Source organism: Rhizobium sp. Leaf371 (genome assembly GCF_001424045.1).
Lineage (GTDB): Bacteria > Pseudomonadota > Alphaproteobacteria > Rhizobiales > Rhizobiaceae > Ferranicluibacter.
Genome location: NZ_LMQB01000005.1, coordinates 1 through 49908, shown reverse-complemented (window position 1 = coordinate 49908; position 49908 = coordinate 1). Strand labels below are relative to the sequence as shown.

Below are 49908 nucleotides of genomic sequence, written 5' to 3'. Positions count from 1 at the left end.
CCAGCCGAAGCCGAGGAACGCTACTACGCCATGCTGGACGAACCAGCCATGGCCGCATAACTTAACCGAAATGGCCTCCGGCAAACCCGGCGCGGTTCATTCATCTTCCCAAGCGGGTGTTTGAAGCGGGTGGTCAATCAAGCCTACCGATGTAGGATTCGGCGAATGCGGTGTTTCGAAAGCGGTAATCCTGAAGTCCCCGTAGCTGAACGTGTCACCGTCTTTGATGATCCGGACGCGCTCCTTTGGTAGACCGGCTCCCTCAACTGCATTGGCCGTTGAAGATGTGCCAAGGACGGTTGCACCTGTTTTAGAGCGTTTCCCTATCATGTTGGATCATCTCCGCAGGAATTGAAGTAGTTCTGAGCTTCTTGCGGTTCGACCATATCAATCAGCTTGCCGATGCGATCCCATAGTCCGGTGACGGTTCTCTCCGCAGCTTTTCGTAGGAGAGCCTTGAGCTTGGAGAAGGCCTTCTCAATTGGGTTGAAGTCCGGGCTGTAGGGCGGAAGAAACATCATTGTCGCGCCGACCGCCTCGATCAGTTCCCTTGCTGCCGGTCGTTTGTGGCTGGACAGATTGTCGAGGATGACAACGTCCCCTGGTTTCAATGTCGGAACCAGAACCTGAGCCACATACGCCTCGAACCACTCACCGTTGATCGGTCCGTCTATGACAAGTGGCGCGACCATTCCCGTGTTGCGGAGGCCCGCAACCAATGTGGTCGTCTTGCGATGACCGTGAGGGAAACCCATCCGCAACCGCTCGCCCTTGCGGCATCGCCCGTGAGTACGAGCCATATTGGTCGCGGTCCAGGTTTCGTCGATGAACACGAGCCGCTCTGGATCGAGATCGAGTTGCGCCTCGAACCAGCATTGCCGCTTTTCCAGCACGTCCGGACGGCTTTGCTCTACCGCATGGCCAGTCTTTTTTTGCGCGTTTGTTCGTGCCGGACAAGAAAGCGATGCAGCGCCGACTTGCTGATGGAAATGCCTTGATCACCCAAGGCTTTGCGAAGCTCGAAAAGGGTGCCGTCCCGGTGCTCGACGAGCCAGATCATGATCAGATCGGCATGCGCTTCTGTCTTGTGGGAATTGCGGTCGCCGCCGAGTGGACCGGGTCGAACATTTCCCTGCTGGATTTGCAAGTGACGCCAACGGCTCACGCTGGCTGCGCTCACGCCGAAACGCTCGGCAGCCTCTCTATGCGATGCGCCGCCGTTCACGGCAGCGAGCACACGTATGCGAAGATCAACGGAAAGGGCTCTCGACATATCTGCCGACCTCCATCGGCAGATGGTTTGAATCAGAAGGAGACTGATTTGCAAAGCAATCCGATTCAATCAGTCAGGGAAACGCTCTAATATGGAACTTAGGGGCGAGCACCGCAGTCCATGTAGACCGCGGTGCCAAGCGGCGAAGGCGAGGCTCGCTTAATCGTGAAGCTATCGGCAACGCGGCAGCCCAGTTCGTCACGACTGTTATTCGAAGCGCTCACCGATTATTTCTTCACTCTTGATCCAGAGGGCCTTGGCTCTCTCAGGATCGAGCGCATAGGCGCAGACATCCTCGCTGATGCGGCTTGCTGGTTTCTCCGTTACGGTCGCGACGCGGCAATTGTGGCAATAGAGCCCACCGACCTCCTCAGCAGCGGCAACAAAACCGGCCCATACCGAGGTGGCAGCACCCTGCGGGATGGACTTCAATTCGAAAGGCGACTTACCTTGGGCTGCGAGTTCTTCGTTGACCTTGTCAATCATCGCCTCGAACGCTCCGTCCCCTAGATGACGCGTGAGCTCTGTGCGGATACCGCCTGGATGTACCGCCGTTGCGCGGATCCCCCGCGCCTTGTGCCTCCGGTCGAATTCAACCGTGAACAGAATATTGGCCGTTTTGGAGCGCCCGTAAGCAACCCAGGGGTCGTAAGCCGTCTGCTCAAAGTTCGGGTCTTCGATATCGACATCGGCTAAGCGGTGACCAGATGACGCCAAGTTCACCAACCGCCCGCCGGGTGCAATGAGGGACGCGATGCGATTGACCAAGGTAAAATGGCCGAGATGATTGGTGCCGAACTGCGTCTCGAAGCCATCGACCGTGCGACTAAAGGGGGGCGCCATGACACCGGCATTGGCAATGACAACATCGAAAAGCCGACCATCCACGAGCAGCGCATCTGCGCCTGCGCGAACGCTTGCCAGCGATGCTAGGTCGATCCGGAGAAGATTAAGGCTACCGCCATTGGCCGTCTCGGCGCGAACGGTCGCCAAGGCACCTTCCGCCTTGGCCAGATCACGGGCAGTACCGACCACATCGGCACCGTGGGTTACCAACGCCCGCGCGGTTTCGACGCCAAGGCCAGCGGATACGCCGGTAACAAGCACGCGTTTGCCACTGAGGTCGATCCCGGAGAGCACCTCTTCAGTAGTGGATTTTGCTCCAAACACATTTGTCATCAGATCTCCTGGTACTTCGCACCTCTGAGCAGCGGTGCTGGACAGACGCACTGATTTCGTTTGGATACGTTGGTGCGCTGTCGGTCGCGGATGGGTGTCGGAAAACGCACAATGCGGCGGCGTCGCGCAGGCGGCTCGTCGGTGCCTGCCCTGCGATGGTGCGGGATCACCGATGTTTTCAGGGAGCTCCCGCCTGCCAGCACCGTGCCGGCCTTACGGGAACTGTGGCAACTCGTCTCGTATCTCATACCACTCGGCCTTCGAGGCGACGAAATAATGTGCTGTCGGCGACGCCGGCAGCGGCGTATCGAGCGTCCCCAGCCGCAAGCGAACAACATCCGGCATGTTATCGCGGCGACTTATGATCGATGACCCACAATTGGAACAGAAAAAGCGGTGAACGCCCGGCGAGGAATCGAATGCCTTCAGCGCGGCCTCGCCTTCGATAATGACGAAGTCGCTGACCGCAACGGCTGCGTTGGTCGCAAACGCGGTTGCGGTTGCTTTGCGACATCGCGAACAATGACAATAGATTGCGGCACCAAGCTCGCCACGAACCTCGTATTTTACCGTACTGCAGAGGCAACTGCCTTTATACATAATAGCTCCTGTGGCCGACGTATGTATTGGCTATATTTGGCGGGATGAAAGTCCATGGCGTTCTGACTGGGCGGTCGCCATGAGTTCGTCGCGAACTTGCCGGGTAATTTTGCCGATGTGTGCTTTTTCGCGACGACGATATCTCGAGGTCAGGCAATTTCCAGCATCATGTGCTTGCCGAACTTGCCGCTCACGAGCGTTACCTTGTTGCTCATACTTCTTCCCAATACTTTTGGAGAATCGGGAAGAGGTACGCAGCTATGTCTATCTATGAGCCTGCGTATACATTCGATGGGGTGGCATGGGAACGGGCGGCACAAAGCCATTGTACGATTTCCAGGATGTCCGGCAGAATGCCTCAATCCTGCTCCGATTTCGACGCCACAGCCGCCACCTCGCTCTCTAACAACAACCGGGCGGCATCGCGGTTGGCTTCGACAATTCCCTCGCTTGGCATGGATTGAGCGATGACGAACGCTCCCTGAACCAGCGACAGGATTTGGATGACGGCTCGCTCGGGGTTCTTCAAACCGAGCGGCTTCATGAGCGATGTTACGAGTTCATGTAATTCGCGATAATAGTCGGCAATGGTCGCCTGTACTTCTGGCGTGTTTGCCTCAGGTCCAAATTCTGCCAGCCCTCTTGCAAACGAACAGCCCCGGAATGTAGGCGCACGAAGAGGTTCATCAATTGCGTCAAAGATCGTGAGCACACGCTCTACCGCTGACAGGCCAGGCTTCTCCGCCGCCGCTGCAAACATCTCGAACCCAATGGTTTTCTTATCTCGGAGATAGGTCGCGATCAGGGAGGCCTTCGACGGGAAGTGCTTGTAAAACGTCATCTTTGCCACCCCGCTCTCTGCAATGATGCGATCTATCCCGACAGAATGAACGCTTAGCCGGTAAAACAGATCTGAGGCGGTCTGCAAAATTCGGTCTCTCGGGGGAAGGCCCTTGAGCGAGTGACGCTCCACCCCGACGATTTCTGGCATGCTGCGCTGCTGCATTCCCTTACCTCCTATCCGTCGTTTCGCTGTGAACAGACTATTCTGTATTTTTCCCTATTGCAAGGACATACAGGTCTGTATATAGATGCGATTGCCAGTTCTAATAAAGGAGATTTTGCGATGAGCAGAAAAGTTGTGGTTGTCACTGGTGCCAGCAGTGGCTTCGGGAACCTTACGGTGCTGGAGTTGGCAAGACGAGGACATACGGTGGTTGCGACCATGCGAGACGTGGAGGGGAGGAACGCTCAGGTTCGCAAGGATCTCTTCGACGCTGCGACAGCCGAAGGACATGTGCTGCACGTTCGTGAAATGGACGTCGCCGACGAGGTTTCCGTCAATTCAACGATCGACAAGGTCGTGAAAGAGCACGGAAAGATCGATGTGCTTGTCAACAATGCCGGATTGATGCCGGTTGGAATCACGGAAGCCTATACGGTTGCAGACATCGAACGGCTGTTTGCAGTCAATTTCTTTGGCGCCGTGCGAGCGGACCGGGCCGTTCTACCGCATATGCGCGCTGCCGGCAGCGGGCTCCTTGTCCACGTAACATCGCTGATGGGTCGTGTGGTCTTCCCCTTTTTCGGAACTTACTCGGCGAGCAAGTTCGCCCTGGAGGCACTTGCCGAGGCATATCGTTACGAGCTGAAGGGCTTTGGTATTGACTCGATCATCGTCGAGCCCGGACCATTCCCGAGCAACCTTATCTCGTCGAGCCCCGAGCCATCCGACCAAGCTGTTCTTGCATCCTATGGCGAGGTTGCGGCAATCCCGGGCCAAATCAAAGCGCACGCTAACGATGGAGACGGCACCAATCCCCCGCGTCCTCAGAGCGTTGCCGTCTCCATTGCAGATTTAATCGGATCTACGGAGCGACGTCCGTTGCGGACGGTCGTTATGCCTGAGGGCCTGGACTTCGGTATCCATCAATTGAATGAGGCGGTCCGCCCCATTCAGAACAGTATGCTCACCTCGTTCGGCATGTCCGACATGCTCTGACCACGTGGCCGATGCGGCTCCCGCCGCGTTTCGGAACACCCTTCAAAATTTCGCAAATCCCGCGAATGAACATGAAAAAAGGAAAAATCATGAAAATCGGAATCATCGGAGCAGGAATGGTCGGCGCAAATCTGGCGCGGATCCTGGTAAAGGCCGGCCATGACGTGAAGCTGGCCAACTCGAAAGGTCCGGAAACCCTCAAGGACATCGTTGACGGCACGGCAATTGCTGCCGTTACGCGTGACGAAGCGGTCAGGGATGTGGAGGTCATCATCCTTTCCGTACCCTTTGCTCGAAATCCGGAACTGGCACCGGTGCTTGCCGCTGTTCCCGCAGGCGTTATCGTCGTCGATACGTCCAACTACTATCCGATGCGGGACGGCGCGATTGAAGAGGTACAAGAGGGAAAGCTGGAAACCATCTGGGCCAGCGAGCAGATCGGGAAGCCTCTGGTCAAAGCCTGGAACGCGCTCCTGTCTTTCACTCTCGCCGACTGCGGCGCGAAACGTGGCGCGGCTTCCAGACTGGCCATCCCGATCGCTGGAGATGATGCCGCTGCTAAAGCTGTGGTATCGGGTCTCGTTAATGACACTGGCTTCGATGTCGTGGATGTTGGCCCGCTCTCGGATTCCTGGCGTTTCCAGCCGGGAAGCCCCGCCTATTGCACGGAACTCGATGCAGCCGGTATGACGAAAGCACTTTCGTCTGTCGACAAGACCCGCCTTCCTCACAACCTTGAACTCATCACGCAAGAGATTGTCGATGGAAGCGTTGCATTCGAACGCGAAGCCATGGTCGCCAGCATTCGCAAAATCACAAGCTGAACGTAAGCCATAGAACCGAGCGTTCTATAACGGCAAACAACATATAAGACCGCAGAGGCGGCAGAGTGTTTCCGCCTCTGCTTAGGCGCCATACGAGAGGTAGGTCGGAAACATGGGGTCGCATGTTAACGGTCGTTTCATGACACCCATTTCGTCCCTGACTACATCCCATTCTCGGCAGGGAGCTGTCGATCTTTCAAATGGGCCAAGGAAACTTGATGAGGCGGCACGACAATTGTGGGTCGCCTCATGGCACATGGAGGGGTGCCCAGCCGATCCGCGCGCATGCCGCATGTCATCGATAATTGCTTGCGGCGCTCGATCGGAAAATGCGGGGAGCGGCATGCCTTCCTCGCATAAACTCCGTTACTTGGCGAGTTCGCGCATGACCTTGATCAGGTCGGATTTGCCTTCAAACCCGATGCCCGGCAGTTCCGGCATTGTGATGTGGCCGTCGATGACCTTCACGCCGTCCGGGAAGCCGCCATAGGGCTGGAAGAGATCTGGATAGCTCTCGTTACCGCCGAGGCCGAGACCGGCGGCGATGTTGAGCGACATCTGGTGACCGCCATGCGGGATGCAGCGCGACGGCGACCAGCCGAACTGGCGCAGAACCTCGAGCGTGCGCAGGTATTCGACTAGACCGTAAGAAAGAGCGCAGTCGAACTGGAGGAAGTCCCGGTCAGGGCGCATGCCGCCGTGGCGCAACAGATTGCGGGCATCCTGGTGGGAAAAGAGGTTCTCGCCAGTTGCCATCGGAGCGTCGTAGAACTCGGAGATCGCGGCCTGCAGCGAATAGTCGAGCGGGTCCCCAATTTCCTCGTACCAAAACAGCGGGTAGTCGCGCAGCATCTTGGCGTAGGCGATGCCGGTCTCCAGATCGAAGCGACCGTTCGCGTCCACCGCGAGCTTCGCCTCGGAACCGATTTCCTCCAGCACAGATTCGATGCGGGCGCGGTCTTCGTCGATGGAGGCGCCGCCGATCTTCATCTTGACCACATTGTAGCCGCGATCGAGATAGCCGCGCATTTCCTTGCGCAGCGCGCTGTTGTCCTTGCCGGGGTAGTAGTAGCCGCCAGCGGCGTAGACGAAGACCTTCGGGTTGGCCTCACGGCCCTTCATATCGGCCAACATGCGGAACAGAGGTTTGCCTTCAATCTTCGCGACCGCATCCCAGATCGCCATGTCGAGCGTTCCGACGGCGACCGAGCGCTCTCCATGACCGCCGGGCTTTTCATTCATCATCATAGTCGACCAGATCTTGTGCGGATCGAGGTTGGTGCCCTCATCGTTGATCAGGCTGTTCGGGTCTGCCTGCAGGATGCGGTCCTTGAACCGCTCGCGGATCAAGCCGCCCTGGCCATAACGGCCGTTCGAGTTGAAACCATAGCCAACGACCCGACGGCCGTCCTTCACAACATCGGTGACAACGGCGACGAGGCTCGCCGTCATCTTCGAGAAGTCGATATAGGCGTTGCGGATGGGCGAAGCGATTGGTTTGGTGACTTCGCAGACGTCGATGATACGCATTTTAACCTCTGTTTTAGTTTAAAATAGATAGCGAATGGTGGCGCTCCGCCGCAACTTCGTAGCGATCAGACGACCGGACTGTTGCCTCCTTGGTAGCCAGCCGCAGCTGCAAATTCCAATGCTCTGACGATTTCTATTGATGCCATTTCGGCATTGCCATTTGCAACGAGGCGGCCGAAGACTTTGCTGAGAACTCCAGATTACTCGAGGTTAATGGCCTTGTTCACCTTCACAAAATCGCATATTCCAATGCAAATTCAGCTTCATGGCTCTGTTGCTGGCACATTCACTGCTGCAGCAATGCATATTACCCGAGACTGTCCGCAACGGCCTTTCCGCACGTTACGGTGTCCGCCTTGCCGCCCAGGTCGCGTGTCCGCAGCCTCTCATCGGCGAGAACCGTTTCGATGCCTGCCATGACGGCCGCGCTTGCTTCATGCTCTCCGAGATGATCCAGCATCATCGCTGCCGACCATATCTGTCCGATCGGATTTGCAATGCCCTGCCCCGCGATGTCCGGCGCCGTCCCGTGGACGGGTTCGAAGAGCGAGGGGAATTTCCGCTCCGGGTTGATGTTTCCCGATGGCGCGATGCCTATCGTGCCCGTGCAAGCCGGTCCCAGATCCGACAGGATGTCGCCGAAGAGGTTCGAAGCGACAACGACATCGAAGCGGTCCGGGTTGAGCACGAAATGGGCGCACAGAATGTCGATATGATACTTGTCCCAGGTGATATCGGGATAGGACTTGGCCATCTCCTCGACCCGCTCGTCCCAATAGGGCATCGAGATCGAGATGCCGTTAGACTTGGTGGCGGATGTCAGCCGCTTGCGGGGGCGGGTCTGGGCGAGATCGAAGGCGAACTTGAGGATCCGATCGACGCCGATGCGCGTCATCACCGTTTCCTGCAAAACAGTTTCCCGTTCGGTTCCCGGAAAGATGCGCCCGCCGACGGATGAATATTCACCTTCCGTGTTCTCGCGCACAACATAGAAGTCGATATCGCCGGGTCCTCTGCCGGCGAGCGGCGAGGTCACACCCGGCATCAGCCGCACTGGCCGCAGGCTGACATACTGGTCGAACTCGCGCCGGAACTGAATGAGCGAACCCCACAGCGAAATATGATCGGGCACGATCTCCGGCCAGCCGACAGCGCCGAAGAAGATGGAGTCGTGGCTGCCGATCTGCGCCTTCCAGTCTTCTGGCATCATCTGCCCATGCTTCACGTAGTAATCGCAGGAGGCGAAGTCGAAGGTGTCGATTTGTAGATTGAAGCCAAACCTCTTCGAGGCCGCTTCAAGGACTCGCAGGCCCTCTGGTACGACTTCCTTGCCGATTCCGTCTCCGGCGATGGAGGCGATCTTGTGTATGCGGTTAGTTCTGTTTTCCAAAGTCATGCTCCAATTCGATCAGTCTTCCTCGACGAAGACCTGGTTGCGACGTCTCGCGATATTGGGGAGAAAGGCGACGATCAGCACGATGAGGGCAACCGTCAGAAGCCCTGCGCTGATGGGTCGGGTAAAGAAGACGGAAACGTCGCCGTGCGAAATCGTCATCGCCCTGCGCAGATGCTCCTCCAGCAGGGGGCCGAGCACAAAGCCCAGCAGCATGGGCGCAGGCTCGAAATCAAGTTTCGACAAGGCATAGCCGAAGATACCGAACGCCGCCATCACATAGAGATCGAAGGTGTTGGAGTTCACGCTATAGACACCAATCGACGCGAAGGCGAGGATTGCCGGAAACAGCACCGTGTAGGGAACGGTCAGAAGCTTAACCCACAGGCCGATCAATGGCAGATTGAGGATGACGAGCAGCAGATTGCCGATCCACATCGAAGCGATCAATCCCCAGAAAAGGACGGGTTGCTCGGTTGCCACCTGCGGGCCTGGCACGATGCCCTGGATGATCATCGCGCCGATCATCAGCGCCATGACCGGATTGGCAGGTACGCCGAGGGTCAGCATCGGAATGAAGGATGTCTGAGCCCCGGCATTGTTGGCGGCCTCCGGTCCGGCGACGCCCTCGATCGCGCCATTGCCGAAGCGTTCCGGCGTTTTGGAGATTTCCTTCTCCAGCGCGTAGGAAGCGAAGGACGCAAGGATCGCGCCGCCACCCGGAAGGACGCCGAGGGCAGACCCGAGCATCGTTCCGCGCAATGCCGGCCCGATCATGGCCTTCAGATCCGCGCGGCTGGGCCAGAGACCCGCTACGCGTTTGACGACGGCGGTTCGCTCCATCGTCGCTTCCAGGTTCCGCAGGATTTCGGCAATGCCGAACAGACCCACGGCAACGGCGACAAAATTCAGGCCATCCGCCAGTTCCGGCCGCCCCAGTGTGAAACGCATTGCGCCGGTGTTGATGTCTGTTCCCACAAGCCCGAAGACGAGGCCCATCGAGACCATGGCAATCGTCTTCAGCACCGAGCCGCGAGCAAGAACGATGGAGGCAGCGAGCCCGAGCACCATCAGACCGAAATACTCCGGCGACCCGAACTTCAACGCGATCGTTGTCAAGGGCGGCGCAAGAGCGGCCACGACGACGGTCGCGATGGTGCCGGCAAAGAAGGAACTGAGAGCCGCAGCTGCAAGCGCCGGCCCTGCCCTGCCCTGCCGGGCCATCTGGTATCCATCCAGAGCTGTCACGGCCGACGAGGATTCGCCCGGCAGATTGATCAGGATCGCGGTCGTCGAGCCGCCATACTGCGCGCCGTAATATATGCCAGCAAGCATGATCAGGGATGTCTCGGGCGAAAGAGACAAGGTGATCGGCAGCAGCATGGCAATCGTCGCCGTTGGGCCGATTCCCGGGAGAACACCGACCAGCGTTCCGAGCAGTGTGCCAACGAAACAGAAGAGAATATTGTAGGGCGTCAGAGCCGCGCTTAGGCCCATCCCTAGATTTCCGATAAGGTCCATCATAGCTTAAGCTCCCAACCAAGGGCCGATAAGACGGACGGGAAGCCCGAGGCCATAATAGAACACAGCCAGACAGAAGACGGTGATGCCGAGCGTGATGGCGAGAACGACGAGCGGTCTCTGCCCGGTCGCCGCGGTTGCCGCAGACAATGAAGTGAGCGTCACTGCCGGCACAAACCCCAGTCCTCTAACAGTCAGGCCGAACAGGATCGGCGCGATGATGATGGCCGCCAGAGCCCTCAAGGGTGCGATCTGCGGGTGAAAGGCTTCAGTGTCCCTCAGAGCCTTGATTCCGATAACGACGCCGATCACGGTAATGACGATCGACAGGATCAGAGGGAAATAGCCGGGGCCCATTCTGAGCGCGGATCCGACATCCATTGTAAATATGGATGAAATGCCGAACCCGATCCCGACAGCCAGCAGCGTGCCGGAGGCGGCAATATTCTTGATATCCATAGAAGCCCTCCGTTCGGCTGCGGGCTTTACCCCGCAGCCGAACCATCATCGTTAATCTGCGAACTGTCCGGCAGCCTTGATGATGGGATCCCATCGCTTGATTTCGCTATCGAGCTTGGTACGGAGCGCCTCCTGGGTCGCCTGGTCCTTCGTCGCAGGCATAGTAGCGATCTGCGCGAAGCGTTCCTTCAGGACGGCGTCGTCCATTGCGGCCTGGAGTGCCGACGTCAGCTTGTCAAGGACGTCCTTCGGAGTGCCCTTGGGCGCATACACGCCATGCCAGACGCCGACTTTAAATTCGGGCAATCCGGCCTCTGTGGTCGTTGGCACATCTGGCAGCGTTTCAGCGCGTGCGTCACTGGTGATCGCGTATGCCTTCACCTGTTTCTGCGTGATCGGACCGACAGTGTTCGTCGCCTGGTCGCAGGTCATATCGATCTGGCCGCCAAGCAGGTCGGTCATGATCGGACCATTACCCTTGTAGGGAACGGTCGTCATTTGCGTGCCGACGGTTGACATGAACAACGTGCCGCAAAGGTGGGACGCGGCTCCGATCCCGGCATGGGCATAGGTTACCTTGTTTCCGTTCTGCTTGATGTAGACGACGAGTTCCTGAAACGTCGAAGCCGGGAACTCATTGCGCGCAATCACCGTCATAGCAGCGTCGCTGACAAGGCCAATCGGCTCAAACGCTTCCGTCGGCTTATAGGGCAACTGCCGATAAAGTGCGGGAGCGGTCGCCATTCCGATATGATGAACGAGTATCGTATAGCCGTCCGGATCCGCGTCTGCCACACGCCGGGCACCGATCGTTCCACCGGCACCCGCAACGTTCTCCACGACGATCTGCTTGCCGAGAGACTTTGACATGGCGTCTGCAGTCAGTCGGGCGATGGTATCGGTCGGCCCGCCCGCTGCGTACGGGACCACCATGAATATGTTGCGTTCCGGGTAGTCTGCGGCAAAAACCGGGGTGACGGATAGTGTAAATGCAGCTATGATCGGTAGTAACTTCATTGTCTTCCTCCCATTTGCCGTCGTCTCCAACAACGGCACTCCTCAATGCAACACACTCGCGAACAAGCGATTGACGGTCCAATGCCGTTTCGGCTTCAATTGATGCCGTAAGTGATGAGGATGAGATGGATACTGCCTGGCTTCACGATTTGCGCGCTCTCGCCGACACCCACAATTTCTCAAGGGCAGCGGAGGTGCGCAACATTACCCAGCCCGCTTTTGGTCGACGGATAAAGGCCCTTGAAGATTGGAGCGGATCAGTTCTGGTCGACCGTTCGACGCACCGCATCAGGATTACGCCCGCGGGCGAAATCATGCTGGATGCCGCAAACGATATTCTCCAAAGGATCGAGAGGGCAACCCAGGACCTGAACCAGGAACGGTCCGCCACTGCGACCCTGACATTTGCGGCGACGCACGCTTTGTCGTTCACCTTTTTTCCCAGTTGGGTCCAGAGTCTGGGTTCTTCGGTGGCGACTGTTCCGATCCGGCTTCTGTCGGATAATATGAACGAGTGTGAAAGGATGATGGCGGAAGGCCGAGCGCAGTTTCTCCTTTGCCATTTCCATCCAAACAGCGAAATCCGCTTGCATGAATCGGATTTCAAGCACGTGGAACTCGCCAAGGACGTTCTTCTTCCAGTCGCGAGCAAAGGTGAGGATGGCTTGCCGATCCATAGATTACCCGGCACGTCTGAGGCTCCCGTTCCTCACGTGTCATTCGACGAGAAGTCAGGCATGGGTCGGATACTTGCCGCCAACCTGCCACACACCGAATTGCATCTCGTTCGCGTGTTCACATCTCATTTGGCCATGGTCTTGAAAGCGCTGGCACTCGAAGGAAAAGGTGTCGCCTGGATACCACGCAGCCTTGCCAATTCCGAATTGGAGCCACAAGGAAAGCTTGCGATCGCGGGTGACGAGAAGTGGGTGGTCCCGGTCAAGATCGTGCTGATCCGACCCAGGAACCGGATGACTGAATTGGCCGAGATATTCTGGACAACGGTCGAAAGCGCGTCGAAACGAAAGCCAGTTTGATAAAGGACGCTGCGCTCGAAGTTGGGACGATCCGCAAGTCTTTGGGCGAGTAGGACGATCTGGAGACTCGAAGTCCTTTCGAAGATTGCGTCGCGATCAAATTACATATCGTTAATTTTACGCCTTGCCGAAATTCAGTTAGGGGAGGAACGATTAGCGCCGAGCTTCGTGCATCCCAAACAGCGCGAGCCGCAATAAGCGGCCCTCGCGGCGCGAGGATCAAGAGCATTGTTCCTTCCTGTGTTTTGAACTTTGAGAAATCCAGCACTTATTTAAGGAGAAATTTACATGAAGCCTGTCCCCCTACTCATCGGCACATTAATGTTAGGAGTATCGATGCTGACGACCAGCCTTGCCCAAGCTGATAATAAAACGTCGCTTCCCGGCTACGCAGAGGGTGCGCAGGTCGTTGTCGTCGAGAAAACACAAGGCCAGATCGATCAAATCAGTGGTGTAGTCTATACGCAGATCAAGCAGGTTCGTGCCGTTACTCAGCTTGAAATGTCGCTGCTTGTGCCTCGGACGAAAGATCTGAAACCGGCGATCGTCTATTTTCCGGGCGGCGGCTTTATCTCAGCCGATCATGAGAAGTTCATCGACCTTCGCATGGCGCTCGCCAAGGCGGGGTTCGTGGTCGCAGCCGCGCAATACCGCACGGTCCCCAACAAGTATCCGGCGCTTGTCGAGGACGGCAAGGCGGCGATCCGCTACCTCCGTGAACATGCCGACGAATATGGTATCGACCCGACCCGCATCGGTGTGCTCGGCGATTCCGCCGGCGGATACGTGTCGCAGATGATGGGCATGACGAGCGGCGAAAAGGGCTTCGACAAGGGTCAGTTTCTCGACAAATCTTCCGACGTTCAGGCAGCTGTGACGATGTACGGGATCTCCAATCTTCTGGAGATCGGAGACGGTTTTCCGGACGCGATCGCGAAAGTGCATCAATCGCCGGCAGTAACGGAGGCCCTGCTTGTCAACGGCACGGCGTTTGCGGATTTTCCAGGCGCCTCGATTTCCAGCAATCCTGAGAAGGCCTTACAGGCAAGTCCGATGGGCCATGTCGACGGTAGTAAACCGCCCTTTCTCATCATGCACGGAAGTGCCGATACGCTGGTGTCACCAAAGCAAAGCGTACAGCTGTTTGAGACCTTGAAAAAGAAGGGCGACAAGGTGGAATACGTGCTCGTAGAGGGTGCCGGCCATGGTGATCTTACCTGGTATCAGCCACCGATCATTGATCGGGTGGTCGAGTGGTTCACGGCTACATTGGGTGGTCCGATCAAAAGTAGTAAAAGCGAACCGGCTTCCAACGCTGGCAATCTTTAGAGGTCTCACCACAGCGGCCTTAAGTTTGCGGTCGCGCATGGACAGCCTTTGATCAGCCGTTGATCCAGCATTTACGGCGCGTGCGCGACTCGAGCAATCATCCGACATTTTAAGCTGACATGGAGCACCCGGCGTCATGTCGACCCCGTGACGCAGCGCTTGAAGCGTCATGTCAGGTTCTCAACGGCCGCTTCGGCCAACGCGAATAGAAAGTTGCTCCAAACTGCCAGTTGCTACTTTGGTTGTAGCCAGCCGTCTCGCAGGACGTCGCGAAGCACGTGTCGTGTATCCGCCTTCGCGACCATAGACCCGCTTGCCCAGGCGATCGCCAGTGCGCCCAGAAAGACGTCCCTGCCGGTTACTGTTCTTCGTGCTGATCCGTCTTGCTGTGCAGCATTGAGTACTCGTTCGGTCGTCGCAATGACCGTGTCGCAAGTCGGGGTAAGGGGAGAGTCTTTACTGCAAGCAGCCCGGAGTGGCTCGGCCAAGCCTTCATAAGCCACCATCCAGTCTCCCAATGCATCAATCCAGCGCTCCAATACGCGCGCTGGATTCGACTCCTGTTCTTCGATCTCGACGCGACGAATGTCCAGTGCCTCATAGTGATCGACGAGCAGCGCGGCCAGTAAAGCGTCCTTGTTGGGAAAGTGGCGATAAAGCGTACCCGGCCCAACGCCTGCCAGCTTCGCCACAGCATCCATGGAAACATCAACACCATCGCTACCGAAGGCCTGTCGCGCCACATCGAGAATATGCGCTCTGTTCTGCTGTACGTCTCTCCCGCGCCGCGGCGGTTTTGGCAAATCTTGCATTCTGACTTTCGACCCTTGAACATCGGAGAGTCTCTCCGTATATGCAGATCATATCGGAGATACTCTCCACATATATGTTCTGTCGGGCGCTTTAACAGATGGTTCCTGTCAGGGAAAAAAGAATACGATGAGCAAACAGATGATAATTGGCATGCATCTGGGCAATGGATACGGGAACCTGCCGGGAGCCTGGCGTGCCTCGACGGTCGATCCCAGGAGTTACACCAGTTTCGATGCGAAGGTACGGCACGCCCAGGCGGCCGAACGCGGAAAGCTTCAGTTCCTCTTCCTGCCGGATGGTCCGACACATGTCGGCGATATCGAGAACGAGCCACCCAATTTCAATCTCGACGTCATGGTCACCCTGGCGGCTGTTGCGCGCGAGACCAACCGGATCGGCCTTGTCGCGACCGGATCAACCACGTTTAACGAACCCTTCAACCTCGCACGCCAGTTTAAGGCGCTGGACGTCTTGAGCCATGGACGGACGGGTTGGAACGCCGTCACGTCCAGTGGAGAAGACGTCGCAGCAAATTACGGTAGGCGCCTGCCTTCCAGCTCGGACCGGTACGGGAGGGCGCATGAAGCAGTGCAACTGGTGCAAGCGCTCTGGGGCAGCTGGGGTCATGATGCATGGTTACACGATCAGGCAACCGGGCGTTTCGCGAAAGCCGAAAAGATCGCTCCTATCAATATGGGCGGCTCGTTCGTTGCCTCGCGCGGGCCTTTGTACATCCCCCCGTCCGAGCAGGGACAACCGGTCATCTTCCACGCTGGCGGCAGTCCGAACGCCCTTGAGCTCGCCGGTCGTTATGCCAATGGCGTCATTGGTGCCACATTCACAATCGACGACGCACGTCGGCAGCGCACAGCGTTTCGTGACGCGGCTGAACGTGCTGGGCGCAACCCGGACGAGATCAAATTTTTTGCCGGCCTCATGACGACGATCGCCAGCGATCAACGGGAAGGGCTCGATCGCCGGATCGCGTTAAGCGAGAGGACTTTTCCTCAACGCGCGGCATATCTCGGGCAGATGCTTGGCCTGCGCCTCGATCCTTCCCGGCTCGACGTGCCGTTATCGCCGGACCAACTCGCCAAAGCTCGCCCATCGCCGGGTGATCCGCGCTCAGAGCACGCGCTTAAAATCGTACGCGAAGGCTGGACACTTCGCGACGTGCTTGCCCACGGCGTGATCGATTATCACCCTGTTATTGTCGGCCCCGCAGTTGAGGCCGCCGACCATATGCAGGAGTGGTTCGAGGCAGACGCCGTCGATGGATTCTGGGTTTCGCCGGACATCTACGAGGATGGAGTTGACGCCTTCGTCGATGGCGTCGTGCCGATCCTCCAGGAGCGCGGGCTGTTTCACCGGGACTATGAAGGTGCCACCCTACGCGATCATCTCGGCGCTCCCGCCCAGTACGGGGTCGATCCACGCGTAATTCAATGACCTCCAATCCATCATCGAACGGCAAACAACTACTGAAAGGAAATAATATGAAAATCGGAATCATCGGCGCAGGAAATATCGGTGGCACCATCGCACGAAAGCTGGCTGCATCCGGTCACACCGTCAAGCTGGCGGGTTCCAAGGGACCAGACGACATTGGGGAAAAGGCGGCAGAAGTGGGTGCTGTGGCGGTTGCCGCGCAGGACGCTGTCAAGGACGTCGAGGCGATCATCCTCTCGATCCCGTTTGCGGAGATCCCCAAGGTAGCTGGCATCTTCGCGGACGTGCCGTCGGACGTGGTCGTGATCGACACCGGCAACTATTATCCCTTCCGCGACGGGAACATCGCAGAGGTCGATGGCGGCAAGCCGGAAAGCGTCTGGTCGAGCGAGCAAGTGGGCCGACCTGTGGTCAAGGCGTTCAATGCGCTTCTCGCCGAAACGCTGGCGAATGGCGGCACTGCGGCGGGCACGACAGGCCGGATTGCGATCCCCGTCGCGGGCGACGACGCGCAGGCAAAGGCGATCGCGCGGCAACTGGTCGACGAGGCCGGTTTCGACACGCTGGATGCCGGCGGTCTCGCTGCCTCTTGGCGTCAGCAGCCGGGCACGCCGGCCTACTGCACGGAAATGACGTTGCCCGAACTCACAGACGCACTGTCCAAAGCCGACAAGGCGCGTGCTCCGAAGGACCGTGATGCGCTTATCAAGAGCTTCATGGCAGAGACGTCACCCCTCAGCCACGAGCAGATCGTCACCCGCAATCGCGAAGTCACTGCTCCAAAATGATCCTCAACGCGGATCGGGGTGCAGCCAGCACTGCTGCCTCCAGATTGTGCTCAAAAGGAAAAAAGAGACATGAAAATCGGAATTCTAGGCTCCGGCCACATCGGCAGAACTCTTGCTCGAAAGCTGGCCGCAGCCGGCCATGAGGTAAAAGTCGCCAACTCGCGCGGACCCGACACGGTCGATGCAGATGCGCTCTCCACAGGCGCCCAGGCGGTCACCAGGGAGGAGGCCATCATCGGCGTCGAGGTTTTAATCCTCTCGATCCCCTTCATCGGCATCCCCGCGATCGCGCCGCTGGTCGCCGACCTTCCCGCCGAAACGGTTGTGATCGACACGTCGAACTATATCCCAGCGCGCGACGACAGGATCGCTGAGATCGAGAACGGGATGGCCGACAGCGTCTGGGTGACGGCACAACTCGGCCGTCCGATCGCCAAGGCGTGGAACTCAATCTATTCGGTTACGCTGGCGGAAAAGGGCAGGCCCGCCGGCGACCCCGACCGGATCGCGGCCCCGGTCGCGGCCGATCGCCCCCGCGACCGTGACGTGACGATGGCGCTGGTCGAGGACACTGGCTTCGACGGCTATGATGCCGGGCCGATCGCGGAATCGTGGCGGCAGCAAACCGGCTCGCCATCCTATTGCACCGAGGTCACGCTCGCCGAACTGCCGCAGGCTTTGGCATCGGCTGATCTCGCCCGATCGCGTAGGCGGTCGGACTTGGCCTCCAAGGTTTACCTCGAGCGCTTCGAAGCCGGTCAAAATCCCGCCGGGGACTTCATCGTCCAGCTCTCGCGGCTTCTTTACGCGGTTTGAGTAGCTCCGGGACGCACGGCAGGACGATGGGATCAATACTGCGACGACGATGCCGCACCCTCACGCGTGATCGAAAAGGAGAAAGACGAATGAACGGAATTATGGAAGGTAAGGTCGCCCTTATCACGGGCGCAGGCTCCGGGATCGCTGCGGCAGCGGCAAGGCTCTTTCACAAGGAAGGAGCACGTGTCGTGCTTGCGGATGTCAGCGGAAAAGAGGCCGATCTCGCCGCCGAACTTGGTGAGCGCGCGGTGGCTTGCTCGGCCGACGTCAGCAAAAGTAACGATGTCCAGGCGATGATCGACATGGCCATCACCGAGTTCGGGCAACTGGACATTCTGTGTAACGTCGCAGGTATTACAGGCCCACAGGGTTCGCTGGAAGATGCGCGCGAGGAAGACTTCGACAAAGTCATTGCGGTCAACATCCGCAGCTTGCTGCTTTCCATGAAATACGCTTCCCCATCTCGTTGCGGGGAATGGCGGTGTCATCGTCAACATCTCGTCAGCCACGGCGCTCGTTGGAATGCCGGGCCTTGCCGTCTATTCAGCGACGAAGGGCGCTATTATCGCTACAACCCGCGTCATTGCCGCCGAATATGCGAGCAAGGGCGTTCGCGCCAATGTAATCTGCCCAGGTGGGATTGAAACTCCGATCTATCTGGAGCATCTGGCCAAGGATCCGGCGTCGGTGAACAAGACCGTAAGCCTCATCCCGGCGGGACGTGTCGGGAAGCCCGAGGATATCGCACAGGCCATGCTGTTCCTCGCGTCAGACGCATCCTCCTACATGACCGGTGCAGTCGTTCCCGTTGATGGCGGCCAGACGGCCGTCTGAACACCGGGCCAATCTGACGCCTGCCCATACATCTCGTGTTTACCGAGACGCCCCGCCGAGACCGCTCGCTCGCAGTGCGAGCGTTCTCGGATGCAGGAACATGCAGAATTACGAATCACCACTCTCGAAGGAAAGGAAAGATTTATGAAAATCGGCATCATCGGAACTGGATTGATCGGAGCCAATCTCGCAAAGAAATGGGTGGCCGCAGGTCACTCTATCCGGATCTCCAACGACTTCGATCCCAGTGCTCTTGACAATCTGGCCCGCGAGACCGGCGCGCAGGCCGTGCCAGTAGCGGACGCCGTCAAGGACGTCGAGGTGATCGTCACCACGATCCCGCTCCACGCCATACCATCGCTGCCCGACGGCCTGTTCGACGCCGTTCCCGACGATGTCATTCTCGTCGATACCTCGAATTATTTCCCGGGGCGTGACCAAACGATCCCCGCCATCGAGGAAGGCATGGTGGAAAGCCAGTGGGTTGAGCAGCAGATCGGGCGTCCGGTCATTAAGGCGTTTAACAATCAGCTGGCCTACACCCAGGCGCACGAGGGAAAGCCGGCGGGCACACCCGGCCGGATCGCCATGTCGGTTTACGGCGACGATAAGACAGCTAAAACGAAGGTCGTCGGCTTGATCAACGATCTGGGCTTCGACGGGACTGACGCTGGTCCGTTGGCGCAATCCTGGCGGCAGCAGCCAGGCACGCCTGCTTACCGCACCGAACTGACGGCACCAGAATTGGAGGCGGCGCTAGGCAGGGCTGTCAAGAGCAGATCACCCAAACTGCGGGATCTCTCGCTTAAGCATCTTGAGGCCTTTGGCGATGGGTTTCTAGCATCCCTTGGAAAGGGCGAACATACCCTAGGGTATACAAGCAAAGACGTCGTTGAGATGTATCGCAGGCTCGAGTCGCAAGACATCTGAAATAGGATTTGGAAGTGGCGCCGTTTCTATGCCTTAGCAGAGTCGGCGACTTTACGGTCGAAGTAGCGCGACGGCGTCGTTCCCAGGGCCTTCCGGAACATTGTAATAAAAGAGGTCGCAGACTCGTAGCCAAGCGCATCGGAGACTTGCTGTACGGGCACTCCGTCTGACAGCTTGGACAGCGCGACAAGCAAATGAAGCTGATGCCGCCATCGGCCGAACGTCATCCCCGTTTCCCGGAAGACCAAGCGGGCCAGGGTCCGCTCGCTGGTCGCGGTGCGGCCGGACCATTCGGCAAGCGTGGTGCGGTCCCTCTGACCTGGAATCAGACGAAAACTCGTCATTGGCTGGTTCCTAAAGCGTTTCAGCTTTGGCCCGTCGAACCAGCTCATCCACAACGACACGGACCCTGGGAAGTATCGCACGGGTCGCGGGCCAGACGGCGTTGAATGGCGACTGCACCTGACACCGCTCCGGTAGCACCTCGACCAGTTCTTTTCGATCGATGTAAGGCTGCACGAGAGACTGCGGCATTTGACACAGGCCAAAACCCGCAACCGCCATATCGATGACCACTGACCTGCCACTGAGAATTTCCTCCAGACTTGATTAGAGTTCGGCCTGACGAAGGACGGACGAATGAAGAAGCAGAGATTTACGGAAGAGCAGATCATCGGTGTGCTGCGTGAGCAGGAGGCTGGCTCGAAGGCCGCTGACCTGTGCCGCAAACACGGAATATCGGAAGCGACCTTTTATAACTGGAAAGCCAAATACGGCGGTATGGAAGTGTCGGAGGCCAAACGTCTGAAGGCGCTTGAGGACGAGAATGCCAAGCTGAAGAAGTTGTTGGCCGAGCAGATGCTGGATGTTGCCGCTCTTCGTGAGCTTCTCGGAAAAAAATGGTAGGGCCTGCCGCCAAGCGTGAAGCTGTCACGCATCTGAAGGTCACAATGGGCTTTCGGAGCGGCGGGCCTGCCAGATCATATCTACCGACCGCACGACGGTCCGTTATCGGTCCAGTCGACCGCCAGAGGTCGAACTTCGGACGAAGCTGCGCGATCTCGCCAATGAGCGACGACGGTTCGGCTATCGACGGCTGTTCATCTTGCTTCGGCGAGATGGAGAGCCTTCCGGGGTCAATCGCATCTACCGGCTCTATCGCGAGGAAGGTCTTTCCGTGCGCAAGCGGAAAGCCAGACGTCGTGCGGTTGGCACGCGTGCTCCGATCCTCGTCGAAGCAAAAGCCAATGCCCGCTGGTCGCTGGATTTCGTCCACGATCAGTTCGCCTGCGGCAGACGCTTCCGCGTGCTCAACATTGTCGACGACGTTACGCGCGAATGCTTGGCGGCGATCCCGGACACGTCGATCTCTGGCCGTCGTGTGGCGCGAGAACTGACGACACTCGTCGAAAGACGCGGCAAACCCGGCATGATCGTCTCCGACAATGGCACCGAGTTCACCTCGAATGCGATCCTGGCCTGGTCCAGGGACCACAAGGTCGAATGGCACTACATTGCGCCGGGAAGGCCGATGCAGAATGGCTATGTTGAGAGTTTCAACGGCCGCATGCGTGACGAATTGCTCAATGAGAGCCTGTTCTTCGGCCTCGACCACGCCCGCAGCGCCATTGCCGAATGGGCTGAGGACTACAACACCTTCCGGCCGCACTCGTCGCTCGGATACCAGACCCCGGCAGCCTATGCCGGGACAATCGCGGCAACCGGCTCCAACGCTTCACAATGTGGAAGCTTCGCGTTTCCGCCGGTTGCTCCCACCCCGCCATTTGGCGTATCAAAAACCGCCCAGGCTCTAATCGCAGCCGGATGAAACTTCAGTGGCAGGTCACGAGACATATAAATGGCATCACCGACCATGCCCCCGGCCACTTGGGGGATGCCTAGAAACCCAAGCGTCCTAATGCTTTTCGCTCCGGATATGTCTCGTCAACTGCGAGCCAAACCCTAGGCACGCGGGAACTAAAGTTGCAAATGGATGCACCCGCTTCTCGTTTCATTTCGAAGACAATCACGAATATGTTAGTCGCTCGACCAGTTGAGTTTGATAGTGCGCCAGGTTCGACGCAGAAACAGCTTGAAAGACCAGCGGCGGAAGGTAAGTCATTCCGGCGTGTAGAGCGCTTGCTTTCATCGGGGTAAAGACGTCTTCTAGTCGAATTCCGATGCGGCCCGTTTCGCCGTAGGTGCTGCTCCCGCCACCGGCAGTACTCACCACCAGCATTTCTTTGCCCTGCCACAATCCGGGCCCGACATTTCCCCAAATTTCGTTCAGATAGGCTTTTATCATGGGAGTGATGTTGAACCAGTGCGTCGGGAACAGAAACACGATGCGGTCGTACAGTCGAGTAATCTCGCGCTCCCTTTGTCCATCAATATCCCGCGTGTCGAAACCATAGGTGGTTTCCAGATTGCGCACCTCGACGCCCTGGATGGTTTCCGCCGCCTGCTGCAGCCCTTTGATCATGACAGAACGTTCTGGATAAGGGTGAGAGGCAATCAGCAGCGTTTTGATTTGCGTTTGATGAATCTTTTCGGCGGCCGACGCCGGGATCGCGGACAGCAACCATTTCCTAGCGAAACCGCAAGAACAAGATCGGCCTTCAGAAAATCGCGCCTGTTCATCGTGAAACCTTTCTTTTGTTTTGCATCATCGATTGAGAGGCTCTTCAAGATCAACAGGAAGACAGGCGTAGTTCGAGCGCCCAACCTCGTCCGCGGGCACGAACCGGTAAGTGGTCAACGGCGAAAACAGCAGTCTTACCCCTAAGCTCGCTGATCAAAGTAATCCTGCAAGGTTATCTCGACCGCCCAGCCGCGACACGGTGGTTGAAAACCTTCCCTGACCCCATGTCGATAACACCGCATGACGGTTAGCGCTGCACGCAAAACCCATGGCGACGAGGGTTGTTAGAATGAGGTAGACAGTAAATTGGAATCACGAAAAGATCATCATACAGCTCCATAGCAAGATTGGTGTTAGCGGGTGCTAAAGGCAAACTACACGTTTCCACGCGGTTCGACTATCTGCTAAATGCTGCATATACTTATGCCGCTGACTAATAAGTCATTCGGTTGGGATTCTTGAACGCGGCGATTTCCTTTGATCAACAACTCATCGCAGCTTCCCGAAGATGGCCCTCAGCACGGTTTCTAAGAACCAGCCGCCCGCGCCGCAGGCGGTCGAGAAAGAGGACGCTGGAGCAAAGGCGATCTCGTGGTATCGTTGAATTTGAACTGATCGAGAAGTTCGAACAGTGCGGCGGCCTCGCGAGCGAGGCCATGGCTGGCGGCAGTCTGCTCCTCGACCATTGCCGCATTCTGCTGCGTTCCTTGATCCACAGTGTTGACCGCCTGATTGATTTCGCCAAGCGCCGTGGCCTGCTCACGGGCCGCTGCAACAATCGCTACGATGTTGGCGTCGATGTCGTGAACTTGAGTTGCTATCTCCTGGAGAGCTGAACCGGCTTTCGTCACCAGAGACACACCATTCTGTACTTGAGTACCTGAAGCTGTGATCAGCGTTTTGATCTCTTTCGCTGCCTTGGCAGACCTCTGCGCCAGTTCCCGTACTTCCTGCGCAACGACCGCGAAACCCTTGCCGGCCTCACCAGCACGCGCCGCCTCGACCCCCGCATTGAGGGCCAAGAGGTTGGTCTGGAATGCGATTTCATCGATGACGCCGATGATGTTTGAGATCTCGCGAGCTGACGTCTCGATCTGGTCCATGGCACCGATAGCATCACGCACCACTTGGCCGGAATGTTTCGCGTGGTCACGGGTTCGGGATACCTGATGTCCAGCTTCTTCCGCACGGCGGCTGGAATCTTTGACCGTGGTAGTGATTTCCTCAAGGGCCGCAGCGGTCTCCTCGACGGACGCTGCCTGCTGTTCAGTCCGCTTCGCCAGATCGTCTGCGGCACTGCGCATTTCATTTGATCCGGCCGAGATGGCCCGGGCATTGTCGGCAACCGTCACCATCGCTCGCTTCAGCTTCCCGGACGCCGAATTGAAATCCGTTCTCAGCCGCTCGAGTGAGGGGATGAAGGGCTTTTCTATCGATTGGGACAGATCGCCTTCGGCCAGTCTGGTGAGACAACCGGCGAGTTGGTCGACGTTTTCCACGCGGTCCGTTACGTCGGTCGCGAATTTTACGACCTTGAAGACATTCCCGTTCATGTCAAAAATTGGATTGTAGGAGGCCTGGATATAAACCTTGCGCCCATCCTTGCCAATACGCATGAATTCGTCGGCGACCAGTTGCCCGTTGGCGAGCTTAGTCCAAAAATCTCTGTAAGCTCCTGATGCTGCATAGGAAGGCTCGCAGAACATCGAATGTAGCTTGCCCTTAATTTCTGCAAGCGAGTACCCGAGAGACGATAGGAAGTTCTCGTTGGCGGTCAGCACCTCACCCGTGGGCGTAAACTCGATGATAGCCTGTGCCCGCGATAGGGCATCGATCTTGCCGTTATCTTCCGCCGCCTTTAGTTTTTGGGCCGTAATATCTGTGGCTATCTTGATGACCTTCACCGGCTTGCCGCGACGGATGACGGGGTTATAGGATGCCTCGATCCAGACTTCCTTACCGTTTTTGCCGATCCGCTTGTACTGCTGCTGGTCAAAGTCCCCTGCAGTAAGCCTCGCCCAAAATGCCTTGTAGTCTGGAGATGAGGCGAAAGCCGGCTCTACAAACATGCTGTGGTATTTGCCGACGATTTCGGAGAGCTCATATCCGAGAGCCCGACAAAAATTTTCATTAGCGGTCAGGATTTTGCCGGTCAGATCGAATTCGATCATAGCTTGCGATCTGGAAAGCGCGGCAACTACCGCGACAGCATTGGAACCACGGTCGAGAAAAGTCATGGGTGAATTCTCCGAAGGATCCTATTGACCTCAAGATAAAGCCGTTCGCATATATTTGCATAATATCGTTAAGCGACGTTTAATGTTTTCTTCACTTGAAGTGCAAGGAAAGTAAACTCCTTTGTTCTTCCCGAAATCTGCATGCACGGAAACCATAGTGGCTTCCACTCGATTCGCAGCTGTCCGGTGCTCCGTGCGCGATGACGCGGAGCACGTTGCAATCAACCTGCCAGCCCAATAACGGCGCAGCCGTAAGGTCCGAGCACTAGATTTCTCGAGACAGTATCCCCCGACAAGAGGTCAGTCCCTTCGGGGATGTTTGTCAGTTCTCTTGTTGCATCGTCCGCATTCATAAGAAACAGGAGCTTGCGGTCGTCTGCTTCGCGAAGCGTGACCTCAACGGTTGACGGCAAGTTCGGCACAAGAGGATGGATGCCGGCGTTTCCGAAGAGATGTTCGGCGAGCGCTCCGACGAGAACGTCAGTCAGATAGGTGCCGATATAGATCGCCTGGCCGCTTCCCACGCTGCGGCGGGAAATAGCGGTCCGCCCGCCCAGAAAGCGGTTGCTCCACTGCCCAAGCGTTTCGACATCTTCGTCGATCTCGAAAAGTTCGTAGAGATGCGCAGCGTCATATTCGGCGTTGCCGATCGCCAACCGATAGCCACGCTGCGACGAACTGGCGGGCAGACGCCGAGCCGGTACGTTCAGCCCGAGTTCCGGACCCGGCATGCCGAAGAGACCGTCGGCGCCGGGTTCTGCGACACGTCCAAATTCTTCCACGCGAACGCCACAGAGTGCCGAGAGGCCAGGTCCCGGCGCAAGGGTGCGCGGGATGTGATTGTTCTCGTCCCGCGTTCCGGTCATCGCGCCGACCACCAGCGTGCCGCCATTGCGCACGATGGCCTCGACATTCGCATCCCACTCGCTTTTCCACATGACCCAGTGCGGGATGTAGAGGAGCTTGATGCGCGAGAGATCGTCAGCCGGGTGAATGAAACCGCATGCGATGCCGTTGTCGTAGCAATAGCGGTGCAGCCGCGTCCCATCCTCGAGCGGGCTTGGCAGGCCCATGGGATAGGTTTTGTACGCTTCCTGATTGTCGAAATCTGCACCCGCGATGGCGACGTCCATGCGGACGGTCTTGCCGAGAAGGTCGTCTTTGATCCGGGCGATGTCTCCGGCAAACTGCGCTGCCTCATGGTAGCGCCGACGGGGAACGTCATCATGGTCGATGACGCCCATCCAGTAGATTTCAGCACCGAAATGCGCCGGCCTCCAGCGGAAGAACAAAAGACCATCCGCGCCGCGCGCAACGGAACTGAGTGCCATCCGCCGCATCTCGCCCGGCTCCGGGGTCATCGTGGAAAAACCGGGCTGACTGCCTAAACCGGAAGCCTGTTCCGGCACGATGAAGTTGCCGCTAAAGGCCCGGCAGATGTCGAGGTGTAGCGCGTGTGTGGCGGCGTGGCCACCCGTGCGCCGCATCTCGGCGCTTTTTGCCCGCTTCGAGGAACTCCTTCGACCAGCTATAATACAGGCTTTCGGCAATCCCTTCACGGCGGCAGATCGCGGCGATGCTGTCTTCGCCACGCAGGCCCTCCAGGACGACCCGGATTTGTCCTCGGCTGAATGGTGCTTGCGCGTGGCGCGGCGGATGTCCTTGATCGTCTTCTCGGCCGCTGATGTCTGGGGCCCGGATTTTCGTCTCATCTTCGCTTCCTTTGAATGAGCTACGATGTGCCGAAAATCCTCTCTTCTCAATTAAGCCATTTCTGTCTCATGGGCGCTGATCGGGGACATAAGCCTCCTGGATCACAGCAGTCAGGGCCTTCTCGGCCATGCGGCGCGGCTCCAGAAAGCTCGGGAAATAGCTGCCGGTGCGAAGCTTGGGAATGCGAAGCTCGACTGTGCCAGCCCGCGTCTCCCAGTCCCGGTCGCGATAGCCGTTGCGCTGGGCAAGTCGAAAGCCATTCTTCTCGCCGTAGCCCGCGCCGGTCTTCGCCCCGACTTCCAGCGCCATCAGCTTCTCGGCAGCAAAGCCGATCATCTCGCGTAGCAAATCGGCGTCGGCGCTCTTCTCAACGAGTGAGCGCAGGTTCATCATGTCGTCGGTCATCGATGGTGTCCTTCAGGTTGGATCTAAGCAATCCGACCCTACCGGAAATCACCGATGGCTATGAAATCCAGCTACACCAGGCGCTGGGACACGGTTGTCGACTGTCGCTTTCTAACCTTTTTAATAAACTCAAGTCGTAATATGTCTTGAGCAAGCCGCGGACGTTTATCCACCAATTTGATGGCGGTTCATATTCGGAGCTCTTCGATTGCCGTCCTCACGCGCATCATCTTCCAGCGACGTTCTCGACGGAGCGGTCGATCTTCGTTCTTTGCCACAGCGCAGACATGTCACTGCACATCCTTTTGTCGAAAAGCTTCGCATCGCGGTTCATTTTGATTTCTATGCGGTATCCGGTTTGGATCTTGATGGATATCATTTCGGGAGCGGTCAATCGATCGACACAGACATACCACCGGCGTTCCTGGATGCCTATTATGGAGACAATCTCCTCGACATTGATCCGTTCGTGCAAGCGTCAAAATCCGCGTCCGGCGTTGTCATTGAGAAAAATGTCTATGCGCAAACACCGCCGCCGCGGCGCCTTCAATACCTGACGGAAACGTTTGGCGTTTTGAACCGCACCCTATTTCCCGTCAGGCGCGGAGACAACGTCTTTGGAGCTGTCGCTTTCGCACGCAAGACTGCTTTTGCAGACCACGAACTGGACTTCTTGGTAGATGTGGCTGACGTCATGCACCGCGTGATCACGCGACCCATCATGGACAAATTCTCGGCTCCAACGCTAAGACTTATCGACGGCGAGATTGCTTGCCTGCGGTCTGCGAGCTTTGGCAAGACGACGGACGAGATCGCAGAGGTGACCGGTTACACAGCCGACACTGTGAACAGTTACATCAAAACTGCTATCCGTAAACTTAGTGCCAACAATCGCGTCCATGCGATTGCGGAGGCAATCCGGCGTGGTCTCATCTACTAATTTGACATGGCGGTTGACGTATAAGGATTGGGGTAGACTTGGCGTTCACGCCGCCATTTGATCATTTGGCGCGGCTAAAACGCGAACCATCATTCATGAGTGCACTCATTGAGGGAAAGCTGAAATATCTTTCGTAAGTTTAACACTTCATTTGCAGTTCACTCCTAGAACTGGGGGTATCAAACGAGGTGAGAGCATATTGAAATGCAATCCTCGGCTTGATCCAGTGCAGTACAGATAGACCTGCGACGGACGGCAACGTCCTGAAGCGGCGCCTCCCGCAGACATGGAGCTTATCTTGAGAATGACGTCGTTTGGTTTCTCGTCGGATGCCCGTGCGGTCCTCGCCGCAATGAGCAAGTCTCAAGCGATGATCGAGTTCGATCTTGGAGGAAGAATTCTGACAGCCAATCAGAATTTTTGCACGGCACTCGGCTATGAGCTTCATGAAATTGTCGGCAAGCATCACCAAATATTTGTCGATCCGACCGAAGCCGCCGGTGCTGACTATAAAGAGTTCTGGAATTGCTTGGCGGATGGTAAGTCTGACCAACGCCAGTACAAGCGCTTTGGTAAGACCGGCAGAGAGATCTGGATTGAAGCATCGTACAATCCCGTGTTTCGCGGCAGCAAGCCGTACAAGATCGTCAAGTTCGCCACGGATATCACAGTCCAAAAACTGAAGGCGGTCGAAGACGCTGGCAAGATCAATGCGCTGTCGCGCGCGCAGGCTGTCATCGAGTTCACGCCATCTGGCGAGATCCTGACCGCGAATGAAAATTTCCTGACGACGCTCGGATATCAGCTCGGAGACATTCAAGGCAAACATCACTCAATGTTCTGCGAAGGCAGCTATACCGGCAGCGAGGACTACGGTCGCTTCTGGAGCCGCCTCGCCGCAGGTGAGTTCATCGCGGACGAGTTCCTGCGTATTGGTAAAGGCGGCAGGAAGGTTCACATTCAGGCATCCTACAACCCGATCTTCGACATGAGCGGGAAGGTCTTCAAAGTTGTCAAGTTCGCAACGGATGTCACTACTCGCGTTGAGAACGTCGACAGCCTCGCGAGCGTCCTGCAAGGGCTTGCCGACGGCGACCTGACACAACAGCTGACGAGCCCTTTCCTGCCGACGCTCGAAAAACTTCGGCTCGATTTCAACAGCGCGGCATCGGGGCTTTGCGGCGCGATGGAAGCAGTGGGCCAGAACGCCGCCGCTATCGCCGCTGCATCTCAGGAGATCCGTTCGGCCTCCGACGATCTATCGCGCAGAACGGAACAGCAGGCAGCATCTGTAGAGGAAACGGCGGCGGCTCTTGAGGAAATCACAACAACGGTATCCGACTCCAGCCATCGCGCTCAGGAGGCCGGCCAGCTCGTGCGCAAAACCAAGGAAAACGCCGAGCGCTCTGGTTCTGTGGTGCGCCAAGCGGTCAATGCTATGGGCCAGATCGAGACATCCGCTGACGAAATCTCCAGCATCATCAGCGTGATTGACGAGATCGCCTTCCAGACCAACCTGCTCGCGTTGAATGCGGGCATTGAAGCCGCGCGTGCGGGCGATGCGGGAAAAGGATTTGCTGTTGTCGCACAGGAGGTTCGGGAGCTCGCGCAGCGTTCGGCCAAAGCTGCAGGCGAAATCAAGGATCTGATCAGCACCTCTAACGGCCATGTAAAGCAGGGCGTCGCGCTCGTTGGTGAGACGGGTAAGGCCCTCGAAGAGATCGTTGGGCAGGTCATCCATGTCGACAGCAATGTCAGCGCCATTGTCGAAGCGGCGCGCGAGCAAGCAACGGGTTTGAAAGAGATCAATACGGCCGTCAATACGATGGACCAGGGCACACAGCAGAACGCGGCCATGGTCGAGGAAACGTCCGCCGCGTCGCACGGGCTCGCGAGGGAAGCTGAGGAATTGTTTCAGCTACTCTCACGTTTCAAAGTTCGTTCTGGGTCGGCTACGCGCCCATTGCAGCCGGCATCGAGCATGACCGCGACCCGGTCATCTGTCGCTCCTATGAGGCAGATGACGGCAAAGGTCGCCCGCGCCTCCTGGGGGAATGCTGCCGTAAAGTTGGAAAGTTGGGAAGAGTTTTGATGTCGCAGATTGGGTTCATTCGTTCGTGTCGATAACAGACTATACGCAGGACAAGCAAGAGTTGTGCGTCCGCGCCGTTACCATTCGTGAAATCCGGTGATCAGCGCCAGCAACCTCTATTCCGCAAGCGCCGCGAGAAGTTTTTGGAGTGATGAACCTCCGCGGGACAGTGATCCCTGTCATCAACCCGGCCCTGAAACTCGGAATGCGAAGAGCGGAACCTACAGAGCGGAGTGCGATCGTGGTAACCGAGGTGCACGGGACGGTCATGCGTCTCCTGGTTGATTAAGTCTCAAACATACTGATGGCCAAAGCAAATCAGTCGCAGCCGGTTCCCGACATGACATCCTCGGGTACCAGGATTTCGCAGACGGTATCATCGCCCAGCCGGCCGGCATGATCTGCTTTCTCAACCTCGAACGAAGTTCGGTGTTCAGGATCCAGCATTGTCAGCAGCTTAGGCACTCGCTGCCTCATCAACGTACCGCGAACTTCTCTCCAAGCGAGCAATATCATGCACGCTGGTGCGTTGCGGGGCGGGAGACTTCCTTTCAATGAAGCATTGCCGGCAAGGTCCCGTGTCAACGACCTGACTGGTCATTACTTTCAATGCCATCTTTAATGACATCTAAAGTCAGCCCGCCTTCAACAAGAGGCGGGACGAAAGCGGACGCAGTGTATGCGAACAATTCTCGGCGCGCGTATACTGTTAAGGACCTTGAGGACGACAACTGTGGTAAAGCGCATAGAAAAACTCGAGGCCCGAGTTGGCATGTTCATCGAGTCGCTCGAGGGTGCATGGCAAGACAATCCCTTCGGCCAGCGCCGTTTCCTTTTGCGTTCGGAGACCGAGGTCGACCTGATCAAGAACAGCCGGATCACCGGTATCTATATCAACCTTGCAAAGGGTATCGATGTCGATGGCTCCAGCCGGAGTTTCGCCAAAAATCCGCCATCGCGCGTTGCCCCTCCCCGAAAGCCTGTCCCGGATAGCCGCCGCGCGACGGTCAGGGTCGTCCAGGCTTCAGTCAAGCGGCTCGAAACCGCGTTCAGGCAGAGCCAAAACGGCGAACCGATCGACATCGCGAGCGTATCCGGGATCGTCGGCGATATCTCGACCCAGATCGGCGACAGCCCGGCCATTCTTCTCGACATCACCCGGCTGAAATCGAAGGACAAGGTCACTTTCGTCCATTCTGTCGCCGTGTCGGCTCTGCTCGTGCATTTCGCGCGCCATCTGCAGTTCGAGGAACCGCTGGCGCATCTGCTCGGCTTTGCAGGGCTGGTGCACGACATCGGGAAATTGTCGATCCCGACCGAAGTTCTCACTAAGACGGGCATATTGACCGTAGAAGAGCGCGAGATCATCATGCAGCATCCCGCCATTGGCCACGATGTTCTCAAGCGGCAAGGTAACCTGCCCGGCGTCGTGCTCGACATCTGCCGCCATCACCATGAGCGCATGGACGGCAAAGGATATCCGGATGGTGTCTTCGCTGGCGAACTCTCGCTCTATGTCCGGATGAGCGCGATCTGCGACGTGTACGATGCACTAACCTCGGTGCGCCCCTACAAGAAGCCATGGTCGTCTGCGATGGCCTTGTCTTGGATGCTGCAGCATGGCGACCACTTCGATATCCCGCTGCTCTGGAAATTTATCATCAGCCTGGATAAGGAGTTGACCAGAGGGGTGGCGTAGTCATTGAGCTTGGCAAGAATATTGCTGTCTTCGGCCATGTCAGATAGCGCATCATAACCTCAACCTTGAGTGATATTTCTTTAGGGCGTCGCATTGCCTGCTGTATGGTTGCTACAGTCTTGTTCGTCATACTCTAGTGGATTGATTCCAACGCTTGGTGCCCCCGTTTGACGGCTGCAATGATCTCGTCTGGATCTGCTCTCCAGATGAACGGCTTTGGTTCCTGATTAGGCTCTCTCACGAAGCGGTTGATGGTGGCCTGGAGGTCAACGACGGAATGAAAGACGCCGTACTTGAGACGCCGACGTGTCAGTTTGGCGAAGAAACCTTCGACGGCGTTCAGCCATGAGCAGGATGTCGGCACGACGTGGAAGGTCAGCGCGGATGCCTTGCCAGCCAGGCGCGGACCTTCGGCTGCTTATGGGTCGCATAGTTGTCGAGAATGACGTGGACGGCCTTATCCTTTGGCAACTCCGCCTCGATGGCGTTGAGGAAACGGATGAACTCCTGATGCCGGTGACGCTGCATGTTTCGGCCGATCACCGAGCCGTCGAGGATGTTGAGGGCGGCAAACAGGGTGGTCGTGCCGTGGCGCTTGTAATCGTGGGTCATCGTGCCAGCGCGGCCTTTCTTTAGGGGAAGACCCGGTTGCGTCCGGTCGAGTGCTCGGATCTGGCTCTTCTCATCGACGGACGGGACGATGGCATGGGCCGGCGGCGAGACGTAGAGGCCAACCACATCATGCAGTTTCTCGGCGAAAGCCTTGTCGTTGGAGAGTTTGAAGCTGCGCCAGCGATGCGGTGCCAGCCCATGCTCATGCCAGATCTTGACGACCGAAGAGGCTGCAATCCCAACGACCTTGGCCATCGCACGAACCGTCCAGTGCGTTGCTTCCTGTTGAGGCGTCTCAAGCGTCAGTGCGACGACACGCTCAACGAGTTCGCCATCCAGCGGCGCAATGCCGGGCGGTCTGCTCTTGTCGCGCAAAAGACCATCGACGCCCTCGGTCATGAAGCGCTCCTGCAAGCGCCAGACGCAGGTTTTCGATTTGTCGGTTGCCTCCATGATCGCGACCGTTCCCGAACCGTCGCCACTCATCAAGATGATCTTCGCGCGGCACACGTGCTTCTGAGCAGAGGTCGGCGCTGCAACAATCGCTTCCAAGCGGGCTCGGTCCGCCACAGCGACGTCAAATGTGATACCTGTACGCATACGATATCGTTGCACGATGAAGACCGAAGGGGAATCCCAACTCGGACTCCTTTGTTTCAATCAATCCACTAGAATTTAGTTATCGATATTTTATAAGTAATAAGAATGAAGCGCTTCAGGAAATATAGTTTATTACACTATCCAAGTCATCCTGGTTAGAAGTAAGCAATCGCCAACCTGTATAACGTCTGAAAAACCACATGGAAGATTACAGTATTTTTGCGATTTACTATGGGGCTGAGCGATAAACATGAACTCTTGGAAACTCAGTACAAAGGTATATGCGGCATTCATAATTCTATTCGTAACTATGTTATCTACAGCGACCTTCAACTGGATCCAAGTTGGCAAAGCTGATGCGTGACCGAAGATGCGCTTAAGCGCGCTCGGGTGTTGCGCGGCGTAGATACTCTCATGTCATCCATGATCGATCAGGAGACGGGTGTCCGTGGTTACCCCATCACTATCACTGGGAGTGGCATGGATATGAAGCGCGGTTGAGATCTCGCAGGCGACCGAGGCTTGGCTCAAAGTCGCTCCTCAAAACGCAAATCGCGCACGGCACAGGTTCAGACCATGATTGGCATCGTTTGCAGAAGATGCTCCATGGCCTCAATGTCATTGGGCGGTCACGTCTGACGTGGCATGGCTCAAGCCATCAGAGGAACCAAGTCGCCGATACTCTTCTTCGCATCTCCGTAGAACATCCGAGTGTTCTCCTTAAAAAAGAGCGAGTTATCGATGCCGGAATAGCCGGTGCCCTGGCCGCGCTTGGAGACGAAGACCTGTTTAGCCTTCCACACCTGCAGTACTGGCATTCCGGCGATCGGCGAATTCGGATCTTCTTCTGCAGCCGGATTGACGATGTCGTTGGAGCCGATGACGATGACGACGTCCGTGGTCGGAAAGTCATCGTTGATCTCGTCCATTTCCATGACGATGTCGTAGGGTACCTTGGCTTCGGCGAGCAGCACGTTCATGTGGCCCGGCAGACGGCCGGCCACCGGATGGATAGCAAAACGCACGGTCTTGCCAGCTGCCCTGAGCTTGCGCGTCAACTCCGAGACAGCCTGCTGCGCCTGGGCAACCGCCATGCCGTAACCCGGCACGATGATGATGCTGTCAGCATCGTTCAGCGCCGCGGCAACACCTTCCGCATCGACGGCGATCTGTTCGCCCTCGATCTTCATCGCCGGTCCCGTCGTACCGCCGAAGCCGCCGAGAATGACCGAGACGAAGGAGCGGTTCATCGCCTTGCACATGATGTAGGAGAGGATTGCACCAGAGGAGCCGACCAAGGCGCCGGTGACGATCAAGAGGTCGTTGCCGAGCGAAAAGCCGATGGCAGCGGCAGCCCAGCCGGAGTAGCTGTTCAGCATCGAGACGACAACCGGCATGTCGGCGCCGCCGATGCCCACGATCAGGTGGCAGCCGATGAAGAAGGCGAGCAGCGTCATCAGCACCAGTGTCCAGACGCCCGCACCATTGAAGAATATGACCAGCAGGATGATCGAGCCCAGCGCCGCACCTGCATTGAGAGAATGCCCGCCCGGAAGCTTCTTCGCCTTGCCGTCGACCTTGCCGGCAAGCTTGCCGAAGGCGATGACCGAGCCGGTGAAGGTGACCGCACCGATGAACACGCCGAGGAAAACCTCGACCTTGAGGATGGCGATTTCCACCAGATCCTTATGGGCGAGCTTCTCGGCAAAACCGGCCAGTGTCGACAGGTCACCGCCCACCGCCTTCAGCGCCAGAACGGTGCCGACTTCCAGTTCGGCATTGTAGCCGATGAACACTGCGGCCAGACCGACGAAGGAGTGAAGCGCCGCCACAAGCTGCGGCATTTCCGTCATCTGCACGCGGGCAGCGACGTAGTAGCCCATGACCGAGCCGCCGGCGATCATCACCAGGATGATGAACCAGTTGCCGACGCCCGGGCCGAAGACGGTGGCTGCTACCGCCAGCGCCATGCCGACAATGCCGTACCAGACGGCGCGCTTTGCGCTTTCCTGGCCGGACAGACCGCCGAGCGATAGGATGAAGAGAACAGCAGCGGCGATATAGGCCGCAGATACAATACCGATTGTCATAGTCTTTTCCCCTCCCCGATCACGACTTCTGGAACAAGGCGAGCATGCGCCGTGTCACAAGGAAGCCACCGACGATGTTGATCGTCGCGATCAGTACCGACAAAGCCGCCAAAATCACCACCAGCCAGTTGCTGGAGCCGACCTGCAGCAGCGCACCCACAATGACGATGCCGGAAATAGCATTGGTCACCGCCATCAGCGGGGTATGCAGCGAGTGACTGACATTCCAGATCACCGAGAAGCCGATGAAGCAGGAGAGAACGAAAACGATGAAATGGCCCATGAAGCTTTCCGGTGCATAGGCACCGATAAGCAGCAGCAGGAGAGTGGATACCACCAGCAGGCCGACCTGGTTGCGCGTCTGCGTCTTGAACGCGGCAGTTTCCCGGGCCCGTTTTTCCGCAAGTGGCAGTTCCTTGAACTTCTCCTTCGGCTTGGCAGCCGCGATCGCCTGGACCTTCGGCGGTGGCGGTGGATAAGTGATCTCGCCCTGGAAGGCAATGGTCGCACCACGTATGACATCGTCTTCCATGTTGTGCACGATCGCGCCGTCCTTCGCCGGCGTCAGGTCGGTCATCATATGGCGGATATTGGTCGAATAGAGCGTCGAGGCCTGGGCGGCCATGCGGCTCGGAAAGTCAGTGTAACCGACGATCGTCACGCCGTTCTCCGACACGATCTTCTGGTCAGCAACCGTCAGGTCGCAATTGCCGCCACGCTCGGCGGCAAGGTCGATGACGACCGAACCCGACTTCATTGCAGCCACCATGTCGGCCAGCCACAGCTTGGGCGCATCACGGCCCGGGATCAGCGCGGTGGTTATGACGATGTCGATCTCTTGCGCCAGTTCGCGGAACTTGGCGAGTTGCTTTTCGCGGAATTCCGGCGAGGACGGCGTGGCATAGCCGCCGGTCGCGGCACCATCCTGCGCGTTTTCAAAATTCAGATAGACGAACTGTGCGCCCATGGACTCGATCTGCTCGGCCACTTCTGGGCGCACGTCGAAGGCATAGGTGATCGCACCCAGCGAGGTCGCCGTGCCGATCGCCGCAAGACCCGCAACGCCCGCGCCGATCACAAGAACCTTGGCGGGCGGCACCTTGCCGGCAGCCGTGACCTGGCCGGTAAAAAAGCGGCCAAAATTATTGCCCGCCTCGATCACCGCACGGTAACCGGCGATATTGGCCATCGATGACAGCGCGTCCATCTTCTGGGCGCGACTGATGCGAGGCACCATGTCCATTGCGATGACATTCGCGCCGGTTGACATCGCCAGATCGAGCAGGTCCTTGCTCTGCGCCGGGTAAAAGAGCGAAATCAGCGTCTTGCCGGGAGCTAACCGGCCGATTTCCACGCTCTGTGGCGGGCGCACTTTTACTATTACGTTGGATGTCGAGTAAAGCTCCTCGGCATCTTTGACAACGGTAACGCCAACGTCGCGATAGTCACTGTCTGAAAAGCCGGCGGCTTTACCCGCACTAGGCTCAGGACCTATTAATCTGATTTGAGATGTGATTCACAGTCTCCATTGAGGAGGCGGTGATGAGTGATTTGTTTTTGCTGAGCGAGCGTCAGATGTCTCGGATCTCGCCGTTCTTTCCCTTGGCGCATGGTGTGCCGCGGGTCGATGACCGGCGGGTGGTGAGCGGGATCGTCTATGTGATCCGCAACGGGTTGCAGTGGAAGGATGCGCCGAAGGACTATGGCCCGCACAAGACACTCTACAATCGCTTCATCCGTTGGAGTCGGCTCAGCGTGTTCAACCGGATCTTTGCGGCTTTGGCGGGCGAAGGTCCCAAGCCCGAGCGCATCATGATCGACGCGACACACCTGAAGGCCCACCGCACGGCGGCGAGCCTGCTTAAAAAGGGGATGTTCCCCGACGTATCGGACGCACCAAGGGCGGCCTGAACTCCAAGCTCCACACCGTCTGCGACGACAAAGGCCGTCCCGTCGTCATGCTGCTATCGGAAGGTCAGATGAGTGACCACAAAGGCGCCCGTCTCGTGCTGAATGCCCTCCCGCCAGCCAACGTCCTTATCGCCGATCGCGGCTACGACAGCACCTGGTTTCGGCAGGCGCTCGTCACCAAGGGCATCGAACCCTGTATTCCGTCGAGCCGAAGCCGGAAAATTCCTTATCCCTACGACAAGGTACTCTATCGCCAGCGCCACAAGGTCGAGAACCTCTTCGCCAAGCTCAAGGACTCTTATCCCTACGACAAGGTACTCTATCGCCAGCGCCACAAGGTCGAGAACCTCTTCGCCAAGCTCAAGGACTGGCGACGCATCGCTACACGATACGACAGATGCGCCCACACGTTCATCTCAGCCATCTGCATCGCTGCAACCGTCATCTTCTGGATTTGAAACAATGAGTCCTGAGCCTAGCTTCCAGCGTACAGTCATAGCCTAGTTTCATCAAATGAACCGCGCTTTCGGGAGTCATCGCAACGCGCGCTTCTCCAGAGAACATCTCTTTCGGCGCTCCAATATTTATCTTCATCTACTGCGCGGCGAAAGCCGTCCCTTCTTGTGCAAGTTCTCTTCGATTTTAGGCCACTGACGCAGTTCAAGGCACGTCATTACGACGTAAAACGTTGTATATGGCCATATTTCTAATAATATTTGGCTTAATGTATTCCTTTATTTAATTAAAAGGTTTTTATTGTTTAATATTATATAAAGTGATTATTTATAAAAAGATGAAGAGATAAAGAAAAAAAACGAATTATATCATATTTTTATTGCGCACATTAGCAATTTGTAAGCAATTTCCGCCGATTTTATTAGTGGATAATAAGGTCTGTCGACAAAAAATTCCGCATGAGCATATCAATAACTTGCCAAAATGAAATCTGCCGCCTTTTCCGCGATCATGATGACAGGCGAATTGGTGTTGCCCGAGACGATCGACGGCATGATCGATGCATCCACGACCCTCAGGCTCTGAAGTCCGCGGACCCGTAGCTCCGCATCGACGACGGCCCTAGTGTCGCTCCCCATCTTGCAGGTTCCGACAGGGTGAAAGATCGTCGTCGCGATGTCGCCGATACGTTCGAGAAGGTCGGAATCGCTTTCGCACGCCGAACCTGGCTGAATTTCCACCGGATTGTATTTCCGGATGGCCTCTGCCCCCATCAGCCGGCGCACATGACGGATCGAATTGACCGCGACGATCCGGTCTCCGTGTGTCGAGAGATATGTCGGCCGGATTTCAGGTGCTGCGGAGGCATCCTTTCCCATCACATGCACCGTGCCACGGCTTTCCGGCCGCAAGTTGCAGACGGAAACGGTAACGGCGGGGTAGCGATGCAGCGGCTCGCCGAGACGGTCAGTGCTGAGCGGTTGGACGTGATATTCGAGGTCGGCCGTCGCGACCGACGGATCGCTCTTTGCGAAGATGCCGAGCTGGCTCGGGGCCATCGACAGGGGCCCGGACCGTCGCAAGGCATATTCGATGCCCATGCCGGCGCGCGTGAAAAGGTTGTGATAGAGCTGGTTCAGGGTTTTTGTGCCCTCTATGCGAAAGACGGTGCGGATCTGCAAGTGATCCTGCAGGTTTTCGCCGACCCCTGGCAGCTCATGCACGGCCTCTATACCGGCGGCGGACAGAACTTCGGGGCGACCGATGCCCGAGAGTTCGAGGATTTTTGGCGAATTGATCGCCCCGGCCGACAGGATCACCTCGCGGCGGGCTTGGGCGACGTGCATCTGGCCTTGCATGCGGAAACGGACCCCCGCCGCACGCTGTCCGTCAAGCTCTAGGCGATCCGTCTCCGCGCCGGTCAGCACGCGCAGGTTCGGCCGCTTCATCGCGGGGCGCAGGAAGGCCTTCGTCGTGTTCCAGCGCAGTCCGCCGCGCTGGTTGACCTCGAAATAGCCGGAGCCTTCGTTATCGCCCGTGTTGAAATCGTCGGTCTTGGGGATGCCGAGCTCTTCGGCTGCATCCCGGAACGAGTCGAGGATCGGCCATGACAGCCGCTGCTTTTCCACACGCCACTCGCCTCCGCTGCCATGGGCTTCGGACTTGCCGCGATAATTGTCTTCCGACTTCAGGAAATATGGCAGTACATCGTCCCACCCCCAGCCGGCATTGCCGGCCTGGCGCCAGGTGTCGTAGTCGGATGCCTGGCCGCGCATGTAGATCATGCCGTTGATCGAGGAGCAGCCGCCAAGTACTTTTCCGCGCGGATAGGCAAGCGAGCGGCCATTCAGCCCCGCCTCCGTCGCCGTTCGCATCATCCAGTCAGTGCGCGGATTGCCCATGCAGTAGAGATATCCGATTGGCACATGCACCCAGTGATACCGGTCGCTGCCGCCGGCTTCGAGAAGCAGAACCCGCGTCAGCCCGTCCGCCGTCAGACGATTGGCAAGGACGCAGCCGGCCGACCCCGCGCCGACGATGATGAAATCATAGGTGCCCGCATCGATTGCTGGATCTGTGACATGCCGGTTCACGCCGCTACTCCCGCGACCGTGGCTTGGGCCGCTGTGGCACCGAGACGCCGCCAGAGGGGTGCCATGGCCTCCGACATATCCTGATACAGCGCGTAACGGCGTGCATAATGCCCTGCCAGCGCGGCATCGGGCGTATAATGACGGTCAGACTGAACCATTGCCATGGCACCTTGCCCGAAGTCCGGGAAAAGCCCGACGCCGGTGCCGGCCGCAATTGCCGCGCCAAGCGCGCCGGTTTCCCGCGATCGGGCGACGGATACGGGAATGCCGAGGACGTCCGCGAAGATCTGGGGCCAGAGCAGACTGCGCGACCCGCCGCCGGACAAGACCGCCTCGTTGAATGTCGCGCCGGCATCACGCAGCGTGTCGATATGCTGGCGATGACCGAAGGCCACGCCTTCAAGGAGCGCGCGGACGAGATGTCCCTTCGTATGCCAACCGGCCATCCCGTAAAAGCCGGCGCGGGCGTGGCCATCCTGCTGCGCGCCGTAGAGATAGGGATGATAGAGCGGATCGTCCGGAGCGACATCGATTAGACCGGCCAGCGCGCAGCAGGCGTCGAAAGGCGAGACGTCGGCTTCGTGGTCGCCTTCGAAGAATTCGCGCACGAGCCATTCGAGGTTGGCGGCCGAGGTGGCGCTGTTGTCCATCGCGAGATAGCGCGTGCGATCAAAGGTCGAGGCCATGAAGACCGGCTTGTCGAGATCGGGCCGATCAACGATCACCTGATTGACGCTCCAGGTTCCTGCGATGATCGAGGCGCTACCGGTGCGCGTGACGCCCGAACCGAGCGCCGAGGCGACGACATCGAACAGGCCGCCGACGACAGGCGTTCCCGCAGCAAGGCCGGTCTCGCGCGCCACGTCCGCGCTCACATGACCGGCGATGTCGGCGCTTTCGATCAGCGTCGGCAGGAGGTCCATGCAGTCACCGAGCCCATAGGCGTCCATCAGCGCGGCGTCGTAGCGGCGGGTCGCCAGATCGAGCAGCCCGGCGCCGGACATGTCCGAGACCTCACTCACACGGCTGCCTGTCAGGCGGTTGACGATGAAGTCCTTGGAGAAAAACACCGTGCCGATGCGGGCGAACATGTCCGGCCTGTAGCGCTTTAGCCAAGCCAGCAGGGTCGGCGTCTGCGAGGGCCAGGGATGCTGGCGGGCGATGGGCTGGACGCGCGCTCCGATCCCCTGCGCGCGCCACTCATCCACGAGGCCGGTTGCCCGTGTGTCCAGCGACTGGATGCCGAGAAGCGGCGCGCCGTCGCGGTCGAGCGCATAGAGGCCGTTGCCATGGCCGGCACAGCCGATTGCAGCGATATTCTCCGGCCGGATCTTCGCCTTTGCCAGGCAGGCGCGAATCACCTGCCGGGCGTTCGCCCAAAGCTCTTCCAGTCCGCGCTCGACCTGGCCCGGAAACGGCATCCGGCTATGCCCCTCCTCGGCTGCGGTGGCGATCTCCCTGCCATTCAGGTCGAAGATGACGGCCTTGATGACGGTGTTGCCGGCATCGAGCCCCAAAAGATATGTGTCCATTTGATCCCCTCCCGCGCGTCCAAGCCCCACCATCAGCCTTGCTGATAGCGCGCAAACGCCGCCTCTCCGCTCGCGTCCTCATGAATAATGGCCATCAAAGCGCGCACGACGCTACCCGGATTGGCATGCTGATAGATATTGCGTCCGTAGACCATTCCCTGTGCACCCTGCCGCATCAGCGCAGAAGACTTGTCGAGAACGGTCTGCAGGTCTTCTTTGCCGCCGCCTCGTACGAGAACCGGGCAGCGTGCCGCTTCCACAACCCTATGAAAATCCTCGGCATCGTCGGTCGGATCGGCCTTAACGATATCAGCGCCCATTTCGCGGGCGAGCCGCGTCAGCGTCACGATCTTCTGCGTGTCGCCGTCGACCATGTAGCCGCCCCTCTCGGTCACGGGCTGCATCGCCAGCGGCTCGATCATCAGCGGCATGCCGTATTTCTCACAGTCGGCGCGCACGCGGGCGATATTCCGGACGCATTGGCGAAAGAGATCCGGCTCGTCCGGCAGCATGAACAGGTTGACCACCACGCAGGCGGCGTCCATCTCGATCGCGCCGATTAGGGGCTCGGCCTCGTTTTGAAGCACCGCCCACATATCCCGGTGGCGGATGCGGTTGTACGGATTGCCCATGTCGATGCGCATGACGAGCGCCGGCTTGTCCTTGCCGGACACGGTCTGGAGAAGATCTGCCTGCCCGTAGTTCATCTGGATCGCATCCGGTCGAGCGGCCACCAGCGCCTCCACGACGACCTCCATATCCTCCAGTCCGTCGAGGAAGGAGGGCTCGTTGCAGACGCCGTGATCGATCGCCACGTCGAGGCAACGGCCGCCGCCGAAAAGCCGGTTCATCCGAACTTTATGGTTGTTTTGCATTCTGTGTTCCTTTGTTCGTTCCGTGCGGAAAGCATGTGTTCGTCAACGCCATGACGGTCGGCGAGGAGGGTGAGAAAGCGGCGGCGCTCGTCCATGCGCCCGGCGGCGCTCCACCGCTTTTCCCGCGCCATGAGGTCGAGGACCGCATCGACCATGGCGAGCGATACGTCCCCGGTGATCGCCAGCGTCGTGCGCCGCAAAAGCAAATCGTCGAGATGCTCGACGCTCTCGGTCCGGATCAGGAAGAGCAGTTCCCGTTCGGAATAATCGGGATGGGGCATCGCCGCGTCCGGGCTGCTCGCGATGAACCCGGCGACACGTCCGGCATCCGTGCCGTAGCGCTCGAACAGCGCCCGCGCCCGGTCGCGCGCGATCCCCGACGTCCGCGCAAGCGTCGAGATCCAGGCGTTCCGGTCGGCGGGAAAGCTGCGTCCCCCGCCGATCGCGCGATCTTCCGTGCCCGTGCGGCGCGTGGCTCCGAGCCGCTCCAGCGTCATATCGGCGGCAAGCGCACCGAAGGATCGGAATGTCGTCCATTTGCCGCCGATCATGCAGAGCACCGCCGGCCCCGCGTCGACGGCCTCCAGCATCGTGCAGTGGTGGTTGCGCGGAATCCGGCCCGTAAAGCTGTCGTTGCTCGCCGGCAAAGGCCGCACGCCCGAGAACTGGAAGACGATCTCGTGCGGCTGGATACGGATTTCCGGCAGGACGAAGGCGAGCGACTGCAGGATATACTCCCGTTCATCGGCCTCGCAGCGGATATTCTCGGGGCTGTCGACCCGCAGGTCCGTCGAGCCGACGAGAACCCGGCCGAGATAGGGAAACAGAATGCAGATCCGCCCTTCCTCGTTTTCATAGAAGATCATGTGGCCGGCCAGCGCCGCGTAGAGTGCCGCATTGTCGATGATCAGGTGCGATCCCTTGGTGCCGCCCATCATGGGCGCCGGCGCTTTGGCGGGCGAAAAAAGCGTCGTATTGGCGATGTCGATCCAGCCGCCCGTGGCGTTGACGATCAGCGCCGGTTCGATAGGCGCAACGCCGCCTCTGATCGTGTCCACGATCTCGAAGTCGCCCTGCGCCGTTCGACGAAGCTGCGCGTAATTCAGACCGGCTGCCTTCGCGTTGGCCGACAGGCCATCCTGAAGCAGCTCGATCCCCAGACGCTCGGGGTGGCTGACCCAGGCGTCGAAATAGATCGCGGAACTCCTGATGGCCGGGTTGAGCGCAGGCCAGGTCCGCAGCGCTCTGCGTCGGCCGAAAAACCGGTGACGCGGCATCAGCGCGCGGCTGCGGGTGAGGACGTCGTAGATGCCGAGCCCGGCCTTGATGACGATGGCGCCGCGCCGGCTCGGGCGCCGGGTAAGCCCCAGAAACCGCGCGATCCCGTTGCTAAGTCCGGAAAACACGTCGAAGATCGGCACCGCCGTCGGTAGCGGCGCGACATAGTGCGGGGCGTTGCGCAACAGCCGATCACGCTCAGCGAGCGACTCCTGCACCAGCTTGAATTCGCCGTTCTCCAGATACCGCAAGCCGCCATGCACCATGCGCGACAGTGCCGAACTAGCGCCGGAGCAGTAGTCGGCCTTTTCGACGAGGACCACGCGCAAACCCTGTAAGGCCAGCTCGCGGAACACGCTGAGGCCGTTGATGCCGCCGCCAATGACACACACGTCCACCTTCGGGCTTTGGCGGAGCCCGTCCAATATCTCTTCGCGTTTCATGTTGGCTTCCGCTACCTGTCCATGTCGGTCAGTTCGGTGGAAATGGAGGCATCGATCGCCGCCACGTCATCCGTCTCCAGCCTCAGCCTGCCCGCCTGTGCATTGTCGAGCGCCTGCGCCGGATTGCGCGCGCCGCAGAGCGCGAAGGTCACGCCGAGCTGCGAAAGCGTCCAGGCAATGACGGTCTGGGCGATGCTTGCGCCATGCTTCTCGGCAATCGGCTGGATGGCCTTGGTAAAAGCCATCGCCTTCTCCCTGTTGGCAGGGGAAAAGCGCGGATTGTCACGGCGCTGGTCATCGCCTGAGAATACGCGATCCGGCCCGACAGTACCCGACAGCAGGCCAAGCGCCAGCGACGAATAGCTGAGCGTCGCGATGCCGTTCGCCGTCGTAAGCGGCAGCAGATCGGTCTCGATCTCGCGGTCCATCATACTGAACCGCTCCTGGATCGCATCCAGACCGCCGATGGCGATATAAGCGTCAAGCTCGGCCGCGCTCACATTGCTGGCACCGATCGCCCGGATTTTTCCGGCACTCTTTAGGTCCTCGAGCGCGCGCATCGTCTCCTCGATCGGCGTCGTCGGGTCCTGCCAATGGGTGATGTAGAGGTCGATGTAATCCGTGTTCAGCCGCTTCAAGCTCTCTTCGACCTCGTGCAGGATCGCGTCGCGTCCGAGATAGCGGTGCACCGGCGTGGCGTCCTGATCGAAGAAATGCCGGCCTTTCTGCGTATGCCAGACAAGCCCGCATTTCGTGGCGATCACCGCCTTGTCGCGCCGCCCGGCCAAGGCCTTACCGACGATCTCCTCCGAGCGCCCGAGCCCGTAGGCCGGCGCGGTGTCGATCAGGGTCACGCCGGCATCGAGCGATGCCTGGATCGCGGCAATGGATTCGTTTTCGTCCGTCCCGCCCCACATCCAGCCGCCGATGGCCCAGGTGCCGAGCCCCACCGCCGAGGCGGAAACGCCGGACTTGCCGATCTCACGTGTCAACTGCTGCTCGCTCATGCCCATTTTCCTTCGCCATTCGCCAGTGCAAGTACCCGCGCACCCGTCGCTTCGTCGGTCACCAGCGTATCCAGATGATTGCCTCGGAGAACACTGAGGATCGGCCCCGCCTTGTTCGGCCCGCTTGCCACACCAATCTTGGTGCGGATCGAGGCGAATTCGGGAAGGGTCAGCGAAACCAGCGACCGGTTGAGGCTGTAGTCGCAGACCTGACCCTGGTTATCGAGCAGATGCGCCAGCAGTTCGCAGGATGCGCCCGAGCGCTCGATGGCCGCGCGGTCGGTGCTCGAAGACGGGTGCAGGTCGTAATAGCTAGAGTCATCCGACAGGATCGAACCGATGCCAACCACCGCGATTTGTGCCTCGCGCGCCCGTTTGAACACGTCGGCGACGGAGCGCATGTTGATCAGCATGTCGCGCTCGGCCGCACTATCGGCAAACAGCGGCGCATGGATCTGATAAGAGCGGCCGCCGAGCCGGTCGGCCATCAATGTCGAAACATGGTTCACGTCTGTATAGTGCTTGCCCTGGACGCAGCCTGTCGCCGGGATCACTTCGATATCGAAGCGGCGCGGCGCATGCATGCCGGCAACTACGGCGCTGACGCCCTTGCCCCCAGTGACGCAGATCGTATCGCCGTCGATGATCTCTTCAAGCAACAGCCTGGCCGCTGCTTCGCCGACCGCCTGAAGCGCTGTCTGGGGATTGTCGGACACGGTCGGAACCACGACAGTGCGGCTAATGCCGCCGAGCGCCAGAAGCTGTTCTTCCATATCGACCAGCGGCTCGACCGGTGACTTGATCTTGATTTCGACCAAGCCCAGCTGGCGGCCGCGCTTGATCAGCCGGTTGACGGTGGCGTGCGAGATGCCGAGCTGATCGGCGATCTGCGCCTGGGTCAGGCCTTCGAGGAAATGCAGGACGAGGGCCTGGTGCATCTGCCGGGCGATGACGATTTCCTCGCGCGGCGCATTGGCGGGCTTGAGCTTGGCAATGGGCATGTCAGGCAGCCTTCCGCTGGTGCAGGAAATGATCGATCGATACGGCGGCGAGCAGAATGCAGCCTTTGATCATGTCTTGCCAATAGACCGAGACATCGAGAAGGATCAGCGAACTGGTGACGACCGAAAGCAGGGCAATACCGAGGATTGCACCCAGGATCGTGCCGGACCCGCCATTCAGCGAGGCCCCGCCGATCACCGCAGCCGCAATGATGTTGAGTTCCATGCCGACACCGAAGGTCGGGGTCGCGGCACCGAAACGGGACATATAGATGACGCCGGCCACACCCGACAGCGTGGCGCAGAGCACCGTCACCCAGAACTTCACCTGATTGGTCCTGATGCCGGAATAGAGCGCCGCCTTCTCGTTGCTGCCGGTGTAGAACACCTTGCGGAAAGCCGTTGCCCGGCGCAGCAGGAAATCGAACAGCACGACGATGGCCACGAAAATCAGGATCACATAGGGAACACCGGAGAGGGTACCCTGCCCGACCGCCTTGAACGAAGGCGGCAAGGTGAACAGCGACAGCGGGGTGCCCTTGGTGATGATCAGGCAGATTCCGCGCACGATCACCATCGCCGCCAGTGACGTGATGAAATGGTTCAGGCCCACCACCGTCACGAAGAAGCCCATGACGCAGCCGATCAGGCCGCTGGCAACGATGCCGATCAACGATGCGCTCCAGGGGTCGAGCCCCATCAGGAACAGCGAACCCGACAGCACCATCGAAAAGCAGACGACCGAGCCGACCGACAGGTCGATGCCGCCGACGATCAACAGGATGGTCATGCCGACGACGACGATGCCTTCGACCGAGAACGACATCAGCATGGCCCGGAAGTTGCCGAGCGTCAGGAAATGCGGCGAGGCAACGCTCATGGCGATGCAGAGCGCCAGGATGATTGCGACCAGTCCCGCCTCGCGCATGGTCCCCAGCCGTTTCCAGCCGGGCGCGCATGCCTGATGTGCCGTTGTTAACGTAGCATCCGCCATGATCTTGTCTCCTGCCTCTGCTTGTTCTTTACGCAGCATGCTCTGATGCCTTTGACGCGTTGTGCCCGACGACACCCGATGCAAGGCGCATGATCGCTTCTTCCGTCATCGTCTCTCCCTCGACCGCGCCGGCAATCGTCCCCTCGCGGATCACCACCACCCGGTCGCAAAGGCCGAGCAATTCCGGCAGTTCGGACGAGATGAGAACGATGCCGATGCCCGAGCGCGCGAGATCGCGCAACAGCCGGTGGATTTCCGATTTGGCGCCGACATCGATGCCGCGCGTCGGCTCGTCCATAAGGATGACCTTGGGATTGACCGCCAGCTGTTTGGCAATCGCCACCTTCTGCTGGTTGCCGCCTGAGAGCGAGGAGACCGGCATATCGATGCCGCCCATCCGTACCCCGAGCCGGCGGGTAAGATCCCGGGCGCGATCGGCCTCCGCCTCGGCATTCAACAGGCCAAGCGGCCCGGTCAGCGATTTAAGGTCGAGAACCGCGATGTTCCGGGCGATGGACAAGTCCAGAAAAATGCCGGACCCCTTGCGGTCCTCCGACAGGTAGACGACACCCGCCTTGACGGCCTGCGCATAGGATCTTGTCCACAAGACCTGTCCATTCAGCTGCACCTCGCCGTGCGTCACCGGTCGTAATCCGCAGATGCCTTCGGCAATTTCCGTGCGGCCAGAGCCGATCAGCCCGCCGATACCGAGGATTTCGCCCCGGCGCAATTCAAAGCTGACATCCTGGAAACGGCTGCCGTCGCCAAGACCGCGCACGCTCAGAATGGTCTCGTCCGTCCGTTCGCTCAGCGCCTGCTTGTCCGGATAGAGCTGGGTGATCTCCCGCCCGACCATGCGGCGCACGATATCATCCGGTGTCAGATAGGCGACAGTCTCGGTCGAGACATGGCGCCCGTCGCGAAACACGGTTACCCGGTCGCAGAGGCTGAAAATCTCGGCCATGCGATGGCTGATATAGATGATCGAAATGCCCTGCGCCTTCAGATCACGGATGATCCCGAACAGGACCTGGGTTTCCGATTCCGTCAGCGCCGCTGTCGGCTCGTCAAAGATCAGCACGCGGCAATCGAGCGTCAACGCCTTGGCGATCTCGACCAGCTGCTGACTGGAAATGGGCAGTTCGGCGACCTTGCGGCGCACGTCGATCGGCGCCAGCCGGTTCATCACGGCCTGCGCGTCCCGCTCCAGCCTGCCATAGTTCATGAAAGGCGATCGGCGGCGGTTGGTGGCGGCCATGAACATGTTCTCGGCCACGGTCGCATCGGGGCAGAGCGCGATTTCCTGATGTACGAGCCCAAGCCCAAGCGATTGCGCCACGGCCGGTGACGTCACCTTGACCGGCGCACCATCGATGAGCACGTCGCCTTCGGTTGGTTGCAAAACGCCGGCAATGATATTCATCAGCGTCGACTTGCCCGCGCCGTTTTCGCCGCAAAGCGCATGAACCTCCCCCTTTTCCAGGCTGAAGCTCACGTCCGTCAAAGCCCTGACCGCACCGAAGTGCTTGCTGACATTGCGGATTTCCAAAACCGGGACCGGCACCATGATCGTCTCCTCCTCCAAGCTCGCGGTGGTGGTCCGGGGCATCCTGTCCCGGACCACCGGCAAAGGACTTACTCCTCGATGCCCTTCGTGCCCCGCCGCTTCAGGTACTTGTCCCAGTAGAAATCGTCGGCATTATCAGCCGTAACGATCGACAGGCCGTTGTCGACGAACGGAATACTCATCGGATTGAAGCCGACGCGCTTCGCGTCGTTCATCGGGTCGATGAGTTCCGGATGCTTGGCAAGCCACAGCAGCATGAAACCCATGTAACCCTGCATGCCCTGGTTCGGGTTGATCGAGCCGAACACCTCGCCCGCCTTGATCATATCCAGAATATTGGCGTTAACGTCGGCGCACATGACGAGGATTTTGCCGCCGTTTTCCTTGTTGGCCTGCGATGCGCCAATGGCCGAGTTGGCTTCCGGCATGAACACGGCGCCGAGGTTCGGATTGGCCTGGAGGAGGCTCGAAAGCGCCTGATAGGCCTTGGTCGGATCTTGATTGGAAGCCGCACGGCCGACCAGTTTCATGTCCGGGTAGTTTTCCGTCATGCGGGCGATGAAGGCGGCGATGCGCTTGTCGTGGTTGTCCTGACCCGGGTTTTCCAGAACCGCATATTCGCCCTTGCCATCCATTTTCTTGGCAATCGCGTCAGCGGCATAGGCGCCTTCCCGAGTATTGTCCGAGGTAATGAACGAGATACGCTTGGAGAGCGGCGCATCGGCCGCGAAAGTGACGACGGCCGTGCCCTGATCGATTGCCCGGTTGATCGGCTCGATGAACGGATCGGAGTTCATCGGGTGGACGAGGATACCGGCCGGGTTCTGGGCCAGTGCCTGGTCGAAGGTGGCGATCTGCTTGTTGACGTCATATTCCGGCGTGCCGGTATAAGCTGTTTCGCAGCCGAGTTGCTGGCCGGCCTGCTTGAACATCTCATAGACCGGGAACCAGTATTCGACGCCTGAAACCATGACGTTCATGACATATTTTTCACCGGGCTTGCAGCGGAAGGGATTTTCCGTTTCAGCAGCGGTAACGCCAGCGAAAAGTGTGGACGCAAGGACCGCCAAAGCGGTCGTTCCTAGAAATTTGCGCAAGATTCCTCTCCCGAGGCCGAAGCCTCTTCCAAATACCCGGCAGCGCCTCATCAGCGGCCGATGATCCCATGAAGACCGGAGTTCCTCCTCGAAGTCCGGTAGAGGGAGATAAGCGCAAAAGGCATTTCGCGTCAATATAAATCATACAATGAAATATATTTCACATGCTCTGCCTGTTGAGCTGTGCTGGGTTTCAAGCGCGGGCAATTATTCAATCAGGATGGTCTTGGGCTCATTGATGCTACTGCCTCAAAACTGCCTGACCAGATTCACGCCCCGCGACAATGACCGCAAGCGGCTCATCGCAAGCATTTGGTCTTTCTTATGCCGCCCGCCAATTGTAGTTCGGCGACCAGAAAGGTCAGTTTAGCAGCGCTCAGGCTCGTCAACGATGCGATCGCTCGTGTCATGGGCAGCCGTATCAATAAACAGCAACTTGTCGACAGATCCAGCGACGTAGAACATAAGCCCATTCGGTTAGGCTGACTCCGTTGCAAACTAACTAGCTAATTTTCAGATATGTTATTTACATTTGTAATATTATATGATATTAAGGCTGTATCGCTGGGGAGCAATTTTCGGGAGGAATTTATGAAGTTTTTGAAGTCACTTAGCTGTGCAACGGTTCTGGCTGGCTGCGTTTTCTCGAGCGTATCCGCTGCCGACATGACGGTCGGCTTTTCGCAGATCGGCTCCGAGTCCGGCTGGCGCGCGGCAGAAACCACGGTGACGAAGCAGGAAGCCGAAAAGCGCGGCATCGACCTGAAGTTCGCCGATGCCCAGCAGAAGCAGGAAAACCAGATCAAGGCACTGCGCTCGTTCATCGCG

The 49908-nt window shown here is 58.4% G+C and carries 36 protein-coding genes and 9 pseudogenes; 17 read left to right on the top strand and 28 right to left on the bottom strand.

Translation table 11 applies throughout. The annotated features are described in order from the left end of the window. Positions 1 to 326: 326 nt before the first annotated feature. The 4 genes from ASG39_RS23115 to ASG39_RS07270 all read right to left on the bottom strand — a co-directional run bounded on the left by ASG39_RS23115 (position 327) and on the right by ASG39_RS07270 (position 4058). Positions 327 to 1273 (bottom strand): IS630 family transposase gene (locus tag ASG39_RS23115; RefSeq protein ID WP_200943865.1). Its coding sequence is split into 2 segments (ribosomal slippage): positions 327 to 934 and positions 934 to 1273, totalling 948 coding nucleotides; the frame shifts between segments, so codons are not numbered across the junction. Positions 1274 to 1480: 207 nt separating this feature from the next. Beyond that, the gene (locus ASG39_RS07275) at positions 1481 to 2452 is read right to left on the bottom strand and encodes an SDR family NAD(P)-dependent oxidoreductase (protein ID WP_062594381.1); all 972 of its coding nucleotides are present in this window, start codon (positions 2450 to 2452) and stop codon (positions 1481 to 1483) included. Between the two features lie 213 nt (positions 2453 to 2665). Then, positions 2666 to 3052: a GFA family protein gene (locus ASG39_RS23110; RefSeq protein WP_082477032.1), complete on the bottom strand. Its 387-nt coding sequence runs from the start codon at positions 3050 to 3052 to the stop codon at positions 2666 to 2668. A gap of 358 nt (positions 3053 to 3410) precedes the next feature. Beyond that, complete coding sequence (locus ASG39_RS07270; protein ID WP_062594380.1) at positions 3411 to 4058, bottom strand: TetR/AcrR family transcriptional regulator; 648 nt, start codon at positions 4056 to 4058, stop codon at positions 3411 to 3413. A 120-nt stretch (positions 4059 to 4178) separates the two neighbouring features. Between ASG39_RS07270 and ASG39_RS07265 the strand changes: the two genes are divergently transcribed. Both ASG39_RS07265 and ASG39_RS07260 read left to right on the top strand, forming a co-directional pair. Continuing rightward, the gene (locus tag ASG39_RS07265; protein ID WP_062594379.1) at positions 4179 to 5054 is read left to right on the top strand and encodes an SDR family oxidoreductase; all 876 of its coding nucleotides are present in this window, start codon (positions 4179 to 4181) and stop codon (positions 5052 to 5054) included. A 65-nt stretch (positions 5055 to 5119) separates the two neighbouring features. Continuing rightward, positions 5120 to 5878 (top strand): NAD(P)-binding domain-containing protein, encoded by a 759-nt coding sequence (locus tag ASG39_RS07260; protein WP_244481158.1) that lies wholly within the window; start codon positions 5120 to 5122, stop codon positions 5876 to 5878. 366 nt (positions 5879 to 6244) lie between these two features. On the opposite strand, the gene ASG39_RS07255 is transcribed toward ASG39_RS07260, so the two are convergent. The 5 genes from ASG39_RS07255 to ASG39_RS07235 all read right to left on the bottom strand — a co-directional run bounded on the left by ASG39_RS07255 (position 6245) and on the right by ASG39_RS07235 (position 11798). Continuing rightward, entirely contained in the window at positions 6245 to 7408 is a 1164-nt protein-coding gene (locus ASG39_RS07255; RefSeq protein ID WP_062594377.1) for a mandelate racemase/muconate lactonizing enzyme family protein, read from the bottom strand. A 307-nt stretch (positions 7409 to 7715) separates the two neighbouring features. Then, positions 7716 to 8798, bottom strand: coding sequence for a tartrate dehydrogenase (locus ASG39_RS07250; protein WP_244481157.1), 1083 nt, complete (start codon positions 8796 to 8798; stop codon positions 7716 to 7718). Between the two features lie 18 nt (positions 8799 to 8816). After that, complete coding sequence (locus ASG39_RS07245; protein ID WP_062594385.1) at positions 8817 to 10322, bottom strand: tripartite tricarboxylate transporter permease; 1506 nt, start codon at positions 10320 to 10322, stop codon at positions 8817 to 8819. A gap of 6 nt (positions 10323 to 10328) precedes the next feature. Beyond that, positions 10329 to 10781: a tripartite tricarboxylate transporter TctB family protein gene (locus tag ASG39_RS07240; protein ID WP_062594375.1), complete on the bottom strand. Its 453-nt coding sequence runs from the start codon at positions 10779 to 10781 to the stop codon at positions 10329 to 10331. Positions 10782 to 10832: 51 nt separating this feature from the next. Further along, on the bottom strand, positions 10833 to 11798 hold the full coding sequence (locus ASG39_RS07235; RefSeq protein ID WP_062594374.1) for a tripartite tricarboxylate transporter substrate-binding protein: 966 nt from the start codon (positions 11796 to 11798) through the stop codon (positions 10833 to 10835). Between the two features lie 125 nt (positions 11799 to 11923). Here ASG39_RS07235 and ASG39_RS07230 point away from each other — a divergent pair, with 125 nt between their 5' ends. Together ASG39_RS07230 and ASG39_RS07225 are read left to right on the top strand one after the other, a co-directional pair. Next, entirely contained in the window at positions 11924 to 12835 is a 912-nt protein-coding gene (locus ASG39_RS07230) for a LysR substrate-binding domain-containing protein (protein ID WP_062594373.1), read from the top strand. Between the two features lie 336 nt (positions 12836 to 13171). Then, positions 13172 to 14164, top strand: a complete 993-nt coding sequence (locus ASG39_RS07225) for an alpha/beta hydrolase (protein ID WP_156468058.1) — start codon at positions 13172 to 13174, stop codon at positions 14162 to 14164. A 233-nt stretch (positions 14165 to 14397) separates the two neighbouring features. Here the strand turns inward: ASG39_RS07225 and ASG39_RS07220 are convergent, their stop codons facing one another. Beyond that, a complete protein-coding gene (locus ASG39_RS07220) occupies positions 14398 to 14976 on the bottom strand; it encodes a TetR/AcrR family transcriptional regulator (RefSeq protein WP_062594371.1) in 579 nt (192 codons plus the stop codon). A gap of 127 nt (positions 14977 to 15103) precedes the next feature. Between ASG39_RS07220 and ASG39_RS07215 the strand changes: the two genes are divergently transcribed. From ASG39_RS07215 to ASG39_RS07190, 6 genes and pseudogenes are all read left to right on the top strand, one after another. Beyond that, a complete protein-coding gene (locus ASG39_RS07215; RefSeq protein ID WP_062594370.1) occupies positions 15104 to 16426 on the top strand; it encodes an NtaA/DmoA family FMN-dependent monooxygenase in 1323 nt (440 codons plus the stop codon). Then, entirely contained in the window at positions 16423 to 17214 is a 792-nt protein-coding gene (locus ASG39_RS07210; protein ID WP_156468057.1) for an NAD(P)-binding domain-containing protein, read from the top strand. Before ASG39_RS07215 ends, ASG39_RS07210 begins: the two co-directional genes overlap by 4 nt. Positions 17215 to 17232: 18 nt before the next feature. Then, positions 17233 to 18030, top strand: coding sequence for an NAD(P)-binding domain-containing protein (locus ASG39_RS07205; protein WP_277995953.1), 798 nt, complete (start codon positions 17233 to 17235; stop codon positions 18028 to 18030). Between the two features lie 26 nt (positions 18031 to 18056). Further along, positions 18057 to 18434 (top strand): annotated as a pseudogene (locus ASG39_RS24675) (SDR family NAD(P)-dependent oxidoreductase); the annotation flags it as partial. 85 nt (positions 18435 to 18519) lie between these two features. Next, positions 18520 to 18867 carry an SDR family oxidoreductase gene (locus tag ASG39_RS24670; protein ID WP_347360155.1) on the top strand — a complete coding sequence of 116 codons (348 nt, stop codon included), beginning with the start codon at positions 18520 to 18522 and terminating at the stop codon, positions 18865 to 18867. A gap of 30 nt (positions 18868 to 18897) precedes the next feature. Then, a complete protein-coding gene (locus ASG39_RS07190; protein ID WP_277995954.1) occupies positions 18898 to 19797 on the top strand; it encodes an NAD(P)-binding domain-containing protein in 900 nt (299 codons plus the stop codon). Positions 19798 to 19823: 26 nt separating this feature from the next. Here ASG39_RS07190 and ASG39_RS07185 read toward each other — a convergent pair. Next, positions 19824 to 20108 (bottom strand): annotated as a pseudogene (locus ASG39_RS07185) (helix-turn-helix domain-containing protein); the annotation flags it as partial. Positions 20109 to 20436: 328 nt separating this feature from the next. Between ASG39_RS07185 and ASG39_RS07170 the strand changes: the two are divergent. Beyond that, positions 20437 to 21625 (top strand): annotated as a pseudogene (locus ASG39_RS07170) (IS3 family transposase). A gap of 198 nt (positions 21626 to 21823) precedes the next feature. Here ASG39_RS07170 and ASG39_RS07165 read toward each other — a convergent pair. From ASG39_RS07165 to ASG39_RS07150, 5 genes and pseudogenes are all read right to left on the bottom strand, one after another. Continuing rightward, a complete protein-coding gene (locus ASG39_RS07165) occupies positions 21824 to 22378 on the bottom strand; it encodes an NAD(P)H-dependent oxidoreductase (RefSeq protein ID WP_062594361.1) in 555 nt (184 codons plus the stop codon). Positions 22379 to 22965: 587 nt separating this feature from the next. After that, the gene (locus tag ASG39_RS07160; protein ID WP_062594360.1) at positions 22966 to 24675 is read right to left on the bottom strand and encodes a PAS domain-containing methyl-accepting chemotaxis protein; all 1710 of its coding nucleotides are present in this window, start codon (positions 24673 to 24675) and stop codon (positions 22966 to 22968) included. A 221-nt stretch (positions 24676 to 24896) separates the two neighbouring features. Beyond that, complete coding sequence (locus ASG39_RS07155; protein WP_156468055.1) at positions 24897 to 26162, bottom strand: beta-galactosidase trimerization domain-containing protein; 1266 nt, start codon at positions 26160 to 26162, stop codon at positions 24897 to 24899. Positions 26163 to 26166: 4 nt separating this feature from the next. Continuing rightward, a pseudogene (locus ASG39_RS23695) lies at positions 26167 to 26387 on the bottom strand (transposase); the annotation flags it as partial. Positions 26388 to 26472: 85 nt separating this feature from the next. Further along, positions 26473 to 26793, bottom strand: a pseudogene (locus tag ASG39_RS07150) (transposase); the annotation flags it as partial. Positions 26794 to 27001: 208 nt separating this feature from the next. On the opposite strand from ASG39_RS07150, the gene ASG39_RS07145 reads away from it, so the two are divergent. From ASG39_RS07145 to ASG39_RS07130, 4 genes and pseudogenes are all read left to right on the top strand, one after another. After that, positions 27002 to 27733: a LuxR C-terminal-related transcriptional regulator gene (locus tag ASG39_RS07145; protein WP_062594359.1), complete on the top strand. Its 732-nt coding sequence runs from the start codon at positions 27002 to 27004 to the stop codon at positions 27731 to 27733. A 304-nt stretch (positions 27734 to 28037) separates the two neighbouring features. Continuing rightward, positions 28038 to 29825, top strand: a complete 1788-nt coding sequence (locus ASG39_RS07140; protein ID WP_062594384.1) for a PAS domain-containing methyl-accepting chemotaxis protein — start codon at positions 28038 to 28040, stop codon at positions 29823 to 29825. 25 nt (positions 29826 to 29850) lie between these two features. Then, a pseudogene (locus ASG39_RS24765) lies at positions 29851 to 30248 on the top strand (chemotaxis protein CheW); the annotation flags it as partial. Between the two features lie 256 nt (positions 30249 to 30504). Then, positions 30505 to 31524 carry an HD-GYP domain-containing protein gene (locus ASG39_RS07130; RefSeq protein WP_082477026.1) on the top strand — a complete coding sequence of 340 codons (1020 nt, stop codon included), beginning with the start codon at positions 30505 to 30507 and terminating at the stop codon, positions 31522 to 31524. A gap of 133 nt (positions 31525 to 31657) precedes the next feature. Here the strand turns inward: ASG39_RS07130 and ASG39_RS07125 are convergent. From ASG39_RS07125 to ASG39_RS07115, 3 genes and pseudogenes are all read right to left on the bottom strand, one after another. Next, positions 31658 to 32736, bottom strand: a pseudogene (locus tag ASG39_RS07125) (IS630 family transposase). Positions 32737 to 33386: 650 nt separating this feature from the next. After that, positions 33387 to 34826: an NAD(P)(+) transhydrogenase (Re/Si-specific) subunit beta gene (locus ASG39_RS07120; RefSeq protein ID WP_062594356.1), complete on the bottom strand. Its 1440-nt coding sequence runs from the start codon at positions 34824 to 34826 to the stop codon at positions 33387 to 33389. Positions 34827 to 34845: 19 nt separating this feature from the next. After that, a pseudogene (locus ASG39_RS07115) lies at positions 34846 to 36303 on the bottom strand (Re/Si-specific NAD(P)(+) transhydrogenase subunit alpha); the annotation flags it as partial. A 65-nt stretch (positions 36304 to 36368) separates the two neighbouring features. On the opposite strand from ASG39_RS07115, the gene ASG39_RS23095 reads away from it, so the two are divergent. Then, positions 36369 to 37195 (top strand): IS5 family transposase gene (locus ASG39_RS23095; protein WP_156468054.1). Its coding sequence is split into 2 segments (ribosomal slippage): positions 36369 to 36702 and positions 36702 to 37195, totalling 828 coding nucleotides; the frame shifts between segments, so codons are not numbered across the junction. Between the two features lie 465 nt (positions 37196 to 37660). Here the strand turns inward: ASG39_RS23095 and ASG39_RS07100 are convergent. From ASG39_RS07100 to ASG39_RS07060, 9 genes are all read right to left on the bottom strand, one after another. Beyond that, a complete protein-coding gene (locus tag ASG39_RS07100; RefSeq protein WP_062594352.1) occupies positions 37661 to 39286 on the bottom strand; it encodes a GMC family oxidoreductase in 1626 nt (541 codons plus the stop codon). Next, entirely contained in the window at positions 39283 to 40818 is a 1536-nt protein-coding gene (locus tag ASG39_RS07095; protein ID WP_062594351.1) for an FGGY-family carbohydrate kinase, read from the bottom strand. The genes ASG39_RS07100 and ASG39_RS07095 overlap by 4 nt, the downstream gene beginning before the upstream one ends. A 32-nt stretch (positions 40819 to 40850) precedes the next feature. Then, positions 40851 to 41693, bottom strand: a complete 843-nt coding sequence (locus tag ASG39_RS07090; protein WP_062594383.1) for a class I fructose-bisphosphate aldolase — start codon at positions 41691 to 41693, stop codon at positions 40851 to 40853. Next, positions 41666 to 43414 (bottom strand): glycerol-3-phosphate dehydrogenase/oxidase, encoded by a 1749-nt coding sequence (locus ASG39_RS07085; protein ID WP_062594350.1) that lies wholly within the window; start codon positions 43412 to 43414, stop codon positions 41666 to 41668. Before ASG39_RS07085 ends, ASG39_RS07090 begins: the two co-directional genes overlap by 28 nt. An 11-nt stretch (positions 43415 to 43425) precedes the next feature. Next, positions 43426 to 44421: an aldo/keto reductase gene (locus ASG39_RS07080; RefSeq protein WP_062594349.1), complete on the bottom strand. Its 996-nt coding sequence runs from the start codon at positions 44419 to 44421 to the stop codon at positions 43426 to 43428. Further along, the gene (locus tag ASG39_RS07075) at positions 44418 to 45422 is read right to left on the bottom strand and encodes a sugar-binding transcriptional regulator (RefSeq protein WP_062594348.1); all 1005 of its coding nucleotides are present in this window, start codon (positions 45420 to 45422) and stop codon (positions 44418 to 44420) included. The genes ASG39_RS07080 and ASG39_RS07075 overlap by 4 nt, the downstream gene beginning before the upstream one ends. Before the next feature lies 1 nt (position 45423). Further along, on the bottom strand, positions 45424 to 46416 hold the full coding sequence (locus ASG39_RS07070) for an ABC transporter permease (RefSeq protein WP_156468053.1): 993 nt from the start codon (positions 46414 to 46416) through the stop codon (positions 45424 to 45426). Between the two features lie 28 nt (positions 46417 to 46444). Further along, positions 46445 to 47983 carry a sugar ABC transporter ATP-binding protein gene (locus ASG39_RS07065; RefSeq protein WP_062594346.1) on the bottom strand — a complete coding sequence of 513 codons (1539 nt, stop codon included), beginning with the start codon at positions 47981 to 47983 and terminating at the stop codon, positions 46445 to 46447. A 68-nt stretch (positions 47984 to 48051) separates the two neighbouring features. After that, positions 48052 to 49080, bottom strand: coding sequence for a substrate-binding domain-containing protein (locus ASG39_RS07060; protein ID WP_062594345.1), 1029 nt, complete (start codon positions 49078 to 49080; stop codon positions 48052 to 48054). A gap of 591 nt (positions 49081 to 49671) precedes the next feature. Here ASG39_RS07060 and ASG39_RS23090 point away from each other — a divergent pair. Further along, a pseudogene (locus ASG39_RS23090) lies at positions 49672 to 49908 on the top strand (sugar ABC transporter substrate-binding protein); the annotation flags it as partial.

Excerpts from the sequence above, each read along its gene's own strand:
- ASG39_RS07275 (WP_062594381.1), bottom strand. The coding sequence starts at position 2,452 with ATGACAAATGTGTTTGGAGCAAAATCCACTACTGAAGAGGTGCTCTCC.
- ASG39_RS23110 (WP_082477032.1), bottom strand. The coding sequence starts at position 3,052 with ATGTATAAAGGCAGTTGCCTCTGCAGTACGGTAAAATACGAGGTTCGT.
- ASG39_RS07270 (WP_062594380.1), bottom strand. The coding sequence starts at position 4,058 with ATGCAGCAGCGCAGCATGCCAGAAATCGTCGGGGTGGAGCGTCACTCG.
- ASG39_RS07265 (WP_062594379.1), top strand. The coding sequence starts at position 4,179 with ATGAGCAGAAAAGTTGTGGTTGTCACTGGTGCCAGCAGTGGCTTCGGG.
- ASG39_RS07260 (WP_244481158.1), top strand. The coding sequence starts at position 5,120 with ATGAACATGAAAAAAGGAAAAATCATGAAAATCGGAATCATCGGAGCA.
- ASG39_RS07255 (WP_062594377.1), bottom strand. The coding sequence starts at position 7,408 with ATGCGTATCATCGACGTCTGCGAAGTCACCAAACCAATCGCTTCGCCC.
- ASG39_RS07245 (WP_062594385.1), bottom strand. The coding sequence starts at position 10,322 with ATGGACCTTATCGGAAATCTAGGGATGGGCCTAAGCGCGGCTCTGACG.
- ASG39_RS07240 (WP_062594375.1), bottom strand. The coding sequence starts at position 10,781 with ATGGATATCAAGAATATTGCCGCCTCCGGCACGCTGCTGGCTGTCGGG.
- ASG39_RS07235 (WP_062594374.1), bottom strand. The coding sequence starts at position 11,798 with ATGAAGTTACTACCGATCATAGCTGCATTTACACTATCCGTCACCCCG.
- ASG39_RS07230 (WP_062594373.1), top strand. The coding sequence starts at position 11,924 with ATGGATACTGCCTGGCTTCACGATTTGCGCGCTCTCGCCGACACCCAC.
- ASG39_RS07225 (WP_156468058.1), top strand. The coding sequence starts at position 13,172 with ATGCTGACGACCAGCCTTGCCCAAGCTGATAATAAAACGTCGCTTCCC.
- ASG39_RS07220 (WP_062594371.1), bottom strand. The coding sequence starts at position 14,976 with ATGCAAGATTTGCCAAAACCGCCGCGGCGCGGGAGAGACGTACAGCAG.
- ASG39_RS07215 (WP_062594370.1), top strand. The coding sequence starts at position 15,104 with ATGAGCAAACAGATGATAATTGGCATGCATCTGGGCAATGGATACGGG.
- ASG39_RS07210 (WP_156468057.1), top strand. The coding sequence starts at position 16,423 with ATGACCTCCAATCCATCATCGAACGGCAAACAACTACTGAAAGGAAAT.
- ASG39_RS07160 (WP_062594360.1), bottom strand. The coding sequence starts at position 24,675 with ATGACTTTTCTCGACCGTGGTTCCAATGCTGTCGCGGTAGTTGCCGCG.
- ASG39_RS07155 (WP_156468055.1), bottom strand. The coding sequence starts at position 26,162 with ATGCGGCGCACGGGTGGCCACGCCGCCACACACGCGCTACACCTCGAC.
- ASG39_RS07140 (WP_062594384.1), top strand. The coding sequence starts at position 28,038 with ATGACGTCGTTTGGTTTCTCGTCGGATGCCCGTGCGGTCCTCGCCGCA.
- ASG39_RS07130 (WP_082477026.1), top strand. The coding sequence starts at position 30,505 with ATGCGAACAATTCTCGGCGCGCGTATACTGTTAAGGACCTTGAGGACG.
- ASG39_RS07120 (WP_062594356.1), bottom strand. The coding sequence starts at position 34,826 with ATGACAATCGGTATTGTATCTGCGGCCTATATCGCCGCTGCTGTTCTC.
- ASG39_RS07095 (WP_062594351.1), bottom strand. The coding sequence starts at position 40,818 with ATGGACACATATCTTTTGGGGCTCGATGCCGGCAACACCGTCATCAAG.
- ASG39_RS07090 (WP_062594383.1), bottom strand. The coding sequence starts at position 41,693 with ATGCAAAACAACCATAAAGTTCGGATGAACCGGCTTTTCGGCGGCGGC.
- ASG39_RS07085 (WP_062594350.1), bottom strand. The coding sequence starts at position 43,414 with ATGAAACGCGAAGAGATATTGGACGGGCTCCGCCAAAGCCCGAAGGTG.
- ASG39_RS07080 (WP_062594349.1), bottom strand. The coding sequence starts at position 44,421 with ATGAGCGAGCAGCAGTTGACACGTGAGATCGGCAAGTCCGGCGTTTCC.
- ASG39_RS07075 (WP_062594348.1), bottom strand. The coding sequence starts at position 45,422 with ATGCCCATTGCCAAGCTCAAGCCCGCCAATGCGCCGCGCGAGGAAATC.
- ASG39_RS07070 (WP_156468053.1), bottom strand. The coding sequence starts at position 46,416 with ATGGCGGATGCTACGTTAACAACGGCACATCAGGCATGCGCGCCCGGC.
- ASG39_RS07065 (WP_062594346.1), bottom strand. The coding sequence starts at position 47,983 with ATGGTGCCGGTCCCGGTTTTGGAAATCCGCAATGTCAGCAAGCACTTC.